We start from the raw sequence: 57,272 nt of genomic DNA, 5'->3' as shown, positions 1-57,272 counted from the left end.
CTCCGGCGGGTCAGGCTGCCCTGGAGCGGGTGTCACAACTCCCCGCTGCGGGCCTCCACCTGGGCGACGATGCGGGCCAGGGCCTCGGGGGTGGGGAGTGGGGGCGGGCGGTGGCCGTTGCGGAGGCGTAGGGAGACGTGGCCGGCTGCTGCCTCGCGGGGGCCGATCACTGCCTGGTAGGGCACCAGTCGGGCGGCTCGGACGCGGGCGCCCAGGGTGCCCTGTTCCGGGGCGGCAAGCCTGGCACGCAGACCCAGGTCCAGGCAGCGGTCCAACAGCTCGACGGCGGCCGGGAGTTCCGCGTCGGAGACCGGCAGGACCTCCAACTGCACCGGGGCGAGCCAGGCCGGGAAGGCGCCGCCGTGGGTCTCGATGAGATGGGCGACGGCCCGCTCCACGCTGCCGATGATGCTTCGGTGCACCATCACCGGCCGGTGTTTCGCACCGTCAGCCCCGATGTAGTGCAGATCGAACCGCTCCGGCTGGTGGAAGTCGACCTGGACGGTCGAGAGGGTGGCCTCCCGTCCGGCGCCGTCGGTGATCTGCACGTCGATCTTCGGGCCGTAGAACGCGGCCTCGCCCTCCACCGCCAGGTACTCCACCCCGGCGCCGTCCAGCACCTCGGTCAGCAGGGCGGTGGCCCGCCGCCACATCTCCGGTGCGGCGACGTACTTCCCGCCGGGGCCGGGGAGCGACAGCCGGAAGAGCGACGGGCGGATGCCCAGGTCGGCGTAGGCGCAGCGGATCAGCTCCAGGGCGGACCGCGCCTCCTCCGCGACCTGGTCCAGGGTGCAGAAGATGTGGGCGTCGTTCAGCTGGATCGCCCGCACCCGGGTCAGCCCGCCGAGCACCCCGGACAGCTCCGACCGGTACATACCGCCCAACTCGGCCATTCTCAGCGGAAGTTCGCGATAGCTGTGGGAACGTGAGCGGTAGATCAGGGCATGGTGCGGACACAGGCTCGGCCGCAGCACCACCTGCTCGGCGCCGAGGTCCATCGGCGGGAACATGTCCTCGCTGTAGTGCGACCAGTGCCCGGAGATCTCGTAGAGCTCCCGCTTGCCCAGCACCGGCGAGTAGACGTGCTGGTAGCCGGCCCGGCGTTCGACCCCTCGGACGTACTCCTCCAGGGCGTGCCGCACCGCGGCGCCGTCGGGCAGCCAGTACGGCAGCCCCGCGCCCATCAGCGGGTCGGTGTCGAACAGGTCCAGCTCGCGGCCGAGCCTGCGATGGTCGTGACGGTTCTCCTGATGCACCTGCATCTCGTCTGCCTGCATCGTGGTCTCCTCGCTGTCGGTGGAGCGAGTGACCGCACGGCGAAGCCCCGGGGCACTCGCCCCGGGGCTTCGGACAGAACGGCTGTCAGCGCGCCGGGACACTCTCCGGCGTCGTCGTGTTCACAGCAGCGCGCTTGTTCATGGCCGCAGGCTAACAAGAACCCGGGCGACCGGGCGATCGATTTTCGCTAGGCTCCAGCTGGACCTGGAGGGACGGGGCGTCTGATGGCGGATGCGGCGGCAGTGGTCGGGACGGTCGGAGCGCTGTGGCGCTACCCGGTCAAGTCGATGCTGGGCGAGCAGCTGCCCGCCGCGGAGGTGACCGAGCACGGGCTGGAGGGGGACCGCAGGCTCGCCCTGGTCGACCGGGAGACCGGCATGATCGCCAGTGCCAAGACCCCTCGGCTCTGGCGCAGGCTGCTCAGCTGCGCCGCGACCGGCGAGGGGGACGGCGGGGTGCGGATCACGGACCCGGACGGCAAGAGCCGGTGGAGCACCGACCCCGACATCGACGACGCACTGTCGGCCGTGGTCGGCCGGGAGGTCGCGCTGGCGGACCGGCCGCCGGAGCATGCGGCGCTGGAGCGGTCCAGGCCGGAGCAGGTGCTGAGCGAGGGACTCGACGCCGAGGTGGAGGCGGACCTGGTCCGGTTCGGTTCCGGCTCCCCCGACGGGACCTTCTTCGACTTCGCGCCGATCCATCTGATCACCGCCTCCACCCTGCGCCGGATCGCCGAACTGCATCCCGACCGCACCTCCGACGTCCGCCGCTACCGTCCCAACATCGTGGTCGACACCGATGGCGCCGGCTTCGTCGAGAACGACTGGTACGACCGGGAGCTGCGGATCGGCGACACGCTCACCCTGCGCGTGATCGCCAACACCCCGCGCTGCGCCGTCCCGACCCTCGCCCATGGCGCCCTCCCCCGCGACACCGCGGCGCTGCGGACCCTGGCCCAGCACAACCGGGTCCCGGTGGTCCCGGGCGGAGGCATCGAGCCCTGCGCCGGGAGCTACGCCCAGGTGGTCCGGCCCGGACGGATCCGTCCGGGCGACCCGGTCCGGCTCTGACCGCCCGCCGTCACCTGCTCGCGGCCAGCCCGACCTGGTGCAGATGGCGCAGCCCCTGGCGGTAGGACTCGATCAGTCCGGTCTCGGTGTACGGGAGGCCGGCGGCGGCGCAGTGCGCCCGGATCAGCGGCTGGGCGGCCCGCAGGTTGGGGCGGGGCATGCTGGGGAACAGGTGGTGGTCGATCTGGTAGTTGAGGCCGCCGAGGAAGAAGTCGGTGAGCAGCCCGCCGCGGACGTTGCGCGAGGTGAGCACCTGCCGGCGGAGGTGGCCCCAGCGGTCCTCGCCGTCCGGGTCGGGCATCTCCATACCCTTGTGGTTGGGGGCGAAGGCTGAGCCGAGGTGCAGTCCGAACAGGGCGTGGTGCAGCGCGGCGAAGGCCAGCGCCTGCAGCGGGTCCATGGAGAGCAGCAGCAGCGTGGCGTAGCCGGCCAGATGGGCCACCAGCAGCGAGCCCTCGACCAGCCGTTCGCGGCCCGACTGGCGCCGCAGGTCCTGCAGGCTGGACACCTTGAGGGCGACGCCCTCCAGCAGCAGCATCGGGAAGAACAGGCCGGCTTGATGACGGGTCAGCCAGCGGGCCAGCCCGGCCCGTTGGGCCGCCTGACGCTGCGTCCAGACGAAGGCGCCCACCCCGACGTCGGGGTCCTTGTCCACGTGGTTGGGGTTGGCGTGGTGCCGGATGTGCTTGTCGGTCCACCAGCCCACGCTCATGCCGAGCAGCAGATTGCCGTGCACCAGGCCGAGTACCCGGTTCACCCGGCGGCTCGCGGCTATCTGCTGGTGGCCGGCGTCATGGCCGAGGAAGGCGGTCCGCCCGCCGAGGACGGCCGCGGGAAGCGCCAGCGCCAGCACCCACCAGGAGCCGCCGAGCAGCACCACCCCGCTCCAGACGGCCGCGGTCAGCAGCAGGTTGAGGGCGATGCTGCGGGCGTACCAGCCGGTCCTCCGCTCCAGCAGCCCCTCCGCCCGGACCCGTTGCAGCAGCGGGGTGAACTCCGATCCGCGGACGGCGGTGGCGCTGAGCGTGGGCGGCATCAAGGTCTCCAGGGGTGTGCGGGCGGCCGGGCCGACCAGGCGTCGTCCCTGCTCACCAACCTATGGATCACCGAACCCGACAACCATGGAGCGCCCACCCGACCGCCTCGGGGGTTATCCCCCCGCCCCCCGGACCGGCAGACCCGAAAACCGCTCGTCCCGACGGGGTCGGCCAGGGCGGGCGGGGTCTGACGGTTCGGTGCGCGTCGTGGGGGCGGCTGCGGCGTGCACCGGATCCCGCCAACCCCATGCGCACGTGCTGTAACTGGTTGACTGCGTTGTGCGTACGCTTTCATACTGGCCCGGGGCGAGGGGTACGGGGCGAGGGGGAAGCCATGATCATCGGTCCGGTCCGAAGGCGGTTGCTGGGGGCTGCCGCGACGGTGTCGGCGGGGGTGCTGCTGGCCGCCTGCGGGGGTTCCGGGGCGGCGTCGAGCCAGGGGACGGCGAGCGGGGGGACGTCGGGAGGGGGCGGTCCCGGCACCACCGCGGCCTCGCCCACTGCCTCGCCGACGCCCACGGAGATGACGACCAGTCAGTACGTCGCCGCGGTCGCCACGATCGACAGGCCGGTCTCGGCCGCGCTGTCGGCGGTCGCCACCGGCGGCTCCAAGGCCCGACTGAACGCCGCGGCCACGGCGCTGCAGACCGCGGCGGGTCGGCTGGACGCCGTGGCGGCGCCGGCCGAGGCCGCCCAGGACACCCAGGACCTGTCCCAGAAGCTGAAGACGTTGGCCGGCGACCTGCAGTCGCTCGCGCAGGGGCAGGACAGCGACGGCAACCCCGTCTGCGCCGCCGCCTCGCCCGCCGTGCAGGCCGGAAAGGCCGGCAGCCTGGCCGCACTGTCCACCCAGCTGAAGGCGATGGCCGCGGCCGGCCACCCGGCCGGGATCACCGTGCCGAGCTTCCCCAAACAGCAGAAGCGCTCGCTGTCCACCGGCACCTACCTCAGGGACACCGACCGCAGCGGCAACGGCCGGCTCACCATCGAGAACGGCGGCGACGGCGACGCGGTGATCACCCTGACCAGGAGCGGATCCCGCTCCTTCGCGGTGTACATCCGCAAGAACGGCAGCTACACCGTCAGGGGCGTGCGGGACGGCACCTACACCGTCTACTTCACCACCGGCTCCGACTGGGACTCCGGCCGCAAGGGGTTCACCTCGGGGTGCGCCTACCAGAAGTTCGACGACACGTTGAAGTTCACCACCAAGTACACCTCGACACAGATCGAGTACACGACCTACACGCTCAGCCTCTACGCGGTGGTCGGCGGGACGGCCAGAACCAGCGACGTCCCGCCGGGCCAGTTCCCGGCGCCGTAGGAACGAACCCGCTGCGGCACCGAGGAGACGGAGCCATGAACGATCGGCTTCGCGGTCGTCGGTCACGACAGAATGGACACGACTTTCGCACATCTCCTCTTCAGAACGGCCCTTATGCTCTAGATTGACCACGGCGGAGCCGCTTGGGGATGAGGCACCGTCAAAATCGCGCTACCGTTCCGGTCCGCGTTTGGGGGCCTTGGGTGTGGGGAACGCCCGGGGGTTTCGCGGGTCTGCACGCACGTCGAGAGCCTGGCAGGACAGGCGATTCCACTGTTGCCTGGCCGGGTTGTTCAAGCAGTGCTGAAGTAGCCGGATGTCTCTCACGAGGACGGAGGCATCCCGGTGGGGGAGGGACGCAGTGTTAGGCGAACATGTCGAACTCACTGATAACCCGGGGGGGGCCGTGCAGCGGACGGAGTTCGTCAACCCGTTTCCAGCAGAGCGCCAACGGCAGGGAAACGGAGCGATCGGTCGGTATGCGATCTACTGGGAGCAGCGGTACCGCCGTGCCGTGATCGTCAGCGACATCATGGCCACCGGCTTCGTGGTGGCCGCGATCGGCGGCTGCTTCGGGGCCAGGCACGCGTCCAACTGGGGCGAGAAGTGGGGGATCCTCGCCATCGGCACCCAGGTGCTGGTGCTGGGCGCGCTCGCGGTGACCCGGTCGTGGGCTCCGGCCGTGCTCGGCCAGGGCTCCGAGGAGTTCCACCGGCTGATCCGGTCGCTGTTCATGGCGGCCGTGGTGCTGGCACTCGCCGGGATAGCCGTCACCTCGCACAACATCAAGCTCTGGGTCTTCGTCGCGGTTCCGACGATCGCTGTGGTCACCATGGTGGAGCGGTACCTGCTCCGGCTGTGGCTGCACAAGCAGCGGAAGGAAGGACGCTGCCTGCGACCCGTACTCGCCGCCGGCAACCTGTCCACCGTGCACGACCTGATCACCCGGACCCGCAAGTTCCCGCACCTGGGCTGGCGGGTGGAGGCGATATGCACCGCGGACGGCCTCGGCCTCGACGGCGACCAGCTGGACGGCGTACCGGTGGTCGGCCGACTGACCGAGGTCGCCAGCCATGTCCGCCGCGACGGCTACCGGGTCGTCGCGGTCACGGCGGACCCGCACTGGTCACCTGACCAGCTGCAGCGGCTGGCCTGGAACCTGGAGGGCAGCGACGCCGAGATGGTCGTGGCCCCGGTGCTGATGGAGGTGGCCGGTCCGCGGCTGCACGTCGACGCGGTGCTGGGGATACCGCTGCTGCGGGTCAGCATGCCGTCCTTCAGCGGGGGTCGCCGGGTGGTCAAGGAGGTCGTCGACCGGATCGGGGCGGCGGTCCTGCTGCTGCTGCTCGCGCCGCTGATGGTGGTCGTCGCGCTGTCGGTGCTGATGGACACCCGCGGCGGGGCGCTCTACCGCCAGCGCCGGGTCGGCAAGGACGGCCGCGAGTTCACCATCTGGAAGTTCCGCACCATGGTCGTCGGGGCGCACGGGGCGCGCGACGCGCTGACCGACCGCAACGAGGGCGCCGGACTGCTGTTCAAGATGCGCCGGGATCCGCGGGTGACCCGGGTCGGCTCGGTGCTGCGCCGCTACTCGCTGGACGAGCTCCCGCAGCTCTTCAACGTGCTCACCGGCTCCATGTCGCTGGTCGGTCCGCGGCCGCCGCTCCCGGAGGAGTCCGCCGCGTACGGACCGGACATCCGGCGGCGACTGCTGGTCAAGCCCGGGCTCACCGGCCTGTGGCAGATCAGCGGACGCAGCGACCTGTCCTGGGAGGAAGCGGTCCGGCTGGATCTGCGGTACGTCGAGGACTGGTCACTCGCCCTGGACGCGGTGATCCTGTGGAAGACGGCGCGAGCGGTGCTCTACGGGCAAGGGGCGTACTGACCCACGGGGGTGGGGTCGTCGCACGGGGGTCGCACGAGGGTCGTCACACAGGTGATCGGCGCGTGGAACGCAGGCCACAAGGGCCTGCCTTGGGGGGAGGGACTAGTCATGAGGATCAGCGTGTTCGGGCTCGGCTACGTGGGCAGCGTGTCGGCCGCGTGCCTGGCCGGCCAGGGCCACGAGGTCATCGGGGTGGACGTGAGCCGGGCCAAGGTGGACCTGGTGAACGCCGGCCGGACCCCGGTGGTCGAGGAGCGGATCGGCGAACTCATCGCCGGGGTCGTGGAGTCGGGGGCGCTGCGCGCGACCGACGACGTGCGCGAGGCCATCATCGGCAGCGATGTGTCGCTGGTCTGCGTGGGCACGCCTTCGGAGCCCAACGGCAGTCTGAGCACCACCTACCTGGAGCGGGTCGCCGAGCAGATCGGCGCCGCGATCGCCGAGCGGGGCGGGTGGCACACCGTGGTGTTCCGCAGCACCATGCTCCCCGGCACCTGTCTGAACCTGCTGGTGCCGATCCTGGAGAAGTGCGTCGGCGGCACCGCCGGGGTGGATTTCGGGGTCGCGGTCAACCCGGAGTTCCTGCGCGAGGGCACCAGCGTGCGGGACTTCTTCGACCCGCCCAAGACGGTCATCGGCGAGCTCGACCCGGCCAGCGGCGACGTGGTGGCGTCGCTCTACGAGGGCCTGCCCGGCGAGGTGTTCCGGGTGCCGATCCCGACGGCCGAGGCGATCAAGTACGCGGACAACGCGTTCCACGGCCTCAAGATCGGCTTCGCCAACGAGCTGGGGTCGGTGTTCCAGGCGCTCGGGGTGGACTCGCACCAGGTGATGGACGTGTTCCTGGCCGACCGCAAGCTCAACATCAGCCCCGCCTACCTGCGGCCCGGCTTCGCCTTCGGCGGCTCCTGCCTGCCCAAGGACCTGCGCGGCCTGGTCCACGCGGCCCAGCGGGCCGACGTCTCGGTGCCCATCCTGGCCCATGTGCTGTCGTCCAACGCCGAACACCTGCAGCGCGCGGTCGAGTTGGTCGAGCGCACCGGCAAGCGCCGGGTGGGCCTGTTCGGGCTGTCGTTCAAGCCGGGCACCGACGACCTCCGCGAGAGCCCGCTCGTCGAGCTGGCCGAGCGGCTCTTCGGCAAGGGCTACGACCTGCGGATCTACGACTCCAACGTGAACCTCTCCCGGTTGCTCGGAGCCAACCGCGAGTTCATCGAGACCCGGCTGCCGCACCTCGCCCAGCTGCTGACGGACTCCATCGACGAGGTGCTGGAGCACGCCGAGGTGTGCGTGGTCGGAACCAGGGACCCGGAGGTGCTGTCGGCGCTCCCCCCTGGCCGGGGCCCGATGCTCATCGACCTCATCCACCTTCCCGACGCCGCGGCGCGTCGGACCGAACCGGGGTACACAGGCCTTGCTTGGTAACACGAACAAAAGCGACGGGCCGGGACGGCGCGCGCTGATCCTGGTGGAGAACCTGTCCGTGCCGTTCGACCGGCGGGTGTGGCAGGAGTGCACCACGCTGCGCGACGCCGGCTGGCAGGTGGAGGTCATCTGCCCACGGGGGAGCAAGCGGGACACCGAACCGGAGGCCGAGATCGACGGGGTGCGGATCCACCGCTACCCGTTGCGCGCGGCCACCGGAGGGCCGCTCGGCTACCTGCGGGAGTACGGTTCGGCGCTGCTGCACACCCTGAGACTGGCCCGCAGGGTCGGCCCGGTCGACGTCGTCCACGCCTGCAACCCGCCGGACCTGCTGTTCCTGCCGGCGCTGTGGCTGAAGCGGCGCGGCGCGCGGTTCGTCTTCGACCAGCACGACCTGGTGCCCGAGCTGTACCTGTCCCGGTTCGACCGCGGCGAGGACCTGATCTACCGCGCCGTGTGCGCGATGGAGCGGCTGACCTACCGTCACGCGGACGTGGTGATCTCCACCAACGAGAGCTACCGGGACGTCGCGCTGCGCCGCGGCGGCAAGCAGCCGGCGGACGTCTTCGTGGTGCGCAGCGCACCCGATGTGGATCGGTTCCGGCCGGTTCCGGCCGAGCCCGAGCTCAAGCGCGGCAAGCCCCATCTGCTGTGCTACCTGGGCGTCATGGGCCCGCAGGACGGCGTCGACTACGCCCTGCGGGCGCTGGCGAAGCTGCGCGACGAGGTCGGGCGGACCGACTGGCACGCGGTGTTCGTCGGCGCCGGCGACGCCTTCGACGCGATGGTGGAGCTCGCCGGGCAGCTCGGGCTCGCGGACCAGGTCGAGTTCACCGGGCGCATCCCGGACGCCGACCTGGCGCGCTACCTGTCCACCGCGGACGTCTGCCTCTCCCCCGACCCGCGCAATCCGCTCAACGACGTGTCGACCATGAACAAGGTCCTGGAGTACATGGCGATGAGCCGGCCGATCGTCTCCTTCGACCTACGCGAGGCGCGGGTGTCCGCCGGTGACGCCGCGCTCTATGCGCCGGCCAACGACGAGGCCGAATTCGCAGTACTCATCGCACAGTTGATGGATGATCCGGAAGAGCGTGCCAGGATGGGCAAGATCGGGCAGGAGCGGATCAGCGGTCCGCTCTCCTGGCGGAACTCGCAGCGGTCGCTGCTCGACGCCTACGCCTCCGCATTCGCCCGCGGTGGCCGCACCCGGGCGTCGAAGGACGAGCAGGTGCGCACAGGGAAGAGGTCGCAGCGGTGAGCGATGACACCATTCGGCTGGCCACGGTCGGGCGGATCCTCCGTCGGCGCTGGCGGCTCCTCGTCATCTTCGCCGTGCTCGGCGCTCTGGCCGGCTACGGCGTCTCACTGCTGTTCCCGGCGCGCTACGCGACCACCACCTCGGTCGTGCTGTCGGGGACCTGGGACGACCGGGCGCTGCTGACCCAGGCCGAGATCGCCACCAGTTCGGTGGTGATCGACCGCGCCGCGGCCGCGCTCCCCTGGGCCGGCGCCGGCGACACCAAGCTGAAGGACCAGGTCGGCGCCGCGGTCACCGACGGCAACATCATCAAGATCTCGGCCAATGCCGACACCCCGGACCACGCCGCGCAGTTGGCCGACGAGATGGCCGAGCAGTACGTCGCCTTCGCCACCCAGATCACCAACACCAGTTCCGGCTCGACCACGGCGGACCAGTCGGCGGCGCTGCGGAAGCTGGTGACGCAGACCAGCAGCAAGATCACCGCCCTGTCCGAGGGGGTCAACCCGGGGCAGACGGTGGAGGGCGTCCAGGCCCGCACCGAGCTCGAACAGCTGCGCAACGACCTGGAGGAGGCCATCACCAAGCTGGACCAGGCCAATCCGGTGTCCGACCAGGGCACCCTGGTCGTGGTCGGGTCGGCGGCCGTGCCGACCAGTCAGGCACCGCCCACCAGGCCGGAACTGGTCGGCGGCGGCGCGCTGCTGTTCCTGCTGTTCGGCGTCATCGGCCACCTCACCGCCGCACGCTCGGGCCGCCGGGCGCGCACCGAGCGGGAGATCACCTCGGCCCTGGGGTCGGCGCTGGTGGGCACCGTCGACGTACCCGTCGAGGGACGCGCGCACGGGCCGCAGGGCCACGGTCCCGGCTCCTGGATGAAGTGGCTGGTGGGCGTCGAGACCCGGTGGGACCTGCCGACGGTGCAGTCCTCTGGCGACGAGGCCAGCCGGCAGATCCGCTACCGGCGGGTCGGCGCCCGGCTCAGGGAGCAGCTGTCGGCCCCCCGGCAGCTGCTGGTCGTCGTCCCGGACGGCGACCGGACCGCCGGCCGCGCGGCCGGGCGGCTCGTCGCCGAGGCCGGCGGCGATCCCCAACTGCGGGTGGCGCTGGTCCCGGTCGACCGGCCGGTGGTGCCGGACCGGATCAGCGAGTCCGGCGCGCTGGTCGTGCTCAGCGCGGGCAGTTGGACCGATGCGGAGCTGGCCGGCATCGCCCAGGCGTGCGAGGAGGCCAGGCACCGGATCGTCGGCTATGTCGTCGCCAGCGCGGTCCGGGCCCGTCCGTCGCGCTCCGCCGAACGCCCCCCGGACAGCGCCGCACCGGCGGTCGCGGTGGGCGCGGACCTGAGCGGAGGCTCGGCATGACGACGACCCTGCCCGAAGAGACGTCCTCCGCCACACCGCTGGTGGACGTGCAGGCACTGGTGGTGGCGGTGCGCAGACGCCGCCGGCTCTGGGGCACCCTGGCGCTGCTGGGGCTGGTCCTCGGCGGGGCGATGGCGGTCCTGCTGCCGGCGCCGCCGACCGCGGCGACCGAGGTGCTGGTCGCGCACGCGCAGGACCAGCCGAACGACCCCGGAACGCTGATCCGCACCGACGTGGCGCTGCTGCAGACCACGGAGATGGCCGGCAAGGCACTGGCGATCCTCAAGTCCACGGAGCGCCCGCAGGACTTCCTGGCCCAGTACCAGGGCATCGGTCTGACCAACAACGTGCTGCAGATCACCGTGAAGGGCACCAGCGCCGCGGACGCGGAGGCACGGGCCAAGGCGCTCGGCGAGGCCTTCGTCGCGGACCACGTGGCCCGGCTGAACGCGGACGCCAACGCGAACGCCAACGCCCTGGTAACACAGGGCAACAGCCTGCGGACCGAGCTCGCCCAGGTCAACAAGTCGATCAGTGACGGATCGTCAGGAACCGACGCGGCGACCCTCGAATCGCTCTACTCCCGCCGGGCCGCGCTCACCTCGCAGATCGACGACTTCGACCAGCGCGCCCAGCAGGCGCGGGTGGGAACGCCCCAACTCATCTCCGGTACCCAGGTCGTGGACAATCCGCACCTGGTCAAGCACTCCGTGCCGAAGACCGTGGCCACCGACGCCGGCATCGGGGGCGTCCTGGGACTCGCCGTCGGGATCGCGCTGGCCGCGATCGGCGCGGTGGTGGCGGACCGTCCGGTGCTGCGCCGGGACATCGCCGTGAACCTGGGGGCCTCGGTCATCGCCGAGCTGCGCGCCGCACCCCACCGGTCGGTCCGGATCTGGCAGCGCCGCAGGAGCAGGGACGCGCGCCAGCGGCTCACCAGGACCCTGGTCCGCACCGTGCTCAGCTCGACCGAACCGGTGTCGTTGCTGGAACTGGGCTGCGCGCAGAACACCGCCGAGATCGCGGTGGACCTGGCCAAGGCACTGGCGCAGGAGGAGCCGCTGGTGGTGGTCGACGGTCTGCCCGGCGGGCGGTTCCCGCGCCGCCAGGAACCGGGAGGCCCGGTGGTGGTCCGCGGCGAGTACCTCGCGACCGTGCCGCCGCAGAGCGACCGGATCGGCGTCGGCTCGGTCGCGCCCGGCACGGCCTGGACCGACCTGCAGTACCTCGGCACCCGCACCGTGCTCGTGGTCCGCGCCGGCAGCGGCAGCGCCGCCTGGCTGCACACCGTGGCCCGGCAGCTCGCGGACCTGCGCATCGCGGTGGCCGGCGTGGTGCTGATCGACCCCGATCCGGGCGACCGGACCGACGGCACCCTGTGGGACGGCGCGCAGAACGCCCTGCGCGGCGTGAACGAGTGGCAGCAGCCGTGGCCGGGTGCGAACGGCAAGCCGGGTGCGACGGGCCGGCCGAGCGGGGGCCCGTTGAAGACCAGACGGCCGGCATGGGCCGTACGGGTCCCGGACAACGACCAGGAGACGCGGTAGACATGTGCGGCATAGCAGGCGCTTACCGATGGCCGGACGGGAAGGCCGTCACCGACCGGCTCACCGACATCCTGGCCCACCGCGGTCCGGACGGCGAGGGCCGGTACAGCCACCCCGTCGGCGACGGCGAGGTGCACCTGGGGCACCGTCGGCTGGCCATCATCGACCTGTCCGAGACCGGCGCCCAGCCGATGGTCTCGGACGGCCTCTCGCTCTCCTACAACGGCGAGCTGTACAACGCGCCCGAGCTGCGCACCGAGCTGGCCGCCGCCGGGGTGCGCTTCCGCGGCACCTCCGACACCGAGGTGCTGCTGGAGGCCTGGCGGCGCTGGGGCACGGACTGCCTGCCCCGGCTGCGCGGCATGTTCGCCTTCGCGGTCTTCGACGAGCGCACCGGCGAGCTGGTGCTCGCCCGGGACCAGCTCGGCATCAAGCCGCTGTTCCTGCTCCGGCGCGGTGGCGGCCTGGTGTTCGCCTCCGAGCTCAAGGCGCTCGCCGCCGTCAGCGGCGGGTCGCTGGAGGTGGACCAGGCAGCGCTGGTGGCCTCACTGCTCTACTACTGGGTGCCGGACTCCCGCTGCGCGTTCCGCGAGGCGGAGAAGCTGCCGCCGGGGAGCTGGCTGCGCTGCCGTCCCGACGGCAGTGTGCAGCGCGGCCGGTTCTGGAACCTGAAGGAGGTCGCCGCCGAGGGGCAGCAGCGGGCCCTGAGCGGCGAGCTGCCGGACCTGGCCGCGGTGATCGAGGACTCGACCAGGCGTCACCTGCTGTCCGACGTCCCGGTGGCGACCTTCCTCTCCGGCGGTCTCGACTCCAGCTACCTGACCGCGCTGGCGGCCCGTCACCAGGCCGGGATCTCCGCCTACACGATCGGGTTCCGGGCCGAGGACGCCAGGTTCGAGGCGATGCCGGACGACCTGCGCTACGCCCGGCAGGTGGCCGCCCAGTTCGGCGTGGACCTGCACGAGATCGAGATCGCCCCGCAGGTCCTGGACCTGCTGCCGAAGATGACGTACCACCTGGACGAGCCGATCGGCGACCCCGCCGCCATCAACACCTTCCTGATCTGCTCGGCCGCCCGGGAGGCCGGGGTCAAGGTGATGCTCTCCGGGATGGGCGCCGACGAGCTGTTCGCCGGCTACCGCAAGCACCTGGCCAACCGACTCGCGGTGCGCTACCAGCGCGTCCCGGGGCCGCTGCGGCGCGGGGTCTCCGCGACCGTGGGCCGGCTGCCGGTCGCCACGGCCAACCGCGGCTACCGTTCGGTGCGCTTCGCCAAGCGCTTCCTCTCCTTCGCCGACCTGCCGGAGGAGACCGCGTTCCGGCGCAGCTACACCATGTACGACCAGGACGAGCTGCTCGCCCTGGTCAATCCGGACCTGGCCGGGACCGTCGACGACGTGCTGACCGAGCACGCCGACGTCTACCAGGACAACGAGCTGGACGACGCCGTCAACCGGATGTGCCTGGCCGACTCCCGGATGTTCCTGCCGGGCCTCAACCTCGCCTACACGGACCGGTCCAGCATGGCCGCCTCCACCGAGGTACGGGTGCCCTACGTGGACGTGGAGGTGGTCAGGGCCGCCTTCAGCATCCCCGGCAACCGCAAGATCGTCGGGCGGCAGGGCAAGGCCGTGCTCAAGGAGGCGGCGACCTCGATCCTGCCGCGGGAGATCGTCTACCGACCCAAGGGCCTGTTCAGCGCCCCGCTGCGGGCCTGGATGAGCCGGGACCTGGCACCGCTGGTGCGCGAGGTGATCAACGACGGCGAGCTGGTCCGCGCCGGGATCCTGCGCCGGGAGGCGCTGGCGCGGATGGTCGCCGAGGACGCCGCCGGGCAGCAGGACTACTCCAAGCACCTGTGGCACGTGCTGACCCTCGAGTACTGGTACCGCGGCGCGATCTCCGGATCGTCCGACCACCACCCGGATCCGACCACCACCCGCACGTGACCGCGTAGGAAACGGCGCAGAAGACCTAGGAGTTCACGTGAAGCAGGTTGTGCAGAACTACAAGAGCGGTGAGCTGGCGCTGCTCGACGTGCCGGTACCGGGGTGCAAGCCAGGCGGTGTGCTGGTCCGGAGCCTCTACTCGCTGATATCCACCGGCACCGAGATGATGAAGGTCTCCGAGGCCGGCATGTCGATGGTGGGCAAGGCCCGCTCGCGTCCCGACCAGGTCGCCAAGGTCATGCAGAGCGTGGCCACCAACGGGCTGGGCGCCACCTACCGCAAGGTGATCAACAAGCTGGACTCCTACACCCCGCTGGGCTACTCGCTGTGCGGGGTGGTCGAGCAGGTCGGCGCCGGCATCGACGACGTGGCCGTCGGCGACCTGGTGGCCTGCGCCGGCAATGAGTTCGCGCTGCACGCCGAACTGAACTGGGTGCCGAAGAACCTCTACGCCCGGGTGCCGGACGGCCTCGCGCCGCGGCACGCCGCCTTCGGCACCGTCGGGTCGATCGCGATGCAGGGCGTCCGTCAGGGCGAGCCGCAGCTCGGCGAGGTGGCGCTGGTCATCGGTCTGGGGCTGATCGGGCAGCTGGTGGTGCAGCTGCTGGCCGCTTCGGGCGTCCGCGTGGTCGGGGTGGACCCGGACCCGACCCGCTGCGAGCTCGCCGAGCGGCTGGGCGCGGCGGCCTGCGGCGATCCCGCCTCCGCCGCCGTGGCGACCGCGGTCGCCGAGCTCACCGACGGTCACGGCGTGGACCAGGTGTACCTGGCGGCTGGCGGCGGCAGCAACCAGCCGGTCGAGCTGGCCGCCCAGCTGAGCCGGGACCGCGGCCGGATCGTCGACATCGGCAAGTGCCGCCTGGACCTGCCCTGGAACGCCTACTACGAGAAGGAGTTGGACGTCCGGTTCTCCCGCTCGTACGGCCCCGGCCGCTACGACCCCGGGTACGAGCTCGACGGCCGGGACTACCCGATCGGCTATGTGCGCTGGACCGAGCGCCGCAACCTGGCCTGCTTCCTCGACCTGCTGGCCCGGGGCAGCGTCGACGTGGAGCCGCTGGTCTCCAAGGTCGCCGACTTCGACGACGCCGTCGAGACCTACCAACTGCTGAAGGACGGCGGCCTGAAGGCCGTGGCGGTGCTGTTCCAGTATCTCGATGCCGCAGCCCCCGAGGCGGCAGTCCCCGAAGCTGAGGAGGTGGCCGCGCCCGTGGTCGGTCTGCCGGCGGTGGCCGCCGCGCGCCCCGCACCGGCCCGGCCGGCCAAGGCGACGGTGCGGCTGGCGTTCATCGGCGCCGGGAACTACGCGACGTCGATGCTGCTGCCGCACCTGGCCCGGCGCGAGGGCGTCGAGCTGGCCACCGTGGTCACCACGACGGCGCTGTCCGCCGCCAACGCGCAGCGCAAGTTCGGCTTCGCCGAGGCGACCACCGACCTCGACGCGGTGCTGGACGACGCGTCCGTCGACGCGGTGTTCGTGGCCACCCGGCACAGCTCGCACGCCGCGCTGACCGAACGGGCGCTGCGGGCCGGGAAGACCGTCTTCGTGGAGAAGCCGCTGGCGCTCACCGGGGACGAGCTGGCCGGCGTGCTCAAGGCGGTCGAGGAGTCCGGCAACGACCGGCTGCAGGTGGGCTTCAACCGCCGGTTCGCGCCGCTGCTGCAGGAGGCCAAGGGCCGGTTCGGCGCCCCGACGGGTCCGGCCAGCCTGCGCTACCTGGTCAACGCGGGCCGGCTGGAGCACGGCAGCTGGTACCTGCGGCAGGACACCGAGGGCACCCGCTTCGAGGGCGAGGGCGGGCACTTCATCGACACGGCCAGCTGGCTGCTGGGGGCCGACCCGGTCTCGGTGTACGCGCTCACCACGCCCGGCAACGAGGACCTCCAGGTGGTGCTGCGCTACCCGGGCGGGTCCACCGCGACCATCAGCTACGTCTCCAACGGCGCGCCCGGCTTCCCCAAGGAGACGCTGGACCTGATCGCGGACGGGCAGGTGCTGCGGCTCGACGACTTCGTCCGCGCCTCGGTGTACGGCCGCAAGCGGTGGGTCAGCTCGCGGCTGCCCAAGGCCAAGGACAAGGGCCAGCGCGCCGAGCTGGACGCGTTCCTGACGGCCGTGCGGACCGGGGGGCCGATGCCGGTGCCGCTGGAGTCGCTGGTCGCCACCACCGCTGCCACCTTCGCCGTGCAGGCCAGCCTGGCCGCCGGCGCCCCGGTGACGTTGCAGGCGTCGGAGCCCTCGGAGTCGTCGGAGCGGACGCGATGAGCGGGGCCACGTCCGCAGGCTGGTACCTCCGCCGGCTGTCCCGGATGGGGCCGCAGGAGGTCGGCGGCCGGGTGGCCGACACGGTGCGCCGCCGGCGCTGGCGGTCCGGGCTGCCCGACACCCCGGGCGTGGCCGGCGCCCGGTTCACCGCGGTGCTGCCCGCCGGCACCCTCGCCGCCGTGCCGCCGGACGCCGCCAAACGCCTGGTCGCCGAGGCGGACCGGCTGATGGACGGTCATGCCGAGTACTTCGGAGTGGTCCGCGACGACCTGACCGCCCCGGACTGGTGGTTCGACCCGAAGACCGGGCGCCGCGCCCCCTCGGGCTACGCCTTCGACGTGCCCTACCGCGACGAGGAGGCGGTCGGGGACATCAAGCAGATCTGGGAGCTGTCCCGGCACCACCACCTGACCGTGCTCGCCGCCGCCTATGCGGTCACCGGCGAGGACCGTTACGCCGAGCGGGTGGCCGAACACCTGCGGTCCTGGTGGGACGTCAACCCGCCGCTGCGCGGGGTGCACTGGACCAGCGGCATCGAGCTGGGCATCCGGCTGCTGTCCTGGGTCTGGGTCCGCCGCCTGCTCGAAGGATGGGCGGGCGCGTCCGCGCTGTTCGAGTCCAACCCGGTGGCGCTGCGGCAGATCTGGCACCACCAGCGCTGGCTGGCCGCCTTCCCCAGCCGGGGCTCCTCGGCCAACAACCACGTCATCGCCGAGGCCGCCGGTCAGTTCGCCGGGGCCTGCGCGTTCGGCTGGTTCCCGGAATCGGAGCGCTGGCGGGACGACGCGCTGCGGTCGCTGGAGCGGCACCTGCGCAGCAACACCTTCGACTCGGGGATCAACCGCGAACTGGCCAGCGAGTACCACGGACTGGTGCTGGAGCTCGGCCTGGCCGCGCTGGCCGAGGCGGACGCCGCCGAGGTGCCGGTCCCGGCGTCGGTCCGGCTGGTGCTGCTGCGGATGACCGACGCGCTGGCGGCCGTCGTGGACAACCGGCTGCGCCCGCCGCGCCAGGGCGACGCCGACGACGGCTACGGCCTGGTGGTGGACGGCGCAGGGACGGACCGCTGGTCCTCGCTGCTGGCCACCGGGGACGCCGTGTTCGGCCGGCTCGACTGGTGGCCCGCGGTGACCGGCACCGATGTGCGCACCCCGCTGCTGGCCGCGCTGGTCCGGCGCACCGAATCGGCGGCGGTCCGCCCGACCCGGCGACCGGACCACTTCGCCGACGCGGGCCTGACCGTGCTGCGCGGTCCGGAGGAGATCTGGTGCCGCTGCGACGGCGGTCCGCACGGCTTCCTGTCCATCGCCGCGCACGCCCACGCCGACGCGCTGTCGGTGGAGGTCCGGCACGACGGGGTGGACGTGCTGGCCGACCCGGGGACCTACTGCTACCACGGGCAGCCCGAGTGGCGGCAGTACTTCCGGTCGACGCTGGGCCACAACACCCTGCAGCTGGACGGCGCCGACCAGTCCGGCTCCGGCGGCCCGTTCCTGTGGACCCGGCACGCCCGCAGCCGGGTGCTGACCGCCGACGCGGCTGACGGCACGGCCGATGCAGGAGTCACCCGCTGGAGTGCCGAGCACGACGGCTACCGGGGCTCCGTGCACCGCCGCCGGGTCGAACTGACCGCCGCCGACCGGCAACTGCTGATCGTCGACGAGGTGCAGGGCCCGCGCCGGGCCGCGAAGCTGGCGTTCCACCTCGGTCCGGCTGTCGCCGCGGAACTGGTGGGGAGCCAGGCCGTGCTCAGCTGGACCGTCGACGGCGAGGACCGCTCCGCGGTGCTCGACCTGCCCGGGCAGCTCGACTGGCAGGCGCACCGCGGTGAGACCGACCCACCGCTGGGCTGGTACTCCCCCGGCTTCGGGCGCAGACAGCCCGCCACGGTGCTGGTCGGCACCGGTGACGTGGACGAAGGGGAGGGGTTCACCACGGTGCTCACGTTCACCTGTTAGGCCGGTAGTTCGCACACAGCTAGGGAGTGGGCACGTGGGGGGGAAGTTGCGGCACTGGGCGTGGTCGGCGGCATTGTCGGCGACGGCCCTGCTGACGATCGCCGGCTGCGGGGGGACACCTGACGTCCAGGTGGCGCCGACCGGCGCGCCGTCCGTCGGAACGTCCGCCGCGCCGACCGCCGTACCCACCTCCGAGCCCGCCGGGGTGGCGCCGGCGTCGGCGACCCCGGTGTGCGACCGGATCCCGGCCGGGCCGGCCACGGCGCCGGCGGGGGCGGTGACGGTCGACCCCGCGGTCGTCGGCGACCTGGTCACGAAGACCGTGAACAGCCCCCCGCACACCACCTTCTGGCTCCGACCGGGTACCCACCGGCTCGGGTCCGGCGCCTTCGACCAGGTCGTCCCCAAGGACGGGGACGTCTACGTCGGCGCGCCGGGCGCGGTGCTCGACGGCCAGAACGTCAACCAGACCGCCTTCGGCGGCAGCGCCGCCGACGTCAGCATCCGCTATCTGACCGTCCAGCACTTCGCCGCGCCGCAGGACGAGGGCGTGGTCAACCACGACTCCGCCGACGGCTGGGTGATCGAGCACACCACCGTCCAGGACAACTCCGGCGCCGGGCTGATGGCCGGCGCCCGCGAGCAGGTCCGCTCCAGCTGCCTGCGCCGCAACGGCCAGTACGGCATGAACGCCTACAAGGGCGACGGCGCCCTCACCGGTCTGGTGCTCCAGGGCGACGAGATCACCGGCAACAACACCGGCGACTGGGAGCGGCGCCAGCCGGACTGCGGCTGCAGCGGAGGCGTCAAGTTCTGGGCCGTCAACGGCGCCGACATCACCGGCAACTGGGTGCACGACAACCGCGGCACCGGGCTGTGGGCGGACACCAACAACAACGACTTCCTTATCGAGGACAACGTCATCGAGAACAACGACGGTGCCGCGCTGATCTACGAGGCCAGCTACAACGCGGTCATCCGGTACAACACGATCCGGCGGAACGAACTGGTCGAGGGGCGGACGGCCGCCGCCGGCGGCGACGACTTCCCCTACGGGACCGTCTACCTGTCGGAGTCCGGCGGCGAACCCCGGATCAAGGCCCGTACCACCCGGATCGACATCTACGGGAACGTGCTGACGGACAACTGGTCCGGGATCACCCTGTGGGAGAACGCCGACCGGTTCTGCAACAGCCCGGCCAACACCTCGTCGGGTGACTGCACCCTGCTGGTGCCGGACCTCAAGACCTGCGCCCAGCCGGCCATCGCCCACGCACCGCTCTACTCCGACTGCCGCTGGAAGACCCAACGGGTGGACATCCACGACAACCGCTTCGTGCAGAGCGGGTCCACCGCCGGCTGCGCGGGCCTGTGCGGCCGGATGGCGGTGCTGTCCAACTACGGCAGCTATCCGGACTGGTCGCCGTACAAGGGCGACCCGGTGGCGCAGGCGATCACCTTCGACCAGCAGAACCGCTGGTACGACAACACCTACAGCGGACCGTGGAGCTTCGTCGCCCACGACCAGGGCGTGGTGCTGAACACCGGGCAGTGGCAGGCGGCGCCGTACCGGCAGGACACGGGCAGCACCTTCGCCCCCAAGGCCGGTGGTTGAGATGGGCCTGGACCTGATGCGCAGCGGCACGCCGCAGGAGCCGGACGACAACGGCGCGGAGCTGGACACCGGTCGGCGCCCCGCCGAACCGCCGAAGCTGGTCGGGACGGCCTGGGGCCTGCTGATCCTCAACACGCTGGGCTCGGCCGGGGCGAAGACCATCGTCCCGCTGCCCCGCTCGCTCATCCAGGCGGTCACCATGGGCGCGCTGGTCACCGCGTTCGTGCTGGCGCTCACGGTCAACCTGCGGCTGCGGATCCGCCCCAGCGCCTACATGCTGCTGCTCTCCCTGCTGCTGGTGGCGAGCGTGGTCTCCAGTGCACGGCTGGAGTCCGGGTACGGCTCGCTGTTCCGCTGCTTCCGGCTGCTGCTCTTCGTCGGCGCGCTGTGGCTGCTGAGCCGCTGGTGGGACGGCAGTCTGACCTTCGTGAGACACCACATCCGGATGTACTTCCTGGTGCTCATGCCGGTGGCGGCCGGTCTGGTCATCTCACCGGGGGCGGCGCTGCCCGGCCTCTACGGCGGCCGGCTGGTCGGCGACCTGTGGCCGCTGACGCCGCCTCAGATCGGCCAGTACGCCGCAGTGATCATCGGGCTCACCGTGCTGCTCGCGGTGGGACGGCGGACCACCAAGACCGGTGCGGCGGTGATCATCGTGCCGTCGTTCGTGCTGCTGGCGCTGACCCACACCCGGACCGCCACCCTCGGCCTGCTCATCGGGCTGGCGCTGGCGATCAGCTCGCTCATCCTGACCAGCGGGGCCGCCCGCCGGTTCTTCTCCTGGGTGGTGGTGCTCGCGCTGGTGGCCGCGATCGGGTTCAGCTCGGCGCTGCAGACCTGGTTCCTGCGCGGTCAGAGCCAGGAGAACTTCGCCAGCCTCACCGGCCGGGCCAAGGTCTGGGACGCCCTGCTGAGCGCCCCCAGGACCGTCTCGCAGGACATCTTCGGCGTGGGCCTGGGCGACAAGTCGTACGGCGGCCTGCCGATCGACGACAGCTGGCTGGCCATCTTCCACGAACAGGGCCTGCTCGGCGTCGCCCTGGTCGCGGCGATCGTCCTGGTGCTGGGCGGCATCGCACTGCTGCGGCCGCCGTCGCTGCCGCGGGCCTGCGCCATCTTCCTGATCAGCTACTGCGTGATCGCCTCGTACACCGAGGTCGGGCTGGGCGACGCCTCCCCGTACCTGCTGCACCTGGCCGTGGCCGCCTCACTGCTGGTCGCGCCCGCCGAAGCCGTACCCATACCGGCGCCCCAGGGCCGCCGACGGCGACTCACGCTGCCCCGCTCCCGGGAGGCGATGCGCACCGCAACCGAGGGACCGGAACTGGAGGTGGCCTGATCATGCATGTCCTAGTCGTGCACAACCGCTACTCCTCGGCGCAGCCGAGCGGGGAGAACAACGTCGTCGACCAGGAGCTGGAGCTGCTGCGCGGGGCCGGCCACCGGGTCGACCTGTTCGAGCGGCGCAGCGACGACATCGCCGCCCGGTCCCTGCCGGGCAAGGCCGCGCTGCCGCTGCTGGTGCCGTGGAACCCGGCGGTCCGCTCCGAGCTCGCCGCCCGGCTCCGCGCCGAGCGGCCGGACGTGGTGCACGTCCACAACGTCTTCCCGCTGCTGTCGCCGGCGGTGCTGGCCGGCTGCGCCGACGCCGGCGTGCCGGTCGTCGCCACGCTGCACAACTACACCCAGGTCTGCGCGCCGGGCACGCTGCAGCGGGACGGCCGGCCCTGCACCGAGTGCGTCGGACCGAAGCTGCCGCTGCCCGCCGTGCGGCACGGCTGCTACCGCGACTCCCGGCTGGCGACGGTGCCGCTGGCGGTCAGCCTGGCGGTCAACCGGCGGCGCTGGTGGTCCGGCGTGGACCGCTTCTTCTGCATCTCCGCGGCGCAGCGCGACGTCCTGGTGCGCTCCGGCATGCCGCCCGAGCGGCTGACGGTGAAGCACAACTTCGTCCCGGAACCGGGCGCGGTGCGCGAGGGCCCCGGCGAGCACCTGCTCTACCTGGGCCGACTCGCCGAGGCCAAGGGGGTGCGGCTGCTGATGGCCGCCTGGGACGAGGTCGCCGCGGCGGGCGGTGTCGGTGTGCCGCTGGTGGTCGCCGGTGCCGGGCCGCTGGAGCAGGAGGTGGCCGAGTGGACCGCGGGCCGGGACGACGTGCGGTTCATCGGCCTGTGCGACCCGGCGGAGAGCCGCAAGGTCGTCGCCCGGTCGGTCGCCGTGGTGGCGCCCTCGACCTGGCTGGAGGCGTTCGGCCTGGTGGTCGTGGAGGCGATGGCGGCCGGGGTGCCGACCGTCGCGGCCGGCCACGGGGCCTTCGTCGAACTGGTCGAGGACGGGGTGACCGGGTTGCTGCACAAGCCCAGTGACGCCGCGTCACTCGCCGAGTGCCTGCGCCGGATCACGGCGGACGGCGGCGCGGAGTCCGGTCCGGCGGCCCGAATGGGTCAGGCGGCCCGGCGCCGATATGAGCAGGGCTTCAGTCCGGCGGTCGGACTGGAGCGTCTGGAGGAGGGATACCGGGCGGCGATCGCGGCCCGGTCCGGCGACGGGGACACCCGCGCGACCACGAATGGGAGCAAGCGATGACACGATGCCGACTCTGCGGCTCGGCGGCGCTGGAGAGCGTCGTCGACCTGGGGGCGACCCCACCGTGCGAGAGCTTTCTCGCCGCGGACCAACTGGACCAGCCGGAGCCGGCCTACCCGCTGCACCTGCGGGTCTGCACCGAGTGCTGGCTGGCGCAGATCCCGCCGCTGATCACGCCGGAGGAGACGTTCACGCAGTACGCGTACTTCTCCTCCTACTCGACCTCCTGGGTGGAGCACGCGCGCAGCTTCGTGGCCGGCGCCGTGGAGCGGCTGGGCCTGGGCCCCGACGCCTTCGCGGTCGAGGTCGCCAGCAACGACGGGTACCTGCTCCGGCACATGGTGGACCGCGGGATCCGCTGCCTGGGCATCGAGCCGTCGGTGAACGTGGGCGCTGCGGCACGGGAGGCGGGGGTGCCCACGCTCACCGAGTTCCTGGGCCCCGAGGTCGCCGCCGCCGTCCGCGCCGAGCACGGCCCGGCGGACCTGGTCGTGGCCAACAACGTGTACGCGCACATCCCCGACGTGGTCGGCTTCACCCAGGGGCTGCGGGCCCTGGTCGCCGACGACGGCTGGGTCTCCATCGAGGTGCAGCACCTGCTCACCCTGATCGAGGAGAACCAGTACGACACCATCTACCACGAGCACTTCCAGTACTACACGGTGGCGTCCGCGATCCGGGCGCTGGCCAGCGGCGGGCTCGCGCTCGTGGACGTCGAACTGCTGCCCACCCACGGCGGCTCGATCCGGCTGTGGGCCCGGCCCGCCGAGGCGGCCGGTGAGCCGAGCCAGCGCGTGTCCGACGTGCTGGCCCGGGAGAAGGCCGCCGGGCTGCAGGAGCTGTCCGGCTACACCGAGTTCTCGGCCCGGGTGGCCAAGGTGCGCAGGGACCTGCTGCGGTTCCTGATCGAGGCGGCCGACCAGGGCAGGACGGTGGTCGGCTACGGCGCCCCCGGCAAGGGCAACACCCTGCTCAACCACTGCGGCATCCGGCCCGACCTGCTGCCGTACACGGTCGACCGCAACCCCTACAAGCACGGCAGGTTCACCCCGGGCACCCGCATCCCGATCCTGTCGCCCGAGCAGATCGGCATCGACAAGCCCGACTACGTGCTCGTCCTCCCGTGGAACCTGCGGGCCGAGCTGGTCGAGCAGTTGTCCTTCGTGCACTCCTGGGGCGGCCGGCTGGTCTTCCCCATCCCGGAACTCAGCATTGTCGAACCGCCCGCCGTCGAGGCGCCAGTCATGAAAGAGGTCACAGCATGAAGGTCGTACTCTTCTGCGGCGGATACGGGCTGCGCATGCGCAACGGAACCTCCGACGACACCCCCAAGCCGATGGCGATGGTCGGCCCGCGGCCGCTGATCTGGCACGTCATGCGCTACTACGCGCACTACGGGCACAAGGAGTTCATCCTCTGCCTGGGCTACGGGGCCCACCACATCAAGGACTTCTTCCTCAACTACGAGGAGACCACCTCCAACGACTTCGTGCTGCGCAACGGCCGGGCCGAGCTGCTGTCCACCGACATCGCCGACTGGACCATCACCTTCGCGCAGACCGGCACCGAGTCGCCGATCGGGGAGAGGCTGCGCCGGGTGCGGCACCACCTGGACGGCGACGAGATGTTCCTCGCCAACTACGCCGACGTGCTCACCGACGCCCCGCTGCCTGAGATGATCGACCGGTTCACCCGGACCGACGCCGGCGCGTCGATGATGGTGGTGCCGCCGCAGTCCTCGTTCCACTGCGTGGACCTGGGCGAGAACGGCATGGTCGGGGGCATCACCGCGGTCAGCGAGATGCCGCTGTGGGAGAACGGCGGCTACTTCGTGCTCCGCCAGGAGGTCTTCGACCACATCCCGGAGGACGGCGACCTGGTCGCCGACGGATGCGCCGGACTGGCCAAGGGCGGCCGGTTGCTGGCGTACCAGCACCGCGGCTTCTGGAAGCCGACCGACACCGTGAAGGAGCGGGCCGCGCTGGACGCCGCCTACGCCCACGGCAACCGTCCGTGGGCCGTGTGGGAGCAGGACGGCCGGACCGCGGTGGGGGCGTCGTGATCCGGCTCGGAACCGGGCGGCCGGACCGGATCGCCGCGCTGGCCGCGCACTGCGACGACCTCGCCATCGGGGCCGGCGGCACGCTGCTGACGCTGTGTCAGGCCCGGCCCGGCATCCGGGTCGACGCGCTGGTGCTCTCCGGCGGCGGCAGCGAGCGTGAGCAGGAGGAGCAGGCCGCGCTGGCCGCCTTCTGCCCCGGCGCCGACCTGCGGCTGACCGTCCTCAAGCTGCCCGACGGCAGGCTGCCGGCCTACTGGCAGGAGGCCAAGGAGGCGGTCGAGGAACTGCGCGCGGGGATCGATCCGGACCTGGTCGTCGCCCCGCGCACCGAGGACGCGCACCAGGACCACCGCGGCCTGGCCCAGTTGGTGACCACCGCGTTCCGGGACCACCTGGTGCTCGGCTACGAGATCGTCAAATGGGACGGCGACCTCGGCCGTCCGACGGCGTACCAGCCGCTGTCGCCGGCGACCGCGGAACGGAAGGTGCAGCTCCTGCAGGAGCACTACCCTTCGCAGCAGCACCGGCCCTGGTACGACCGGGAGGCCTTCCTCGGGCTGGCCCGGATCCGCGGCATCGAATGCAACGAGCGGTACGCCGAGGCGTTCGCCGTCAGCAAGCTCACTCTCGACCTGGGGGCATGACCCATGCGCGTACTACTGACCGGACACCAGGGCTACTTGGGCACCGTGATGGCCCCGGTGCTCGCCGCCGCCGGCCACGAGGTCGTCGGTCTCGACGCCGGCCTGTTCGCCGACTGCGTGCTGGGCCCGCAGCCGGCCGACCCGCCGGGACAGCGAGTGGACCTGCGCGACATCACCGCCGAGCACGTGGCCGGGGTGGACGCCGTGATCCACCTGGCCGCGCTCTCCAACGACCCGCTGGGGTCGCTGGCGCCGCAGCTCACCTACGACATCAACCACCACGCGTCGGTACGGCTGGCCGAACTGGCCCGCGACGCCGGCGTGAAGCGCTTCCTGTACGCCTCGACCTGCTCGGTGTACGGCGCCTCCGGCGGCGACGCCCTGGTGACCGAGGACGCCCCGCTCCGCCCGGTGACGCCGTACGCGGAGTCCAAGGTGCGGGTCGAGGACGACCTGCACAAGCTGGCCGACGACGACTTCAGCCCGGTGTACATGCGCAACGCCACCGCCTTCGGCTACTCGCCGCGGCTGCGCGCCGACATCGTGCTGAACAACCTGGTGGGCCACGCCTACCTGTCCGGTGAGGTGCTGGTGCTCTCCGACGGCACGCCCTGGCGCCCGCTGGTGCACGCGGCCGACATCGCCCGGGCCTTCACCGCCGCCCTGACGGCACCTCAGCAGGCGGTGCACGACCAGGCGTTCAACATCGGCACGGAGGCCAACAACGTCACCGTCGCCGAGATCGCCGGGAAGGTCGCCGAGGCGGTGCCGGGCTCGAAGGTGGTCATCACCGGGGAGAACGGCGCCGACCCGCGGTCCTACCGGGTGGACTTCTCCCGCTTCCGCGCCGCGATACCCGGCTTCGACTGCGAGTGGTCGGTCGAGCGGGGCGCGCTGGAGCTCGCCGAGGCGTACCGCGAGCACGGGCTGACCGCCGAGGCGTTCCAGTCCCGCTTCACCCGGCTCGCCGTGCTGCGCGCGGCCTCCGAGGCCGGCGCCGTCGACGACACCCTGCGGTGGCGTCGGTGACCGGGTCCGGCGACCGGATGCACGCCCTGGTGGAGCGGCTGTACCCGCTCTGCCGGAGCATCACCGGCGACGGTGTGCGGGCCACCCTGGACATCGTCGGCGAGCACATCCCGCTGCAGGTGCACGAGGTACCGACGGGGACCCAGGTGCTCGACTGGACGGTGCCGCAGGAGTGGAACATCCGGGACGCCTACATCGCCGACCCCACCGGACGGCGGGTCGTCGACTTCGCCGCCTCCAACCTGCACGTGCTCGGCTACAGCGTCCCGGTGGCGGCCACCATGCCGCTGGCCGAGCTGCGCGGACACCTGCACACCCTGCCCGACCAGCCCGATCTGGTGCCCTACCGGACCAGCTACTACACGCCCACCTGGGGGTTCTGCCTGTCCCAGGACACCCTGGACGCGCTACCGGAGGCCGACTACGAGGTGCGGATCGACTCCACCCTCGCCGACGGCCACCTCACCTACGCCGAGCACGTGGTCCCGGGGCAGGTCGCCGACGAGGTGATCGTCTCCTGCCACACCTGCCACCCCTCGCTGGCCAACGACAACCTGGCCGGCATCGCAGTGGCGGTCTCGCTGGCCCAGGAACTGGCCCGGCAGACGCCCTGGTACACCTACCGGTTCATCTTCGCGCCCGGCACCATCGGGGCGATCACCTGGCTGGCCCGCAACGCCGAGCGCGTCGACCGGGTCAAGCACGGGCTGGTGCTGGCCTGCGCCGGGGACCGGGGCCAACTGACGTACAAGCAGAGCCGGCGCGGCGACGCGGAGATCGACCGGGTGCTGCGGCACGTCCTGGCCGCCTCCGAACGGCCGCACCGGATCAACGGGTTCACCCCGTACGGCTACGACGAGCGGCAGTACTGCTCGCCCGGGTTCGACCTCGGCGTGGGCTCGCTCTGCCGGACCCCGTACGCCGGGTACCCGGAGTACCACACCTCGGCGGACAACCCGGACTTCGTCAGCCCGGAGTCGATGGAGGACACCCTCGCCGTCTGCCGCGAGGCGTTCGCCGTGCTGGACCGCAACCGCCGCTACACCAACCTCAGTCCTTACGGCGAACCGCAGTTGGGCAAGCGCGGACTGTACGACTCGCTCGGCGGCCGCAGCGACGCCAAGGAGGCCCAGCTGGCCATGCTCTGGGTGCTCAGCCTCTCCGACGGCGAGCAGAGCCTGCTGGACGTCGCCGAGCGGTCCGGCCTGCCGTTCGACACCGTCGCCGTGGCAGCCGACGCCCTCCGGGACGCCGGACTCATCAAGGCGGGGGGCGGATGACCACCGAGAGCGAGACGGTGACGGCGCCGGTGGCCCGGGGCAGGCACGCGCGGCAGAGCGCCAGGCGGGCCGTGGCCGGCCGGCTGTCCTGGGGCCTGGCCGACCAGGCGGCCTGCAGCCTGAGCAACTTCGCCGTGGGCATCTACGTGGCCCGCGAGCTGGGGCTGACCGCGTTCGGCGTGTTCAGCCTGGCCTGGGCGACCTACGGCGTGGTCCTCAACGTCTCCCGCGGGCTGGCCACCGACCCGCTGGTGGTGCGCTTCAGCGGCGTGTCGGTGGAGTCCTGGCGCGGCGCGGTGGCCCGGGCGACGGGTACCGCGCTCGGCGTCGGTCTCGCCATCGGCGCGCTGAGCCTGGCGGCCGGGCTGGTCGTCGGCGGCCGGGTGGGGTCCGCCTACGCCGGGCTGGGCATCATCCTGCCCGCGCTGCTGCTGCAGGACGCCTGGCGGTTCTCCTTCTTCGCCGCCGGCACCGGGAAGAAGGCCTTCTTCAACGACCTGGTCTGGGACATCGCGCTGATCCCGGCCATGGTGGTGGCGGCCCGCGTCGGCAGTGTCCCCGCCTTCCTGCTCGCCTGGGGCGCCTCCGCCGGGGTCGCCGCGGGGTTCGGCTGCCTCCAGTCCGGCATCCGGCCCCGGCTGACCGGAGCCCGCGAGTGGCTCCGCGAGCAGCGCGACCTCGGCTACCGCTACCTGGTCGAGAACGTCAGCCTCAGCGGCGCGTACCAGCTGCGGGCCTGGGGGCTCGGCGCGATCGTCGGGGTCAGCTCGGTCGGCGTGGTCCGCGGCGCCGAGCTGCTGCTCGGCCCGTTCTACGCGGTGCTCACCGGGCTGGCCCTGGTCACCGTCGCGGAGGCGGGACGGGTGCTGCGGCGGGCCCCGCACCGGCTGGCCAGCTTCTGCTTCCTGCTCAGCATCGGGCAGGCGGTCGCCGCACTGCTCTGGGGCGGGGCACTGCTGCTGCTTCCGGACCGGGTCGGGGTGCTGGTGCTCGGCACCGTCTGGCACTCCGCCTCGGCGCTGATCGTGCCGGCCACGCTCAGCGTCGCCGGCGCCAGCCTCGGCATCGGCGCCACCGCCGGACTGCGCGCGCTGGGCGCGGCCCGGCTCAGCCTGCGCTGCCAGCTGTTCGCCTCCGCCTGCTACGCCGTCGGCGGGATCGGCGGGGCGGTCGTGGGCGGCACCGTCGGCTCGGCCTGGGGCGTGGCCGCCGCGACCATCAGCAGCTCGGCCGTGTGGTGGCTGCAGCTGCGGTCGGCCCTGCGCGGGCGCGACCTCCAACCCATCCCCGAAGTGAGGACGCCATGACAGCGCCCAGGACCGCCCGGCCCAGGCTGAGCATCGGTCTGCCCGTGTACAACGGCGAGGAGTACCTGGCCGAGTCGTTCGACGCCCTGCTCGGCCAGACCTACGAGGACTTCGAGCTGGTCGTCTCCGACAACGCCTCGACCGACGGCACCGAGGACATCTGCCGCCGCTACGCCGAGAAGGACTCCCGGATCCGCTACCTCCGGCTGCCCCGGAACATAGGCGCCACGCCCAACCACAACCATGTGTTCGACGAGTCCCGCGGCGAGCTGTTCAAGTGGGCCTCGCACGACGACCTGTACGCCCGGGACCTGCTGCGGCTCTGCGTGGAGGCGCTGGACGAGCGGCCCGACGTGTTCCTGGCGCACACCGGCCAGGCGGTCATCGACGGCGACGGCAAGGTGAAGGTCCCCTACGAGTACACGCTCGACACCGACTCGCCGCACGCGCCGGTGCGCTTCCGCAGCCTGCTGTTCCAGCCCGGCGGCGACGACTTCTACGGAGTGATGCGCACCGACGTGCTGCGCCGGGTGAAGCCGCTGGACAGCTACCACCACGCGGACCGCACCTTCGTCGCCGAACTCACCCTGTACGGGCGCTTCCACCAGGTGCCGGAGGTGCTCTACTTCCGCCGGGACCACCCCAACCGGGCCGAGCGGGCCAACCCGAGCAAGCGCTCCCGCTGCGTCAACCTGGACCCGCGCCGGGCCGGGCCGCTGCACCCGACGCCCCGTCTGCTCACCGAGTACGTCTGGGGCTTCGTCTCGGCGATCCGGCGGGCGCCGATCTCCCCGGCCGACCGGCGCGAGTGCTACCGCCACCTGGCCGCCTGGATGACCAGCCGGGCCAGGCCCGGCGCCGCCGGCGAACGGGTCGAGGACCGGGCCCCGGTCGACCCGGCCGGGCCCTCCGTCTCCATCGACGCCCTGGTCGCTGGCCGTGAGGGGAGGCAGGCATGACACCGGTTCAGGAAAAGGGTGCGCGGCGGACCCCGGTGCGGGTCGGGGTGTTCGGCCTGCTCGGATCCGGCAACCTCGGCAACGACGGGTCCCTGGAGGCCGTGCTCGGCTACCTCCGCGCCCAGCACCCGGAAGCGCGGGTCGACGCGCTGTGCGGCGGCCCCGAGGCGGTCACCACCCGGTTCGGGATCCCCGCGGTGCGGATGCACTGGTACACCGGGGAGTACCGGACCGCGTCCCGTGCCGGTGCGATCGCGGGCAAGGGCCTGGGCAAGTTCGTCGACATCGTCCGCACCGCCGCCTGGGTGCGCCGGCACGACGTGGTGATCGTGCCGGGCATGGGCGTCCTGGAGGCCACGCTGCCGCTGCGGCCCTGGGGCTTCCCCTACTCGCTGTTCCTGCTCTGCGCGTCCGGGCGGCTGTTCGGCACCCGGGTCGCCCTGGTCAGCGTCGGCGCCGCCACCATCGGCCGGCGCTCGGTCCGCACCCTGGTCAGCTGGTCCGGACGGCTGGCCGCGTACCGGTCCTACCGGGACGCCCAGTCCCGCGACGCGATGCGGGCGATGGGCGTGGACACCTCGCACGACGAGGTCTACCCGGACCTCGCCTTCTCGCTGCCGTCGCCGCAGTCGAGCGCGCCCACAGGCCCCGGGGGCCCGGTCGGCGTCGGCGTGATGGCCTTCCACGGCGGCAACGACGACCGCGCCCGGGCCGAGCAGATCCACCGCCGCTACCTGGACGGGATGACCCGCTTCATCCGCACGCTGGTCGAGGAGGGCCGGACGGTCCGGCTGATCACCGGCGACGACGTGGACATCCCGGCGGTCGCCGAGGTCCTCGACGCGGTGGACTCGCCGCTGGTCACCCTGGCCGAGATGGCCTCGCTGGCCGACCTGATGAAGGAGGTGGCCGCCGTCGACACCGTGGTGGCGACCCGTTACCACAACCTGATCTGCGCGCTGAAGGTCGGCACGCCGACCCTCGCGCTCTGCTACGCGGCCAAGAGCGAGGCGCTGCTGCAGGGCATGGGACTGGGCGAGTTCTGCCACCCGGCCCGCGAGGTCGACGCCGACCGGCTGCTGGAGCAGTTCCGGGAGCTGGAGCGGCGCTCGGCGGAGCTGCGCCGGGAGCTCCCGGAACGGACCCGGGCCGCCGCCGAGCAGCTCCAGGACCAGTTCGCCGCCCTGAGCGCGGTCCTGTACCCGGGGACCGGCAACGTCCACGCCTCGCCCGAGGCGCCATGAGAGTGGAAGGAACACAGGCAACTGCCATGAAAGCCACCGAAGTCCCGGCGATAGCCGGCGCATACCTCTTCGAGCCGACGTCGTACGCCGACGAGCGCGGCTTCTTCTGCCGCACCTTCGACGCCGACGTGGTCCGCTCGGTGGGCCTGGACCCGGACGCCTTCGTCCAGGACAGCGTGTCCCGCTCGGTCCTGGGCGTGCTGCGCGGCCTGCACCTGCGCTCCGGCGCCGGCGAGGCCAAGCTGGTCCGGTGCTCCTACGGGAGGGTCTTCGACGTCTTCGTGGACCTGCGGACGGACTCGCCGACCTACCGGAACTGGGCCTCCTTCGAACTGTCCGGGGAGACCCAGGCGTCCGTCTACATACCGGCAGGATGCGCCCACGGCTTCCAGGCTCTGACGGAGACCGCCGACGTCTCCTACCGGATCGACCGTCCTCATGATCCGACCGAGGACGTGACGATAGCGTTCGACGACCCCGACCTCGCCATTCCCTGGCCACTGCCGATCACGTCGATGTCACAGCGGGACCGGGAGGCACCGAGCCTCGCCGAGGTCCTGGAGCCCAAACAGATTTGAGGTCCGCATGGACACCAGAGAACTCCTTCTGACCCGCTCGAGTCAGGCGAACGAGCGGCTGCACGCCATGATCCCCGGCGGCGCGCACACCTACGCCAAGGGGGACGACCAGTACCCCGAAGGCCTGGCCCCGGTCATCAGCCACGGCCACGGCGCCCACGTCTGGGACGTGGACGGCAACCGCTACCTCGAGTACGGCTCCGGCCTGCGGTCGGTCAGCCTCGGCCACGCCCACCCGCGCGTGATCGAGGCGGTGCGGCGGGAACTCGACCGCGGCAGCAACTTCGTCCGGCCCTCCATCATGGAGGTCGAGGCCGCGGAACGCTTCCTGGCCACGGTGCCGACCGCGGAGATGGTGAAGTTCGCCAAGAACGGCTCGGACGCCACCACCGCCGCGGTGCGCCTGGCCCGCGCGGTCACCGGTCGCCCCCGGGTGGCCGTCTGCGGCGACCACCCGTTCTTCTCGGTCGACGACTGGTTCATCGGCACCACGCCGATGTCCGCCGGCATCCCTGCGGCGATCACGGATCTCACCGTGGCGTTCCCCTACGGGGACCTGGCCGCCACGGAGGCGCTGCTGACCCGGTACCGGGGCGAGATCGCCTGCCTGATCCTGGAACCCGCCACCTACGCGGAGCCGCCTGTCGGGTACCTGGCGGGCCTCCGCGAACTGGCCCACCGCCACGGCTGCCTGCTGGTCTTCGACGAGATGATCACCGGGCTGCGCTGGTCCGAGGCCGGCGCCCAGGGCCTGTACGGCGTCGCCCCCGACCTCTCCACCTTCGGCAAGGCGCTGGGCAACGGCTTCGCCGTCTCCGCGCTGGCCGGGCGTCGCGAGGTGATGGAGCGGGGCGGGCTGCGCCACCCCGGCGACCGGGTGTTCCTGCTCTCCACCACGCACGGTGCGGAGACGCACTCGCTGGCCGCCGCGATGGCCGTGCTCGACACCTATGTCGAGGAGGGCATCACCGCGCAACTGCACGCCCTCGGCGAGCGGTTGGCCGCCGGCGTCCGGGACGCCGCGGCCGTCCACGGGGTCGCCGACCACCTCGTCGTCCGGGGCCGGGCCAGCAACCTGGTCTTCGCCACCCTCGACGAGAAGGGGGAGCCGTCGCAGGAGTACCGCACGCTGTTCCTGCGGGAACTCCTCGCAGGCGGGGTGCTGGCCCCGTCGTTCGTGGTGAGCAGCGCCCTCAGCGAGGACGACATCGACCGTACCGTCGACGTGGTGGCCCGGGCCTGTGCGGTGTACCGGAGGGCACTGGACGCCGCCGACCCGACCCCCTGGGTGCTCGGACGGCCGGTGAAGCCGGTGTTCCGCCGACTGGCCTGAACCGGTGTGACACCCCGTCAGCGCCGCTCCCGGCGACCGAAGTCGATGGTCCTGTCCACCAGCCACGCGGTCGCCGGCACCACCGCCAGCGCGGCGCACCAGCCGCCGAGGACGTCGGTCGGGTAGTGCGCGTCCAGGGCGACCTGTGCCCAGCCCATGGCGGCGCCCGCCACCAGCGCCGCCGTGAGCACCAACAGGCCGCCGGCCAGCGCGCCCAACCACTCGGCCGCCAGCAGCGCCACCACGAGGGCGAGGGCGGTGGCGAAGGCGGTGTGTCCGCTGGGGTAGGACAGGTTCGCACCGTTGATGGTGCGTCCCACCACGTGCTTGAGCAGGCTCGTCGACACCACGGCCAGGCCGGTCCCGGCCGCGGCGAGCACCGCCGCGCGCGGACGGCGCAGCAGCAGGCACACCAGCACCACCGCCACGACCAGCGTCACCGCCCCGGTGGGCTCCCCCATCGCGTCCAGGTCCAGGGCGACGGACAGCCCCCGGGGTTGCGGACCGACCACCGCCGACCGGATCCAGGCGTCCGCCGCCCCGGGCCGGTGGTGGTCGGCGTAGCAGACCCCGAGCACCGCGACCACCAGCGCGGCGAGGCCGGCGACCAGCCCCAGCCAGGTGCGCAGCGCCGGGGGGAGCGCCGGGTGCACCGGGCGCTCCGGCCGGCCGGTCCCCCGCCCACGCACGTCGTCGCCCTCCGCCTGCCGGATGTCCGCCTGCCGGATACGAATCAACTCCCGCTCCCGTCCGGACCGTCGACGTCATCCCGTGCGCCGCGGCCGTGGCACCACCCCCTGCGCAAAGGTACGTCAGAACCGCAGCCGTCGGACGGGTTGCGGCCGGAGAGGGAATCGCATAGCCGAACTCTTACCGGTGGGCTCCCCTCGCGCCGGGCGCGGGCGGTCGGCTCAGCGCAGGTGCCGGGAGATCCACTGGAAGGCGGTCGGCAGCATCTCCTGCCAGACGTCCATGTTGTGGCCGCCGCGGGCCACCGTGGCCACGTCCCCGCTGGCCGGCGCCCGCAGCGCGCCGACCAGGGCGCGGGCGTCCGACACGGTGTCACCGTCCTGCAGGCTGCCGGTGAGCAGCAGCGCGATGTCCGGCTGACGGGCGGTCCGGCGTAGCACCAGCAGCGGGTTGTTGGCCCTGGTCAGCGCGGGGTGGTCGGTCACCGCCGGGGCCTCGGGGGCGTTGTAGCCGGAGATGCTGACCGCGGAGTGGTAGACGCCGGGGTGGTGCACCGCCAGGTCCGTGGCGCAGTACCCGCCCGCCGAGTAGCCCATCACCGACCAGTCGTAGGGGTCGTTGGACACCCGGAACCGGCTCTTGACGATCGCCGGGACATCCTTGGCGAGCCAGGTGTCGGTCTTGGGCCCGCCGGGGAGGTCGGCGCAGCCGGCGTCGTCGGTGCCGAGGGTGTTCGACTTGGCCGCGACCAGGATCATCGGCCGGGCCTGGTGCGCCTCGACCAGCCGGGCCAACTCGTCCTGCCCGTTCATGGCGTCGAACCAGGACATCGGCGTGCCCGGCTGCCCCGGCAGCAGCACCACCACCGGGAAGCGCTCGCCGGCATGGGCCGGGTCGTCGTACTCCGGCGGCAGCCAGACCAGCAGCTGTCCGTGGATGTGCGACCGCGGCCCGATCGGGTCGGCCACCTGCAGCCCCTGGGATCCGGTGTGGAAGCTGGCCAGCACCGGCATCGCGGCGCTCAGCGAGCTCTGCCGGACGCCCGCGGTCCCGTCCTCGAACGACGCCGCCCCGGTCTGCGTCCCCATCAGGTCCGACCAGGAGTCGTAGAAGGCGTAGCTGTTGTTCACGCACACCAGCACCACCAGCACCGCCGCACCCTGGGTCACCGCCAGCATCAGCAGCCGGACGCCGACCCTGACCGCCTTCGGGCCGGGGAGCCTGTTCCAGACCACCAGCGTGAGCAGGGTCAGTACCAGTGCGAACACGATGGTCGCGACGAGGAACGGAGAACCGTTCAGGGCCATGCGTCACCCTCCGGGTGCGTTCAACCGCTGTGGCAGTCGGATGCTGTCCGTCGTGGCGAAAACCCAACCTCAAGATCGGCTGCGCGGGTGGACGCCGTCAGCCAAACCTCTCCCGGCGGCCTTTCGGACGCATGGTCAGATTGTTCCTGACGGTCCGCCACGAGCCGACAAAACAGCAGGTCAGAGCGGTTTCAATGGCCGCCGCGAGACCCTCCCCCGCGCTGCTCCAAGCAGGTGGCCGGCAGCCGACGCCCCGTCAGGGCGCGGTCAGCCGGCGCACCGCCTCCACCACGGCGGCCCGCTGCGCCGCGGCGTCCGCGAAGGTGGGCCGGGCCAGCGCGCCGTAGGTGCTGGGCCAGGCCCGCACCAGCGCCATGATGAACACCAGCAGCGACGCCGGATCGAGACCGGCGTCGTGCTCCCGGGCCGTCGACAGCACCGCCAGCTTCTCGGCGGTGGAGCGCTCCTCCGCCTCCGTGGACGGCGAGCCCTCCAGGGTCCGCCACAGGGCGATCCGGTGCCGTTCCGGATGGTCGATCAGGAAGTCGAAGAGCCGCCCCGCGTAGCCGGGCAGGTCGTCGGCGGTGAGCGGGACCGCCTCCAGCAGCTCGCCGAGGGAGTGCTCCTGGACCGCGGCCAGCAGCCCCTCCTTGTTGCCGAAGTACGCGTAGATCATCCGCTTGTTCACGCCGGCCTGTGCGGCGACGCGGTCGATCCGCGCGCCGGCCTCGCCATGGGCGGAGAACTCGGCGGTCGCAGCGAGGAGGAGCTTCTCCCGGGTCAGGTCAGGATCACGTGCCATGCCTTCGATCATAGGTAACCAATTAGTTCTTGACAACCATTGGGCCCCAGAGTAGACAAGTAACCACAAGGTTACTTCAAGGAGGTTGTCGTCATGACATCCAAGACCGCGACATCCAAGACCGCCACAACAAAGACCTGGTTCGTCACCGGGGCCTCGCGCGGCTTCGGCCGGGTGTGGACGGAGGCGGCGCTGGAGCGCGGCGACTCGGTCGCCGCGACCGCCCGCGACATCAGCACCCTCGCCCCGCTCGTCGAGGCCTGGGGCGACGCGGTCCTGCCGATCGAGCTCGACGTCACCGACCGGGAGGCCGCCTTCGCCGCCGTCGAGAGCGCCCGGGCCCGGTTCGGCACGCTCGACGTGGTCGTCAACAACGCCGGCTACGGGCTGTTCGGCATGGTCGAGGAGGTGACCGAGGAGCAGGCGCGACGGCAGCTCGACACCAACCTGCTCGGCCCGCTCTGGGTGACCCAGGCGGCGCTGCCGGTGCTGCGCAGCCAGGGCCACGGGCACATCGTCCAGGTGTCCTCGGTCGGCGGCGTGTTCTCCCTGCCCGGGCTGGGGGTCTACCACGCCTCGAAGTGGGGCCTGGAGGGCATGACCAGCAGCCTGGCGATGGAGGTCCGCTCGTTCGGAATCAAGGTGACCCTGGTCGAGCCGGCCGGATTCGCCACCGACTGGCAGGGCCCCTCGGCCGTGCGGGCCCCGGAGTCTCCGGCCTACGCGGACTTCCGGGCCAACCTGCCGGTCAGCGCCTCGCCCCGGCGCGGCGACCCCAGGGCCACCGCCCAGGCGATCCTGGCGGTCGTCGACGCCGAGGAGCCGCCGCTGCGCCTCTTCTTCGGCGACCAGCCGCTACCGCTGATGCGCGCCGAGTACGCCAGGCGGATCGAGGAGTGGGAGGCCTGGGACGAGCTGGCCCGGAAGGCCTTCGGCTGAGACCCCCACGGCCCGGTGTCCCGAGGTCTCAGCCCTCGACCGGAGCCGGACCGGCGTCAGCTGTCCGGGCGGCCACGAAGCCCACGACGACCCCGGCGAAGCGCTCCGGCTCCTCGATGTGCGCGAAGTGGCCGCTGTCCTCAAAGACGGCTCGCGACGATGTTGACCGGACGCTGGCGAACCCCGTCGGCGAGATCCCCCTCCATCCCGCGGACCAGCAGCTCACGCCCGCCCAGCCGCTGGGCACCGACGTACAGGTCCACGTCAGCCGTCCAGCGCTCCGCGACAAACGCCTCGAACCGACCCTGCTCCGCCGCCGCCAGGGTCTCCCCCGCCTGCCGCCGGCTGGCCTCCGCCAGCCCCGAGGCATCGCCGTGCGCAGCGCTCGCAATACCGGCCAACTCCTCGCAGAGCCTGGCCCGCGCCTGACTGAGCCTGCTCCGCACCGTCCCCACCGGAACACCGCAGGCCCGGGCGATGTCGTCGTACGAGGTCACCCCTTCGCTGAAGTGCCGCAGCACCAGCGGCAACCGCAGGGTCGGCGAGAGCCGCTCCACGGCCTCCCACACCCAGTCCCGCATCGCGTTCCGCTCCAGCCACCGCTCCGGATGCGCAGCGTCGTCCGGGACCGGAACCCACTCCCCGACGGACCCGACCGCCCGCCTCTGCCGCAGCAAGGCCCGGCAGCAGTTCCGCACGACCATCCGCAGCCACGCCCCGACCGCCTCGGGATCACGCACCTCAGCGACCCGCCGCAACGCGATCAGCGCCGCATCCTGCAACACGTCCTCAACATCCGCCCCCGGCCCGAGCAGACTCACCGCCACCGCCCGCATCCCCGCACCATGCCGCTCAATCAGCAGCCCAACAGCCGCCACCTCACCGCCCCGAGCGGCCTGCACGAGATCCACATCCACCTGCGCGTCGACATCCACAACCCTCAGCCGTCCCGATCCCGCCGGCCGGTCTTCCTGGGTTCGCCGGTCCGAAAGGCGATCATGCAGGCCAGGGTGAAGAGCAGACTCGCCAGTCCGACTGCATTGTCCGCGCCGGGCGCCACACCGGTGAGGTGCCAGACCCCGGCTCCGACGAGGACGAGAGCACCGCCGAAGAAGCCGAATGCGGCCCCCAGCCGAAACCGGGCCGCCCAACTCAGCGGGGCACTGACCACGGCGGGCACGTCCTTCGCCTGCCGCAAGGTGATGTAGGCGTCCATGCCCGCGGTCACGGCGCCGACCGCCTCGGCCGCCTCACCTCCCGGCGCACAGACGAAGCAGACGTCCTCGCCGGCCTCGACGACGGCGGTCAGCGGCACGCTCGAACACCAGTCAATCTTGAGCTGAAGCCGATGCTCCCCGGCAGGTACAGCGAGACGCAGCGTCTGCCCCCGTCCGATCAGCCCGACCTGAACGCCGTCGACGAGCACCGCATAACGCCGAAGCACATCCCGGTAACCGCCCTTGTCCCTCGACAACACGATGCTCCCGCACGCATCCGGCGAGGCTCCCCCGTCATCCATCGTCACGCCATGCCCCCACTCTCAACTGCGCCACCCGCGCGCCGGAGCATACTCACGCGGCAACCGGTCAGCCCGCCAAGGGCGCGACTCAGGGGGGTGCACATGCATTTCACAGGAATATCGAATCCATTCCCATGTGCCCACGCGAGGCAGAAAGAGTAAGAGCACAGAAAGAAAGCAAGGTTGAAGAATCGTCAAATAGCTGGAGAGGCGGACACATGGGACACCCCCGCACACGCGAGCCGCGCAATACTGTGATCCTTTGCATCTCCGCTGGCCACCAGCATGCTCGACAGTACCGTGACTAGCAGGATGCTGTGTCAATCCTGTCTCCGGGGGGCTGTCGACCGGCAACCAGTCAGCCAGTCTCTCGCAAATGAAAGTACGCATAACCCGCAAGTGGCATGCCGACTTTCTCTCAGCTACCCACCGGTGCACCAGTGCCTTCCTCCCGGAGTCCTCGATGCGTTTTCGTCCCCTGGCCGTCTCCACCGTCCTGGCCCTGACCGGCGCCGGCCTCACCCTGGCCAGCCCTGCGGCCAACGCCGACAGCACCACCCTGTACGTCAACCCCTCAGCCACGACTGGCTGCTCCGACACCGGTCCGGCCACCGCCGCAGACCCGCTGTGCACCATCCAGGCCGCCGCCGACCAGGTCCTGCCCGGACAGACCGTGCAGATCGCCCCGATGATGTACACCGGCGCGGTCACCCTGACCCACTCGGGCACGCCCGACGCGCCCATCACCTTCACCACTGCACCTACCACGAGCCTCCCAGCGGAGCTGGAACCGAGCACCGGCCCGGCCCTGACCATCACTGGCGCGCACGACATCGTCATCAACGGGAAGTTCGATCTCCTCAACTCCGGGACCGCACTGGCAATCACCGACTCCAACCGGATCACCGTCCAGAACGGCATGCTGGGTTCGCCAGGCACGGGGTACAGCACCGCACCGGACATCGTCCTGTCCGGCAACACCAGCCAGGTCACACTGACCCGTGACCTGATCTCCCAGGCCAGTTTCCATCAGGTCAGCATCGGAGCGGGCGTCAGCGGCACCGTGCTGTCCGACGACGTCATCAACGCCACCCTCGGCGGCTCGGCGGTGACCGCCACCGATGCGCCGGGCACCGTCCTGGTCAACGACACCGTCCTGGACCGATGCACCGACACCGTCCACCTGGCCGGTGCCTCCACCGGATCCACCCTGGCGAACAACATCATCACCATGGTCAGCTCGGAGACCACCACCTCCTCCTACTGCCCACCCACCACCGACACCGCCCAGATCAGCGTGGACGCCGCCGCCACTACCGGCACCACACTGGACTACAACGTGGTCCACCCCGCCGCTGGCGTGTCCCCGTACGAATGGGCGGACACCGCCTACACCGACCCCGCATCCTTGAACACCGTCACCGGCCAGGGCGCCCACGACCTGGACGCCGACCCCCTGCTCACCACCTACGCCCCCTCTGAGGGCTCCCCCGCCATCGACTCCGCAGACGCCACCGCCACCGACGCGCCCGCACTCGACTACCGCGGCGATGCCAGAGTGGACGACCCTCTGGTGGCCAACACCGGTACCGGAGACGGCACCATGGATCGCGGTGCATGGGAGTACCCCGACCCCATTACCTTCACCAGCTTCGCGCTGACCCCGGGGCAGGGCCCGTACCCGCTGAACGTGACTGCGACCGCCACCGTGCACAACCCCTGGGGCTTTGCGGTTTCGTACACCTTCGACTTCGGCGACGGCAGCACTCCTGTCACCACCGACAGCTCCACCGCCACCCACACTTACACCACCGCCACCCCCAAGGGCGGCGACATCATCAAGGTGACCGCAACCTCCGACGGCCGAACCATCGCCAGCTTCTACGCCAGCCCCACCGTCACCGCCCCGACCCCGTTCACCCCGAAGTTGACGCTGACCCGCACCCCCGCCACCCCGCTTGCCGTCACCGCGGACACCACCGGCTCCACCGACGCCTGGCAGATCACCGACACCCGCATCGACTTCGGCGACGGCACCCCCGTCACCGACTCCACGACCCTCGGCCAGACCAGCCACACCTACACGACCCCGGGCCGCTACACCGTCACCGCCACCGAGACCGACTACACCGGCGCCACGCTCACCACCACCCAACCGGTGACCGTCGGCAGCTCCTACGTCCCCGCCGGACCGGTGCGCATCCTGGACACCCGCAACGGCACCGGCGCCACCAAGGCCATCGTTCCGGCCGGCGGCACCCTGAACCTCAAGGTCACCGGCGCCCACGGCGTCCCCGCCACCGGCGTCACCGCCGTGGTACTCAACCTGACCGCGACCGCGCCCCGTCGCCGCCGACGGCACCATCGCCCTCACCGCCAGCCCCGGCGCAGCCGTCCACCTCATCGCCGACCTCCAGGGCTACTACACCACCAACACCAACTCGGCCGGCGCCAGCTATGCCAGCATGATCCAGGATCGGCTGTTGGACACCCGGCAGAGCAACACCGTCCACACCGGCCCGCTCAGCGCCGGACAGACCATCACCCTTCCGGTCGACGGCGACCAGCCCACCACCTACGCGGCGCTGCGCGTCACCGCCACCGCACCCACCACCGGCGGCTACCTGACCGTCTACTCGGGCGACGCCGCCCGACCGACCATCTCCACCGTCAACTTCGCCGCCGGGCAGACCGTCTCCAACCTCGTCATCGTCCCGGTCGCCTCCGACGGCAGCATCAAGGTCTACAACAGCACCGGCAAGACCCAGGTCCTGGTCGACCTCGTCGGATCCTTCACCGATGCCACCATCCCCAGCTACGCGATGGGCAATCCCTTCACCCCCACCACCCCCACCCGCATCCTCGACACCCGCAACGGCACCGGTGTCGCGGCCGGCGTCCTGGGTACCAACAAGCGGCTCGACCTCAAGGTCTCCGGCACCGGCACCGTCCCCGCAGGGGCCACCGCTGTCCTGGTCAACCTCACCGCCACCGGGGCCAGCGCCGGGGGCTACCTCACCACCTACGCCCTGGGCACCCCCCTGCACACCAACTCGACCCTCAACTTCACCGCCGGCGAGACCGTCCCCACCCTCGCCCTGATCCCCGTCAGCGCCAGCGGGTACATCAGCATCTACAACTACACCGGCACCACCAACGTGGTCGCCGACCTGGAGGGCTACTACGCCCCCTGACCGACCGTCATCCGCTACCCCTCCTTCCAGCAGATCAGCACCGTGGTGGCGACGGTCCTGGCCGCCGACGCGCGCGGCCGGACCGGCTTGCCGAAGGTGGGCGGGAGCGCGCTGACGTCCACGGTGAGCACGGTGGCGTCCTTGCGGAGCACCACCGTCCCGTCCGGCTCGGCGAAGGCCGCGTCGCCCAGGCCGGTGAGCGGGGTGGCGCCGGGGGCCGCCTGCCTCAGGCCGTCGAACCAGGCCCGGGTGGCGGCGCCGTCCGGCAGGTCCTTGACCGAGAGCAGCATGGAGCCGTCGCGGTAGACGTAGCGGCAGGAGTAGAGCCGGTCCTTCCAGGTGGGGCTGACCGGTTCGGTAGTGTCGGTACCGAGGGCGCCCGAGATGTCCTCCTGGGCCTCGGTCGCGCAGACGATCCTGGCTGCGGAGGAGGGTCCCGCCACGGCCGAAGCCGAGGGCGTCGCGGATGTGGCGGGGCGCGCCGAAGCGCACCCCGCCACGGTGAGCAACAGCAGGGCGGCCCCCACCAGGTGGCCCGTTCGTCGGTTCATGCCGGTTCCTCCCAGTGGGGGCACAACTACTGTCGGTTCGTCAGGAAGGGAGCATGTACTGGTCGTTCAGTACCGCGCCCTTCTGCGGCTGGTTCTGGTCGTAGCCGCGGTCGTCGCACTGCAGTCCGCCGACGATGCAGTGGGTGACCATCGCGGCCAGGGTCGCGGTGTCCCATCCGTTGTAGAAGTCGTAGTGGAAGGAGAATCCGCGACCGCTGGACAGGTGCACCTGCGACATGTCGCCGTTCACCGGGAAGGCCATCTTGAACTCGATCATCGGCACGGCGACCGGGTGGTCGGCCGGGCAGACGCCGTTGATCGGGTAGGCCATGTGGCTCTTGTGGTCCGGGGTGTCCAGGTGGATCCCGTCCCAGCAACTGGGAGCCTGGTAGCGGATATCCAGCTCGCTGCCGGCCGGGCAGCTCGGCGGGATGTCGATGTTCCCGTAGCTGTTGCCGCACTCCCAGCCGGAGACCCAGCCGGGGTCGGTGGAGAACTGGGTGGCGGTCGCAGCCGGGCTGCCGACCAGGAAGCGCAGCCCGGTCGGGAACGGCCGGACGCTGGTGTAGTCGATCACTCCTGACTTGTAGTAGATGGTCTGGGTGCCGACCGGCAGGACCTGGGTCGTCCCGTTGAGCAGGGTCGGCATCCAGTAGCCGGACTTGTCACCGGGCGCCATGCAGGTGGTGCCGCCGGCCTGCAGCGAGGCCTCGGTGGTGGCCGCATTGGTGCTGGTGTTGCCCATGAAGGTGTGCAGGTGCGAGGCGCCGGGCTGCCCGGGGAAGACGATCGGGTCGTCCGGGAGCACGTGGTTGGCACTGCACTGCGCCTGGAACTCGTGGAAGTACGCGTTCGGCGGCACATAGGTGGACGGGGTGACCCCGGTGACCGGCGGGTCAGCGAGGACGTAGCCGGTGCCGCTGAGCGTCACCGAGCCGTACACCTTGAACTCGTAGAGCGAGTAGCCGTACTGGGTGCCGCGCGCGGTGGCCAGCATCCTGATGTAGCGTCCGGTCCCGCTGACGTTCAGCACCTGGTTGCCGCCGGTGCTGGTGGTCGTCGAGTAGATCGACGTCCAGGTGCTGGCGTCCGGCGAGGTCTGGATCTGGTAGGCGCTGGCGTACGCCGCCTCCCAGTCCAGTTCGACCTGGTTGACGGTGGCGGTGCCGCCCAGGTCGATCTGGATCCACTGCGGGTCGCTCCAGGCGCTGGCCCAGCGGGTGGTCGGGTCGCCGTCGACGACCGCGCCGGCCGGGAAGTTGGCGCTCTCCAGCGACGAGGCGACGACCGGACGCGACTGCGAGATCAGCGTCCCGGTGGCCGCGCTGGCCCCGGCCATCGAGGCGCCGAGGCCGATCAGCGACAGCAGCAGCGCGAGCACGACGGGCAGCGCCGTCCTGCGCGGCGGCAGCCGCCTGGACCCGGAGCGGGTCCGGTGACGGACTTTCATGAAGACCTCCTGGTGGGTGGGTTGGTATCGCAGCCGCAGCGCCTGCCTCAGGCGTAGACGCCGAACTCGTACAGCGAGTAGCCGTAGGCGCTGCCGCGCTGGGTGAGGTTCAGCCGCACGTAGCGGCCCGACCCGGAGACGTCGAAGTCGTCGACGCCGCCGGTGCCCGTGGTGGTGGAGTAGACCGTGGTCCAGTTGGTGCCGTCGTTGGACACCTGGACCTGGTACGCCTTGCCGTACGCGGCCTCCCAGCCGAGTTGGACGTGGTGGATCGCCGTGGTCTGGCCGAGGTCCACCTGCAGCCACTCGGCGTCGTCCCAGTTGCTGGCCCAACGGGTGGTCCAGTCACCGTCGGTGGCCTGGCCGGGGGTGAAGTTGCCGTTGGCGGTCTGGAAGGAGGAGGCCGTGGTGGGCTTGCCCTTGGCCACGTCGGTCCCGCTCACCGGCGGCGCGACCACCTTGAACGAGCGGGTCTCCACCCCGACGTTGCCGTGGCCGTCGTAGGCGTAGACGTAGACCTTCCAGACGCCCAGGGTCTTCGGCGCGGTGGCGGTGAACTGCCCGTTGCCGGTCTGGGTGAAGGTCACCTGCTGCAGCCCGGTGCCGCCGTCCACGTACTTGCTGGTGTACATCAGGTTGTAGCGGATCAGGTCGCCGTCCGGGTCGGTGGCGTTGGCGTTGACGGTGAAGGTGCCGCCGGACGGCACCGCGGTGGTGTTGCTCAGCGTCATGCTGCTGATCACCGGCGGGGTGTTCTGCTGCGGGGTGCCGCCGTAGTCCTTGGCCACCGCGTAGTAGGCCAGCCGCTTCCAGGCCTCCGGGATCAGGTTGAACCAGATGCCGCCGAAGTCGTTCTCCTGGCCGTAGTTGAACAGGGTCCCGCCGAAGGAGACCCCGGTGTGGCCGGAGATGCAGTTCCAGGCGCTGGTGTAGCCGTCCCGCATCTGCACGTCGGTGGGCTGGGTGGGCACGCCGTTGGCGTCGTTGGGGACCTCCCACTCCCCGGAGTCGCCGGACTCGGTGACGATGTAGGGCTTGGTGTAACCGCCGTTGACCCAGTCGGTCTTGACGCTGCACACCGCGCCGTAGGAGTTGACGGCGTAGAGGTCCAGGTCCGGGGTGTACTGCTTGTAGTACGGCCAGGCGCCGGTGTAGGCGTCGGTCGAGGTCACCGGGTGGTTGGGGTCGGCCGCGTGGATGGCCTGGACGATCTGCTCCACGTACTGGGCGTAGGCGATCCGCTGCTGCTCGACCGCGGCGCCGGTGTAGTGGTCCTGGGTGGTCAGGATCACCTCGTTGCCGACGTCCCACATCAGCACCGCCGGGTCGTTCTTGTAGGCGTTGACCCAGGCCACGATGGAGTTGAGGGTGCTGGTCTTGTACGCGGTGTCATTGACGTAGTCGGCGCCCTGATTCAGCCAGAAGCCGTTGATCACCTTGACCCCGTACGCTGCGGCCGCGTCCAGCAGCGGCTGGGTGGTGCCGTCGGTGCCCCAGGTGCGGACGGTGTTGACGCCCAGTGACTTCAGGTCCCGCATATGGGCGGCGGCGGTGTCCGTGGACGGGCCCCAGGTGACGCCCTTGACCTGGTACGGCGCCCCGTTGACACTGAGCTGCCAGTTCCCCTGCGAGCCGGTGACGTGGACGTTGCTGGCGCCGGTCGGCACCGCCGGGTCGGTCAGCGGGGTGGGCGGGGTGCCGGTGGTGGTGGACACCGTGACCGCGCCGATGCTCAGCGTGCCGCCGGAACTGGTGGCGCTGCTGGGCGAGGTGCAGCCGCAGACCGCGTTGGGGTAGGAGCCGCCGATGGCCAGGTCGGCGACCAGGTAGAAGCCGTGGTCCACGGCCGCCTGCCAGGTGGCGACGCCGACCTGGGACTCGTTGACCTGCCACACCTGCTGGTTGTCCAGGTAGTAGCGGATCTGCTCGTCCGACTGGGTGCGGTCGATGATCTCGGTGTAGGTGTGGTACCCGGTCTGGCAGTTGGTGCAGCTGGCCAGTCCGCTGGTCATGCCGTTGTACTCGTTGCAGTTGCCGTTGGGCGCGGTCCCGCAGTGCAGCGTCGCCGAGAGCTGGCTGCGGCCGTTGACGTCCTCCAGGATGTCGCTCTCGCCCATCTGCGGCCAGGTGGTCATGTCGCTGCGGTACTGGGCGCCGACCGCCTTGAAGGCGGGCCAGTAGCCCAGCCCGTTGGCCGGGTTGGGCTGCTTGACGGAGGCGGAGATCATCAGCTGGCCGCCGGCGGGCGCGGCGAAGTCGCTGCGCTGGGTCTCCACCCGGCCCGAGGTCCAGTTGCCGCTGCCGTCCCTGACCGCGGTGAGGTTGAGGTGGCCGCTGCCGTCGACCGCGACGTTGGCGGCGCTGTTGGTGTCCGTCTCGACCTCGCCGGTGCCCCAGTTGGCCGAGCCGTTCTGGTACTGGGTGCCGGTGTCGGTGATCCAGTTGGCCGAGGAGGGCGCGCTGCCGGAGCCGCCGGCGAAGTTGTCGCTCCAGACGGTGGTCCAGTTGCCGGGCGGGGTGGTCCCGGTGGCGGTCGGCGTGGGCGTCGGGGTCGGCGTGGGCGTGGCGGTCGGCGTCGGGGTCGCCGAGGAGGCCAGGCCGTACACCTGGAACTCCCACAGCGAGTAGCCGTAGCCGTTCTCCCGCACCGTCCCGTACATCCGGACGTAGCGGCCGGTGCCGCTGACGTTCAGGGTCTCGGTGCCGCCGGCACCGGTGGTGGTGGAGTAGATGCTGGTCCAGTTGCTGCCGTCGTTCGAGACCTGGATCTGGTACGCGGTCGCGTAGTTCTCCCAGTTCAGGACGACCTTGTCGATGCTGTAGCTGCTGCCGAGGTCGACCTGCAGCCACTGCGGGTCGCTCCAGGCGCTGGCCCAGCGGGTGCCGGTGTTGCCGTCCACGGCGTTGGCCGCGGCCAGCCCGGCGCCGGTGGTCTCGGTGGACGACGAGGTGGCCGGCTTGCCCTGGGAGAGCAGGGTGTCGGCCGCACGGGCCGTGATCGGCCCAGCGACCAGGGCGTAGAAGAACAGCGAGAGCGCGACGACGGCCAGCGCCGCCGTTCTCAGCACGGTGCGCGCGGAACCTAGGGGTGGGGCTCCCATGAGGACTCCTGACAGGGGGCGGGTCTGAGGTTCGGAGAGCGCTCACCCAGAGAGCGCTCTCCCATCGGGCGATGGTTGCGCTCTTGTTTCACGGTCGTCAAGAGTTTTGTCAGAAGAGGGTGTTCCGGTACTGAGCGGCCGTCATAACTGGCTGCATTAGCAGACATTCAGGACACGGCAACCGTGTCACAGCCCTTGACGGACCGCACCGGAATACGGAATCTTGAGCCGGATGGAGAGCGCTCTCCATTCCCTTGGAGGACGCTCCGGGCGGGGGTGCCTCCCCGCCCGGAGCGGAGGGCGGGCCCTCCGACCAGCGGTTCCACCCAGCCACTCAGCCGGACTGCCGCACCACCAGCACCGGGTCGAACACCGCCGACCTCGGCCCGTCCGCCCGCCCCTCGATCCGGTCCAGCAGCAGCCGCGCCATCTCCGCCGCCATTTCCTCCACCGGCTGCCGCACCGTGGTCAGCGCCGGGCGGCTGGCCACCGCTGCGCTGCTGTCGTCGAAGCCGACCACCCGGACGTCCTCAGGAACCCGCCGCCCGTGCTCGCGCAGGATGTGCAGCGCCCCCTGCGCCATCAGGTCGTTGGCGGCGAACACCCCGTCCAGGTCCGGCCGTTCCAGCAGCAGCCGCTGCATCGCGGCCTCCCCGCTGGCCTGGGTGAAGTTCCCCTCGGCCGTCGGCACCAGCGGCTCGCCGTGCCGGGCCATCGCCTCCAGGAAGCCGTCCTGGCGCTCCCGCGCCGCCCGGATGTCCAGCGGCCCGGAGATCACCGCCACCCGCCGGCAGCCCTGGCCGACCAGCCGGTCGGCGGCCAGCCGAGCGCCCTCCTGGTGCGCCAGGTCCACGAAGCCGATCGGGACCGGCCGGGCCGGCCGGGCGAAGAGCACCGCGGGCAGGCCGGCCGCCACCAGCTGCTCCGGCAGCGGGTCGTCGGCGTGGGTGGAGACCACCAGCGCCCCGTCCGCGCTGCGCTGCCGCAGATAGGCGATGACCTCCGCCCTGGCCTCCTCGGTCTCGGCCAGCATCAGCACCGGGTGCATCCCGCGCGGCCGCAGGAAGCCCATCACCCCGTTGACCACCCGGCTGAAGAAGGGGTCGGTGAAGAACCGGGTGCGGAACTCCTCCTCCTGCCCCTCCCCCGCGCCGGAGGCCACCAGCGCCACCGATCCGCTCCGCCGGGTGATCAGCGAGCGGGCCGCGCCGTTGGGCACGTAGCCCACCGCGGCGACGGCCTGACGCACCGTCTCCTGGATCGCGGGGTCGACATTGCGGGTGCGGTTGACCACCCTGGAGACCGTGGCCCGGGAGACACCGGCCACCCTGGCCACGTCCTCCAGAGTCGGAGCGGTTCCGGCGGCGGCGCTGCGGGGCTCGTCCATGCCGTGTTTATAACAGAACCGGAGAGCGCTCTCCACCCCCTTCCGGCAACCGCCGGGTTCCACCGGAGGCATCACTGAGCCTAACTCACTATTAGCCGGAATAAAGATGAGCTATGCTCCGTTGGACGGGAGGAAGCAAGCCCGTCCTCCCTACTTCCCGGAGCCGCCCATGCGCACCCCAGGTCCCGACTGGACTCCACCCGCCCGCAAGCCGGGCGCCCCCAAAGCACCCGTGCAGCTGCGCCGCATCCTGCGCCTGTTCCGCCCCTACCGCGGGAAGCTGATCGCCGTCGGCGCGTTCGTCGGCCTCTCCTCGCTGGTCTCGGTGGCCTCGCCGTTCCTGCTGCGCGCCGTCCTCGACACCGCCATCCCGCAGGGCCGCACCGGCCTGCTGAGCCTGCTGGCCCTCGGCATGATCGCGGTCGCGGTCGCCAACTCCGTCTTCAACGTGCTGCAGACCTACCTCAGCACCAGCGTCGGCCAGCGGGTCATGCACGACCTGCGCACCAGCGTCTACGCCCATCTGCAGCGGATGCCGCTGGCCTTCTTCACCCGCACCCGCACCGGCGAGGTGCAGTCCCGGATCGCCAATGACATCGGCGGCATGCAGTCCACCGTGACCAGCACCGCGACCGCGCTGGTCTCCAGCCTCACCACGGTGGTCGCCACCGTGGTCGCCATGGTGGCCCTGGACTGGAAGCTCACCATCGTCTCGCTGCTGCTGCTCCCGCTGTTCGTCTGGATCAGCCGGCGGGTCGGCAACGAGCGCCGCAAGATCGCCACCGAGCGGCAGAAGCAGCTCGCGGCGATCTCCTCGATCATGCAGGAGTCGCTGTCCGTCAGCGGCATCCTGCTCGGCCGCACTATGGGCCGCTCCCGCGGCCTCAGCGACGAGTTCGCCCGCGAGTCCGACGCCCTGGCCGACCTGGAGGTCCGCGCCGACATGGCGGGCCGCTGGCGGCAGTCCACCATCCAGATCGTGATGGCCGCGATGCCCGCGGTGATCTACTGGGCGGCCGGCCTGACCAGCGGCTCCGGCCACACCACCGCGGTGTCCATCGGCACCCTGGTCGCCTTCACCTCGCTGCAGCAGAGCCTGTTCCGGCCCACCGTGCAGCTGCTCCAGGTCGGCGTCGCGGTGCAGGTCTCGCTGGCGCTGTTCCAGCGGATCTTCGAGTACCTGGACCTGGTCCCGGACATCACCGAACGCCCCGACCCGGTCACCCGCAGCTCGGGCGCCGGCGAGGTCCGCTTCGACCACGTGGGCTTCAGCTACGAGCCCGGCAGCGGGACCCGACCCACCCTGGACGACATCGAGCTCACCGTCCCGGCCGGCACCAGCCTGGCCGTCGTCGGCGAGACCGGCTCAGGCAAGACCACCCTCAGCTACCTGGTCCCCCGGCTCTACGACGTGACCTCGGGCCGGGTGCTGATCGACGGCACCGACGTGCGCGACCTCAGCTTCGCCTCGCTGGCCGAGACCGTCGGCGTGGTCTCCCAGGAGACCTACCTGTTCCACGCCTCGGTCGCGGACAACCTGCGCTTCGCCAAGCCCGACGCCACCGACGAGGAGCTGTACGAGGCGGCCCGCGCGGCCCAGATCCACGACCACATCGCCTCGCTGCCGGACGGCTACGAGACGATGGTCGGCGAGCGCGGCTACCGCTTCTCCGGCGGCGAGAAGCAGCGGCTGGCCATCGCCCGCACCATCCTGCGCGACCCGCCGGTACTGGTCCTGGACGAGGCCACCAGCGCCCTGGACACCCAGACCGAGCAGGCCGTCCAGCAGGCGCTGGACACCCTCTCGGCCGGCCGCACCACCATCACCATCGCCCACCGGCTGTCCACGGTCCGCGACGCCGACCAGATCGTGGTCCTGGACGAGGGCCGGATTGCCGAGCACGGCACCCACGACGAGCTGCTCGCCCTGGGCGGCCACTACGCGGCCCTGGTCTCCCGGGACAGCACCCTGGAGCCGGCGGCGTGACCGGAGCGGGCCGCCCGACCCCGGCCGGTTTCTCCGGAAGGGTCTGCCGGCCTCAGGAGGTCAGCGTGAACGTACCGCTGCCGCCGTTGGCAAGGCAGAAACCGCTGTCCGTGACAGCTTCGGCGTTGAGCGAGTAGGTGCCCTTCGCCGAGTAGCGGTGGGTGGCGATCGTGATGGGGGCGGAACTGCCGGGGAAGTCGGATGACGTGGTGGAGCCGTCGCCCCAGGTGATGGTGGCCGTGTAGGTGCAGCCGCCCGGCTCCTGCGCCTGCACCTGGACCGTCGGGTTGTTGCTGCTGCACGTGGTCGCCCCCGGCGTCAGCACGCACTCGGCCCCCATCGTCTTCGTCGGCGAGGCTGCGGCCGTGGTGGTTGCGGCGGTCGCCTTCGCGGTGGTGGCGGTCACCGACGCGGGCTGGGTGGCGGCCTTGGTGGAACCCTTCGAGCCGGAACCGCTGCTGCCACCGCTCCCTGCGGTGCCACCGCCCGTGCTGGACCCGGAGGAGGTCGGCGCCGCCGACGAGGAGGCGCCCGCGGCGGCGGATGCGGTGCTGGAAGCGGACCCGCCTGCGGAGGCCGAGGCCGTGGAGCCGACAGTGGCCGGGGCCGAGGACGATGAGCCCGGTCCCGAGGCGGTCGGCGCGCCGCCCGCGGTCTGGGCCTGGGTGACCTGCGGCAGGAGCTCCACGGTGAGGACGGCTGCGGCGGCCACGACCACTGGGAGCACGAACAGCAGCAGGCGCCTGGAGCGGCGGCGACGCCGGACCGAGGTGGGCTGTTCCTCCGGCGCGGCCCCCGGCCCGGCGTTCGACCCGGAATTCGATCCGGAATTCGGCAGGGTCGGGGACGGCACGGGAAGGACGTGCCGATCCGGTGGTGTGGCGGCGAAGGCTGCCCGCTGGGCCAGCAGCTCCACGACCGGCTGCGGCCAACCCGGGGCGGGTGAGGCGACCTTGCCGTCCGCGAGGCGGTGCAGCCGCTCCGCGGTGGGGCGTGCCTGCGGGTTCTTGTCCAGACAGGCAGCGACGGTCTCGGCCAGTTCGGGGTCCACCGCGTGCACTGCCGCGAGGTCCGGCTCGCCGTGCACGATCTGGTAGAGCAGCCCCACTCCGGAGCCGTCCCCGAACGGCGGCCGCCCGGTGGCGGCGTAGGCAATCAGCGAGCCCAGCGCGAAGACATCGGTCGCGCCGGTCAACTTCCCGGTCGCGTTGGCCTGTTCCGGGGACATGTAGGCGGGCGTGCCGACCGCCACACCGCTCTGGGTGAGCCGGCTCTGGTCAGCGGCCCGGGCGATGCCGAAGTCGATCAGGCTGACACCGTCCGGGGTCAGCATCACATTGGACGGCTTGAGGTCCCGGTGCACCATGTCCAGCGCGTGCACCATCCGCAGTCCTGCCGCCGCCCCGCGCAGCAGCAGCCACAAGGCGTCGATCGGCAGCGCACCGCCGTTCAGGGCCAGTGCCTGGGTCAGGGTGATGCCGGGTATGTAGGCGGTGGCGAACCACGGCGGCCGGGCCTCCCGGTCGCCGGCCAGCAGCGGCGCACTGGCCGCGGCCGGCAGCCGGGCGAGATTGTCCAGCTCGTGGCCGAAGTGCCGCCGGAAGTTCTCGTCCTCGGCGAGGTGCGGCAGCACCTGCTTGACCGCCGCGTACCGGCCGTCGACCACGCCCAGGTAGACCCGGCCCATACCGCCGGACCCCAGTCTGCCGAGCAGTGGAATCGTCCCGACAGCAGCCGGATCGTCCGTCTCCAGCGGCTCGGCCCCGCTGCCGGCGAGATCGAGCCGGCTCCCCCTGTTCCCCGTCACAGCCCGACACCCTACGACACCGAACTGAGGATCACTCACAGCGGGCCGCGAAGCGCCGACTTGGCGTGCCCCCTGCCCGGCGCCGGGCTGCGGCGCGATACTCCGGTTCATGACATCGACTCAGGAGTCGTCCCCGGTTCGCCTGTTGATCGTCGGCGCGGGCTCGCGCGGCAGCGGCTACGCCCGCTACGCCGTCGGTACCGGCCGTGCCGTGGTCACTGGCTTCGCCGATCCCGATCCGCGCCGGGCCGGCGAGGCCGCCCGCGAGCACCCGGCAGCGGCGGCCTTCGCCGACTGGCGCGACCTGGCCGCCGCCGGCGTCGGGGCGGACGCGGTGGTCATCGCCACCCAGGACGCCGACCACGTGGAACCCGCCCTCGCCTTCGCCGCCGCCGGCCTGCACATCCTGCTGGAGAAGCCGATGGCCACCAACGAGGCCGACGCCCGTAGGATCGTCGAGGCGGTGCGGCAGGCGGACGTGCTGCTGGCGGTCTGCCATGTGCTGCGCTACACCGCCTACACCGCCGGGGTGCGGGCCATCGTCCAGTCGGGCCTGCTGGGCGAGATCGTCTCCGTGCAGCACCTGGAGCCGGTCGGCTGGTGGCACCAGGCGCACTCGTTCGTCCGCGGCAACTGGCGCCGCGAGGACCGGGCCACGCCGATGCTGCTGGCCAAGTCGGGGCACGACCTGGACTGGCTGTCGTTCATCGTCGGCCGCCGGGTGCACAAGGTCTCCTCGTTCGGCGGGCTGCGGCACTTCCGCCCGGAGCACCGGCCGGAGGGCGCCGCCGACAACTGCCTCGACTGCCCGGTCGAGCCGCAGTGCCCGTACTCCGCGCCCCGGCTCTACCTCCGGGTCCTGGCCGAGAGCCTCGCCGACGGCGAGGAGGGCCGGCTGCACTGGCCGCTGTCGGTGGTCACCGCGGAGCGGACTCCGGACGGCGTGCTCCAGGCGCTCCGCGAGGGCCCGTACGGGCGCTGCGTCTACGGCTGTGACAACGACGTGGTGGACCACCAGGTGGTGAACCTGGAGTACGAGGGCGGCACCACCGCCTCCTTCACCATGACCGCGTTCACCGCGATGGGGCCGCGCCGCACCCGGATCTTCGGCACCCACGGCCAGTTGGAGGGCGACGGCACCACCGCCACCGTCACCGACTTCCGCACCGGCGCCGGCACCGTCCACTCCTTCGAGACCGACCCCGACAGCGCCGCCGGCGGCCACGGCGACGCCGACGACCGCCTGGTCGACGCCTTCCTCGCCGCGGTGAGCAGCGGCGACCGCACCCTGATCCACTCCGACCCGGAGACCAGCCTGGAGGCGCACCTGACCGCCTGGGCGGCCGAGCGCGCCCGTCACAACAGCACCGTGGAATACCCCTGGGGGGTATAGTCGTTCGTCAGGACGCAGACACCCTGACGCGACTACTCACCCCGGACGGCGCGAGATGAACGACCTCTGGCACGCCCTCACCCATGCACTCTCCATCACCGGAGCCATGACCTGGGAGATCACCTGGGCCCTGATCCTGGGATTCACCCTCTCGGCCGTCGTCCAGGCGGTGGTCCGCAAGTCCACCGTCGTCCGCCTGCTCGGCGACGACCGTCCGCGCACGCTGGCCGTCGCCTCGCTGCTCGGCGCCGCCTCGTCCTCCTGCTCCTACGCCGCGGTGGCGCTGGCCCGCTCACTGTTCCGCAAGGGCGCGAACTTCACCGCGGCGATGGCCTTCGAGATCGCCTCGACCAATCTGGTGGTCGAACTGGGCGTGATCCTGGCCCTGCTGATGGGGTGGCAGTTCACCGCGGCCGAGTTCGTCGGCGGCCCGATCATGATCGTCGTCCTCGCCGTCCTGTTCCGGCTGTTCCTGCGGGACAAGCTGCTCCGCGAGGCCCGCGAGCAGGCCGACCACGGCCGGGCCGGCTCGATGGAGGGCCACGCCGCGATGGACATGTCCGTCGGCGGCGAGGGGTCCTTCGCCCGGCGGCTGCTCTCCCGCGAGGGCTGGACCTCGGTCGCGCACGTCTTCGTCATGGAATGGGCGGCGATCCTGCGCGACCTGGTGGTCGGCCTGCTGGTCGCCGGGGCGATCGCCGCCTGGGTCCCGGACAGCTTCTGGCGCACCTTCTTCTTCGACGGCCACCCGCTCGCCGCGAAGCTCTGGGGCCCGGTCGTCGGCCCGCTGGTCGCGGTCTTCTCCTTCGTCTGCTCCATCGGCAACGTCCCGCTGGCGGTGGTGCTGTGGAAGGGCGGCATCAGCTTCGGCGGCGTGGTCGCCTTCATCTTCGCCGACCTGCTGATCCTGCCGATCCTGAACATCTACCGGAAGTACTACGGCCTGCGGATGACCGCGCTCCTGGCCGCCACCTTCTACGCCGCGATGGTCCTGGCCGGCTACCTGGTCGAGTTCGCCTTCGGCGGCCTGGGCCTGATCCCCGACCAGTCCCGGGCCAGGATCCCCATGGACGGCGTCAGCTGGAACTACACCACCTGGCTCAACATCGCCTTCCTGCTCCTCGCCGCCGCCCTGCTCTACCGCTTCGCCCGCACCGGCGGCCGCCAGATGCTCCGCATGATGGGCGGCGCCCCGGAATCCCCCGACAGCGCCGGCCACGACCACACCGCCATGGACCACCACCACATGTGAGCAGGCGTCAGTTACCGTGCCGGCCCGCGTAGTAGAGCAGCATCGCGAAGCCGGCGAACACGTGCAGGCCGATGACGTAGATGAAGACGCGGATGCCGACCCGGCGCTCGGTCCGGGTGCTGCCGTCCTCGACGGGGTACTGGGTGGTGGCCATGGTGGTCGATCCCTTCGGTTCGGTTCAGTGGATGCGGTTCAGTGGATGCAGAGGTCGGCGGTCGGCGACTGCAGCAGGGTGTGGACGAAGAGCAGCTCGACTCCGGGCTGCTCCTCGGCGACCAGGCGGTGCGGTCGCATGGAGTCGAAGTGGGCGGAGTCCCCGGGGGCGAGGAGGTGCTGCTCGCGGTCGAGGGTGAGCAGCAGCCGTCCCTCCAGGACGTACAGCCACTCCTCGCCCGGGTGGACCCGGACCACCGCGTCCTGCACCAGTACCGGGATGTGCACCCGCAGGGCCTGCATCGCACGCCCCGGCACCCCGGCCGGGCGGTAGGTCCAGCCCCCGGCCACGGTGGGCTCGCCCTCCCCCGCCCTCAGCACCGGTGCCCTGACCAGCGGCGACACCTCGCTCTGCTCCCCCAGCAGGACTTCGACGGGGACGCCGTACGCTCGGGAGAGGCCCAGCAGCACCGGTAGCGAGGGCTGGCGCTTGGAGGTCTCCAGCCGGGAGAGGTGCGCGGGCGACAGCCCGACCCGTGCGGCCGCCGCCTCCAGCGTCAGCCGACTGCGCAGCCGCCGCTCCCGCAACCGGGCCCCGAGCCCGGGCACCTCACCGGTGATGTCCATGGCACCAGCGTCACACCGGATGCGAGGCGTGGGCAAGCATCTTGCCTCTGAGGCAAAAGGCGGTGTCCAAGCGACCGCGGAGCCCTGGCCGTACGGCTGCACGACGGGCATGATGTCCGCCGTGAAGGCCTGGATACTCGCTCGCCCCTGGTGGCAGGAACTGCTGATTCTCTGGCTGTTGTACAGCGTCGCGGTCCTGGGCGCCTCCGCCGTTGCCGACATCGCGCTCGGGTGGACGGACCTGCTGCCGGGCGACCCTTACGCGTTCCTGATCTGCACCCTTGCGTGGGCCGCAGCCTTCACCGTGTTCATGCGCCGACAGCGGCGTCGCAGCTCGGCCCTGAGTTCGGAGGCGCAACGATGACCCGCACCGCTGCTCGCCGCTGGGAATTTCTCGGGCTGGCTTCCGTCACCGGCCTGGCTCTCAACAGCCTCCTGGCCTTCATGACCGACGGGTGGCGTACCGGGGTGGCCGACCTCGTACTCGTCGAGGGGATCGCTGTGGCCCTGGTTCTGCACCATCTGCGGAGTCGCCGCTCACGGACGAACTATGCCGCGGCCTGCAGTACTCGCAACGACAACGACACTACGGTTGCGCCATGAACGTCATCATCTTCGGCGCCTCCGGCATGGTCGGCCAGGGCGTGCTGCGCGAGTGCCTGTTGGACGAGCGGGTCGGGCGGGTGCTGGTGATCGGCCGTACCGGCACCGGGGTCGAGCACGCCAAGCTGCGGGAGCTGGTGCAGGCGGACACCGCCGACCTGTCCGCGGTCGCCGACGAACTGGCGGAGTACGACGCCTGCTTCTTCTGTCTGGGCGTCTCCGCGGCGGGCATGAGCGAGGACGCCTACCGGGCGATCACCTACGACCTCACCCTCGCCGTGGCCCGCCCGCTCGCCGAGGCCAACCACGGGCTGGTGTTCTGCTACGTCTCCGGCGCCGGGACGGACAGCTCCGAGCAGGGGCGGGCGATGTGGGCGCGGGTCAAGGGCCGTACCGAGAACGAGCTGCTCAGGCTGCCGTTCCGGGCCCACATGTTCCGTCCCGGGTTCATCCAGCCGCTACACGGCGCGGTGTCCAAGACGCGTTTCTACCGCATCGCCTACACCGTGCTGGGCCCGGTCCTCCCGCTGATCCGCCGCCTGGCGCCCAACCACGTCACCAGCACCGAGCAGCTGGCCCGGGCCATGCTGGCGGTGGCCACCGCCGGCCCCGTCGACCCGGCCGACACCCCGCACGTCCTCGACCCGGCCGCCATCAACCGGCTCGCGGCGCAGCACCCGGCCTAGGAGGCAGCCCTCGCCCGCCGCACCGCCCTACCGGCGTGCGAAGATCGACGGAGGTTGACGTCAGAGCGCGTGGGAGTGATGAGCGGCATGGGCGATGTGATCCTGGTCCGGCACGGCGCGACCGACTGGAGCGAGGCCGGGCGGCACACCAGCTACACCGACCGGCCGCTGACCCCCAACGGCGAGCGGCAGGCCCGCGCGCTGGCGGGGATGCTGGCCGAGCACCCGATCGCGGTGACGCTGTGCAGCCCGATGCTCCGGGCCCGGAGCACGGCGAAGCTGGCCGGTCTGGAGAACCCCCGCATCGTCGAGGACATGCACGAGTGGGACTACGGCGGCTACGAGGGCATCACCACCGCCGAGATCCACCGGACCCGCCCGGACTGGGACCTCTGGACGGACGGTGTGCCGCCGGGCCCGGAGGGCCACCCGGGTGAGTCGCCCGAGGAGATCGGCGCCCGCACCGACCGGGTCCTCGCACTGGTCGACAAGGAGCTCCGGGCGGCCGACGGCGGGGACGTCGTCCTGGTCGCCCACGCCCACTTCCTGCGCGTGGTGACCGCCCGTTACCTGGGGCTGCCGCCCGCCGACGGCTCGCTCTTCATGCTGGCCACCGGCACGATCAGCCGGCTCGGCGTCGAGCACGGCAAGCACGCCATGGCCGCCTGGAACGAGCGCCCGCGCGGCTGAGTCCACGCGCCGCGCCCTCCGCCGCACACCCGCGCCGCACCCGCCCCAAGGCCCCCCCCTCCCCCCGCCTCCCCCCCCCACCCGGACCCCCGCCCCCCGCCGCGCGGGCCCCAGCCCCCGCCTATTCTCCTAC

The 57,272-nt window shown here is 71.6% G+C and carries 46 protein-coding genes and 2 pseudogenes; 33 read left to right on the top strand and 15 right to left on the bottom strand.

The features are described from left to right. Positions 1-32 precede the first annotated feature (32 nt). A pseudogene (thrS, locus tag IF29_RS0118565) lies at positions 33-1,298 on the bottom strand (threonine--tRNA ligase); the annotation flags it as partial. A gap of 204 nt (positions 1,299-1,502) precedes the next feature. Between thrS and IF29_RS0118560 the strand changes: the two are divergent. Beyond that, positions 1,503-2,348, top strand: coding sequence for an MOSC domain-containing protein (locus tag IF29_RS0118560; RefSeq protein WP_037595734.1), 846 nt, complete (start codon positions 1,503-1,505; stop codon positions 2,346-2,348). A gap of 10 nt (positions 2,349-2,358) precedes the next feature. On the opposite strand, the gene IF29_RS0118555 is transcribed toward IF29_RS0118560, so the two are convergent. Then, on the bottom strand, positions 2,359-3,384 hold the full coding sequence (locus tag IF29_RS0118555) for a fatty acid desaturase family protein (protein ID WP_030256018.1): 1,026 nt from the start codon (positions 3,382-3,384) through the stop codon (positions 2,359-2,361). 335 nt (positions 3,385-3,719) lie between these two features. Here IF29_RS0118555 and IF29_RS43690 point away from each other — a divergent pair, with 335 nt between their 5' ends. The 22 genes from IF29_RS43690 to IF29_RS0118445 all read left to right on the top strand — a co-directional run bounded on the left by IF29_RS43690 (position 3,720) and on the right by IF29_RS0118445 (position 33,001). Beyond that, complete coding sequence (locus IF29_RS43690) at positions 3,720-4,709, top strand: hypothetical protein (RefSeq protein ID WP_157623815.1); 990 nt, start codon at positions 3,720-3,722, stop codon at positions 4,707-4,709. Positions 4,710-5,115: 406 nt separating this feature from the next. Beyond that, complete coding sequence (locus tag IF29_RS0118545; protein WP_030256013.1) at positions 5,116-6,594, top strand: sugar transferase; 1,479 nt, start codon at positions 5,116-5,118, stop codon at positions 6,592-6,594. A gap of 108 nt (positions 6,595-6,702) precedes the next feature. After that, the gene (locus tag IF29_RS0118540; protein WP_030256010.1) at positions 6,703-8,019 is read left to right on the top strand and encodes a nucleotide sugar dehydrogenase; all 1,317 of its coding nucleotides are present in this window, start codon (positions 6,703-6,705) and stop codon (positions 8,017-8,019) included. Next, positions 8,009-9,280, top strand: a complete 1,272-nt coding sequence (locus tag IF29_RS0118535; RefSeq protein ID WP_030256007.1) for a glycosyltransferase family 4 protein — start codon at positions 8,009-8,011, stop codon at positions 9,278-9,280. Before IF29_RS0118540 ends, IF29_RS0118535 begins: the two co-directional genes overlap by 11 nt. Beyond that, positions 9,277-10,644 carry a GumC domain-containing protein gene (locus IF29_RS0118530; protein ID WP_030256005.1) on the top strand — a complete coding sequence of 456 codons (1,368 nt, stop codon included), beginning with the start codon at positions 9,277-9,279 and terminating at the stop codon, positions 10,642-10,644. The genes IF29_RS0118535 and IF29_RS0118530 overlap by 4 nt, the downstream gene beginning before the upstream one ends. Continuing rightward, entirely contained in the window at positions 10,641-12,191 is a 1,551-nt protein-coding gene (locus IF29_RS0118525; protein ID WP_030256004.1) for a Wzz/FepE/Etk N-terminal domain-containing protein, read from the top strand. The genes IF29_RS0118530 and IF29_RS0118525 overlap by 4 nt, the downstream gene beginning before the upstream one ends. Before the next feature lie 2 nt (positions 12,192-12,193). Then, entirely contained in the window at positions 12,194-14,140 is a 1,947-nt protein-coding gene (gene asnB, locus IF29_RS0118520) for an asparagine synthase (glutamine-hydrolyzing) (RefSeq protein WP_030256002.1), read from the top strand. A 37-nt stretch (positions 14,141-14,177) separates the two neighbouring features. Beyond that, positions 14,178-16,406: a bi-domain-containing oxidoreductase gene (locus IF29_RS0118515; RefSeq protein WP_051725485.1), complete on the top strand. Its 2,229-nt coding sequence runs from the start codon at positions 14,178-14,180 to the stop codon at positions 16,404-16,406. Further along, positions 16,403-18,364, top strand: coding sequence for a heparinase II/III family protein (locus tag IF29_RS0118510; RefSeq protein ID WP_030255998.1), 1,962 nt, complete (start codon positions 16,403-16,405; stop codon positions 18,362-18,364). The genes IF29_RS0118515 and IF29_RS0118510 overlap by 4 nt, the downstream gene beginning before the upstream one ends. 34 nt (positions 18,365-18,398) lie before the next feature. After that, positions 18,399-19,979 carry a right-handed parallel beta-helix repeat-containing protein gene (locus IF29_RS0118505; RefSeq protein WP_030255997.1) on the top strand — a complete coding sequence of 527 codons (1,581 nt, stop codon included), beginning with the start codon at positions 18,399-18,401 and terminating at the stop codon, positions 19,977-19,979. Position 19,980: 1 nt separating this feature from the next. Further along, positions 19,981-21,318 carry an O-antigen ligase domain-containing protein gene (locus IF29_RS0118500; protein WP_380523295.1) on the top strand — a complete coding sequence of 446 codons (1,338 nt, stop codon included), beginning with the start codon at positions 19,981-19,983 and terminating at the stop codon, positions 21,316-21,318. 2 nt (positions 21,319-21,320) lie between these two features. Further along, positions 21,321-22,565 (top strand): glycosyltransferase family 4 protein, encoded by a 1,245-nt coding sequence (locus IF29_RS0118495; protein ID WP_030255993.1) that lies wholly within the window; start codon positions 21,321-21,323, stop codon positions 22,563-22,565. Further along, a complete protein-coding gene (locus tag IF29_RS0118490; RefSeq protein WP_030255991.1) occupies positions 22,562-23,830 on the top strand; it encodes a class I SAM-dependent methyltransferase in 1,269 nt (422 codons plus the stop codon). The genes IF29_RS0118495 and IF29_RS0118490 overlap by 4 nt, the downstream gene beginning before the upstream one ends. Next, complete coding sequence (locus tag IF29_RS0118485; RefSeq protein ID WP_030255988.1) at positions 23,827-24,627, top strand: sugar phosphate nucleotidyltransferase; 801 nt, start codon at positions 23,827-23,829, stop codon at positions 24,625-24,627. The genes IF29_RS0118490 and IF29_RS0118485 overlap by 4 nt, the downstream gene beginning before the upstream one ends. Beyond that, entirely contained in the window at positions 24,624-25,271 is a 648-nt protein-coding gene (locus IF29_RS0118480) for a PIG-L deacetylase family protein (protein ID WP_030255985.1), read from the top strand. The genes IF29_RS0118485 and IF29_RS0118480 overlap by 4 nt, the downstream gene beginning before the upstream one ends. A gap of 3 nt (positions 25,272-25,274) precedes the next feature. Continuing rightward, positions 25,275-26,300, top strand: coding sequence for an NAD-dependent epimerase/dehydratase family protein (locus IF29_RS0118475; RefSeq protein ID WP_030255983.1), 1,026 nt, complete (start codon positions 25,275-25,277; stop codon positions 26,298-26,300). Next, the gene (locus tag IF29_RS0118470; RefSeq protein ID WP_030255981.1) at positions 26,288-27,580 is read left to right on the top strand and encodes a DUF4910 domain-containing protein; all 1,293 of its coding nucleotides are present in this window, start codon (positions 26,288-26,290) and stop codon (positions 27,578-27,580) included. Before IF29_RS0118475 ends, IF29_RS0118470 begins: the two co-directional genes overlap by 13 nt. Continuing rightward, the gene (locus IF29_RS0118465) at positions 27,577-28,887 is read left to right on the top strand and encodes an MATE family efflux transporter (RefSeq protein WP_030255980.1); all 1,311 of its coding nucleotides are present in this window, start codon (positions 27,577-27,579) and stop codon (positions 28,885-28,887) included. The genes IF29_RS0118470 and IF29_RS0118465 overlap by 4 nt, the downstream gene beginning before the upstream one ends. Then, entirely contained in the window at positions 28,884-29,846 is a 963-nt protein-coding gene (locus IF29_RS0118460; RefSeq protein WP_030255977.1) for a glycosyltransferase family 2 protein, read from the top strand. The genes IF29_RS0118465 and IF29_RS0118460 overlap by 4 nt, the downstream gene beginning before the upstream one ends. Further along, entirely contained in the window at positions 29,843-31,090 is a 1,248-nt protein-coding gene (locus tag IF29_RS0118455; RefSeq protein WP_030255975.1) for a polysaccharide pyruvyl transferase family protein, read from the top strand. Before IF29_RS0118460 ends, IF29_RS0118455 begins: the two co-directional genes overlap by 4 nt. A 26-nt stretch (positions 31,091-31,116) precedes the next feature. After that, positions 31,117-31,668: a dTDP-4-dehydrorhamnose 3,5-epimerase gene (gene rfbC / locus IF29_RS0118450; RefSeq protein ID WP_030255972.1), complete on the top strand. Its 552-nt coding sequence runs from the start codon at positions 31,117-31,119 to the stop codon at positions 31,666-31,668. Positions 31,669-31,675: 7 nt separating this feature from the next. Continuing rightward, positions 31,676-33,001 carry a glutamate-1-semialdehyde 2,1-aminomutase gene (locus IF29_RS0118445; protein WP_030255970.1) on the top strand — a complete coding sequence of 442 codons (1,326 nt, stop codon included), beginning with the start codon at positions 31,676-31,678 and terminating at the stop codon, positions 32,999-33,001. Between the two features lie 17 nt (positions 33,002-33,018). On the opposite strand, the gene IF29_RS0118440 is transcribed toward IF29_RS0118445, so the two are convergent. The 3 genes from IF29_RS0118440 to IF29_RS0118430 form a co-directional block, all read right to left on the bottom strand. After that, a complete protein-coding gene (locus IF29_RS0118440; RefSeq protein ID WP_380523301.1) occupies positions 33,019-33,738 on the bottom strand; it encodes a phosphatase PAP2 family protein in 720 nt (239 codons plus the stop codon). Between the two features lie 174 nt (positions 33,739-33,912). Further along, on the bottom strand, positions 33,913-34,998 hold the full coding sequence (locus IF29_RS0118435; RefSeq protein ID WP_051725484.1) for an alpha/beta hydrolase: 1,086 nt from the start codon (positions 34,996-34,998) through the stop codon (positions 33,913-33,915). 256 nt (positions 34,999-35,254) lie between these two features. Continuing rightward, a complete protein-coding gene (locus IF29_RS0118430; protein ID WP_030255964.1) occupies positions 35,255-35,800 on the bottom strand; it encodes a TetR/AcrR family transcriptional regulator in 546 nt (181 codons plus the stop codon). 93 nt (positions 35,801-35,893) lie between these two features. Here IF29_RS0118430 and IF29_RS0118425 point away from each other — a divergent pair, with 93 nt between their 5' ends. Next, positions 35,894-36,739 (top strand): SDR family NAD(P)-dependent oxidoreductase, encoded by an 846-nt coding sequence (locus IF29_RS0118425; protein ID WP_030255961.1) that lies wholly within the window; start codon positions 35,894-35,896, stop codon positions 36,737-36,739. 140 nt (positions 36,740-36,879) lie between these two features. Here the strand turns inward: IF29_RS0118425 and IF29_RS0118420 are convergent, their stop codons facing one another. The 3 genes from IF29_RS0118420 to IF29_RS46905 form a co-directional block, all read right to left on the bottom strand. After that, positions 36,880-37,674, bottom strand: coding sequence for an RNA polymerase sigma factor (locus IF29_RS0118420; protein ID WP_063757531.1), 795 nt, complete (start codon positions 37,672-37,674; stop codon positions 36,880-36,882). Positions 37,675-37,679: 5 nt separating this feature from the next. Next, a complete protein-coding gene (locus tag IF29_RS44435) occupies positions 37,680-38,264 on the bottom strand; it encodes a hypothetical protein (protein WP_037595724.1) in 585 nt (194 codons plus the stop codon). 1,023 nt (positions 38,265-39,287) lie between these two features. After that, positions 39,288-39,509 (bottom strand): hypothetical protein, encoded by a 222-nt coding sequence (locus IF29_RS46905; RefSeq protein WP_030255953.1) that lies wholly within the window; start codon positions 39,507-39,509, stop codon positions 39,288-39,290. On the opposite strand from IF29_RS46905, the pseudogene IF29_RS49020 reads away from it, so the two are divergent. Beyond that, positions 39,490-40,365, top strand: a pseudogene (locus IF29_RS49020) (PKD domain-containing protein); the annotation flags it as partial. The gene IF29_RS46905 and the pseudogene IF29_RS49020 overlap by 20 nt on opposite strands. 358 nt (positions 40,366-40,723) lie before the next feature. Beyond that, positions 40,724-41,452: a hypothetical protein gene (locus IF29_RS48530; protein ID WP_157623812.1), complete on the top strand. Its 729-nt coding sequence runs from the start codon at positions 40,724-40,726 to the stop codon at positions 41,450-41,452. 14 nt (positions 41,453-41,466) lie between these two features. Here IF29_RS48530 and IF29_RS46095 read toward each other — a convergent pair whose 3' ends face one another. The 4 genes from IF29_RS46095 to IF29_RS0118380 form a co-directional block, all read right to left on the bottom strand. Continuing rightward, positions 41,467-42,003, bottom strand: coding sequence for a hypothetical protein (locus tag IF29_RS46095; protein WP_030255946.1), 537 nt, complete (start codon positions 42,001-42,003; stop codon positions 41,467-41,469). Positions 42,004-42,043: 40 nt separating this feature from the next. After that, a complete protein-coding gene (locus IF29_RS0118390; RefSeq protein ID WP_084714540.1) occupies positions 42,044-43,342 on the bottom strand; it encodes a DUF1996 domain-containing protein in 1,299 nt (432 codons plus the stop codon). A 158-nt stretch (positions 43,343-43,500) separates the two neighbouring features. Then, positions 43,501-46,554, bottom strand: coding sequence for a galactose-binding domain-containing protein (locus IF29_RS49015; RefSeq protein ID WP_030255941.1), 3,054 nt, complete (start codon positions 46,552-46,554; stop codon positions 43,501-43,503). A gap of 334 nt (positions 46,555-46,888) precedes the next feature. Next, entirely contained in the window at positions 46,889-47,941 is a 1,053-nt protein-coding gene (locus IF29_RS0118380) for a LacI family DNA-binding transcriptional regulator (RefSeq protein WP_030255938.1), read from the bottom strand. Positions 47,942-48,110: 169 nt separating this feature from the next. Here IF29_RS0118380 and IF29_RS0118375 point away from each other — a divergent pair, with 169 nt between their 5' ends. After that, entirely contained in the window at positions 48,111-49,928 is a 1,818-nt protein-coding gene (locus tag IF29_RS0118375) for an ABC transporter ATP-binding protein (RefSeq protein ID WP_030255935.1), read from the top strand. Between the two features lie 52 nt (positions 49,929-49,980). Here the strand turns inward: IF29_RS0118375 and IF29_RS0118370 are convergent, their stop codons facing one another. Further along, positions 49,981-51,735 (bottom strand): protein kinase domain-containing protein, encoded by a 1,755-nt coding sequence (locus tag IF29_RS0118370; RefSeq protein ID WP_157623811.1) that lies wholly within the window; start codon positions 51,733-51,735, stop codon positions 49,981-49,983. 109 nt (positions 51,736-51,844) lie between these two features. Between IF29_RS0118370 and IF29_RS0118365 the strand changes: the two genes are divergently transcribed. Next, positions 51,845-53,128 carry a Gfo/Idh/MocA family protein gene (locus tag IF29_RS0118365; protein WP_030255930.1) on the top strand — a complete coding sequence of 428 codons (1,284 nt, stop codon included), beginning with the start codon at positions 51,845-51,847 and terminating at the stop codon, positions 53,126-53,128. A gap of 55 nt (positions 53,129-53,183) precedes the next feature. Then, positions 53,184-54,380 carry a permease gene (locus tag IF29_RS0118360; RefSeq protein ID WP_030255927.1) on the top strand — a complete coding sequence of 399 codons (1,197 nt, stop codon included), beginning with the start codon at positions 53,184-53,186 and terminating at the stop codon, positions 54,378-54,380. Between the two features lie 7 nt (positions 54,381-54,387). Here the strand turns inward: IF29_RS0118360 and IF29_RS46895 are convergent, their stop codons facing one another. Both IF29_RS46895 and IF29_RS0118350 read right to left on the bottom strand, forming a co-directional pair. After that, a complete protein-coding gene (locus tag IF29_RS46895) occupies positions 54,388-54,534 on the bottom strand; it encodes a DUF6126 family protein (protein ID WP_198037493.1) in 147 nt (48 codons plus the stop codon). A 38-nt stretch (positions 54,535-54,572) separates the two neighbouring features. Next, positions 54,573-55,160: a helix-turn-helix domain-containing protein gene (locus IF29_RS0118350; protein WP_030255925.1), complete on the bottom strand. Its 588-nt coding sequence runs from the start codon at positions 55,158-55,160 to the stop codon at positions 54,573-54,575. A 28-nt stretch (positions 55,161-55,188) separates the two neighbouring features. Here IF29_RS0118350 and IF29_RS0118345 point away from each other — a divergent pair, with 28 nt between their 5' ends. The 4 genes from IF29_RS0118345 (at position 55,189) to IF29_RS0118330 (ending at position 57,139) form a co-directional block, all read left to right on the top strand. Next, positions 55,189-55,524 (top strand): hypothetical protein, encoded by a 336-nt coding sequence (locus tag IF29_RS0118345; RefSeq protein WP_157623810.1) that lies wholly within the window; start codon positions 55,189-55,191, stop codon positions 55,522-55,524. Beyond that, positions 55,521-55,763: a hypothetical protein gene (locus IF29_RS0118340; protein ID WP_030255920.1), complete on the top strand. Its 243-nt coding sequence runs from the start codon at positions 55,521-55,523 to the stop codon at positions 55,761-55,763. The genes IF29_RS0118345 and IF29_RS0118340 overlap by 4 nt, the downstream gene beginning before the upstream one ends. Further along, positions 55,760-56,449, top strand: a complete 690-nt coding sequence (locus IF29_RS0118335) for an NAD-dependent epimerase/dehydratase family protein (RefSeq protein WP_030255917.1) — start codon at positions 55,760-55,762, stop codon at positions 56,447-56,449. Before IF29_RS0118340 ends, IF29_RS0118335 begins: the two co-directional genes overlap by 4 nt. An 87-nt stretch (positions 56,450-56,536) precedes the next feature. Next, positions 56,537-57,139, top strand: a complete 603-nt coding sequence (locus tag IF29_RS0118330) for a histidine phosphatase family protein (RefSeq protein WP_030255913.1) — start codon at positions 56,537-56,539, stop codon at positions 57,137-57,139. Positions 57,140-57,272 lie beyond the last annotated feature (133 nt).

Origin of the sequence: Streptacidiphilus jeojiense (assembly GCF_000719095.1) — a bacterium.
Lineage (GTDB): Bacteria > Actinomycetota > Actinomycetes > Streptomycetales > Streptomycetaceae > Streptacidiphilus > Streptacidiphilus jeojiensis.
The sequence above is the reverse complement of the archived record's forward strand: the minus strand, read 5'-3'. Positions and strand labels throughout refer to the sequence as shown.

Excerpts from the sequence above, each read along its gene's own strand:
- IF29_RS0118560 (WP_037595734.1), top strand. The coding sequence starts at position 1,503 with ATGGCGGATGCGGCGGCAGTGGTCGGGACGGTCGGAGCGCTGTGGCGC.
- IF29_RS0118555 (WP_030256018.1), bottom strand. The coding sequence starts at position 3,384 with ATGCCGCCCACGCTCAGCGCCACCGCCGTCCGCGGATCGGAGTTCACC.
- IF29_RS43690 (WP_157623815.1), top strand. The coding sequence starts at position 3,720 with ATGATCATCGGTCCGGTCCGAAGGCGGTTGCTGGGGGCTGCCGCGACG.
- IF29_RS0118540 (WP_030256010.1), top strand. The coding sequence starts at position 6,703 with ATGAGGATCAGCGTGTTCGGGCTCGGCTACGTGGGCAGCGTGTCGGCC.
- IF29_RS0118525 (WP_030256004.1), top strand. The coding sequence starts at position 10,641 with ATGACGACGACCCTGCCCGAAGAGACGTCCTCCGCCACACCGCTGGTG.
- asnB (WP_030256002.1), top strand. The coding sequence starts at position 12,194 with ATGTGCGGCATAGCAGGCGCTTACCGATGGCCGGACGGGAAGGCCGTC.
- IF29_RS0118510 (WP_030255998.1), top strand. The coding sequence starts at position 16,403 with ATGAGCGGGGCCACGTCCGCAGGCTGGTACCTCCGCCGGCTGTCCCGG.
- IF29_RS0118500 (WP_380523295.1), top strand. The coding sequence starts at position 19,981 with ATGGGCCTGGACCTGATGCGCAGCGGCACGCCGCAGGAGCCGGACGAC.
- IF29_RS0118495 (WP_030255993.1), top strand. The coding sequence starts at position 21,321 with ATGCATGTCCTAGTCGTGCACAACCGCTACTCCTCGGCGCAGCCGAGC.
- IF29_RS0118490 (WP_030255991.1), top strand. The coding sequence starts at position 22,562 with ATGACACGATGCCGACTCTGCGGCTCGGCGGCGCTGGAGAGCGTCGTC.
- IF29_RS0118485 (WP_030255988.1), top strand. The coding sequence starts at position 23,827 with ATGAAGGTCGTACTCTTCTGCGGCGGATACGGGCTGCGCATGCGCAAC.
- IF29_RS0118475 (WP_030255983.1), top strand. The coding sequence starts at position 25,275 with ATGCGCGTACTACTGACCGGACACCAGGGCTACTTGGGCACCGTGATG.
- IF29_RS0118465 (WP_030255980.1), top strand. The coding sequence starts at position 27,577 with ATGACCACCGAGAGCGAGACGGTGACGGCGCCGGTGGCCCGGGGCAGG.
- IF29_RS0118460 (WP_030255977.1), top strand. The coding sequence starts at position 28,884 with ATGACAGCGCCCAGGACCGCCCGGCCCAGGCTGAGCATCGGTCTGCCC.
- IF29_RS0118455 (WP_030255975.1), top strand. The coding sequence starts at position 29,843 with ATGACACCGGTTCAGGAAAAGGGTGCGCGGCGGACCCCGGTGCGGGTC.
- rfbC (WP_030255972.1), top strand. The coding sequence starts at position 31,117 with ATGAAAGCCACCGAAGTCCCGGCGATAGCCGGCGCATACCTCTTCGAG.
- IF29_RS0118445 (WP_030255970.1), top strand. The coding sequence starts at position 31,676 with ATGGACACCAGAGAACTCCTTCTGACCCGCTCGAGTCAGGCGAACGAG.
- IF29_RS0118435 (WP_051725484.1), bottom strand. The coding sequence starts at position 34,998 with ATGGCCCTGAACGGTTCTCCGTTCCTCGTCGCGACCATCGTGTTCGCA.
- IF29_RS0118430 (WP_030255964.1), bottom strand. The coding sequence starts at position 35,800 with ATGGCACGTGATCCTGACCTGACCCGGGAGAAGCTCCTCCTCGCTGCG.
- IF29_RS0118425 (WP_030255961.1), top strand. The coding sequence starts at position 35,894 with ATGACATCCAAGACCGCGACATCCAAGACCGCCACAACAAAGACCTGG.
- IF29_RS48530 (WP_157623812.1), top strand. The coding sequence starts at position 40,724 with ATGATCCAGGATCGGCTGTTGGACACCCGGCAGAGCAACACCGTCCAC.
- IF29_RS46095 (WP_030255946.1), bottom strand. The coding sequence starts at position 42,003 with ATGAACCGACGAACGGGCCACCTGGTGGGGGCCGCCCTGCTGTTGCTC.
- IF29_RS0118390 (WP_084714540.1), bottom strand. The coding sequence starts at position 43,342 with ATGGCCGGGGCCAGCGCGGCCACCGGGACGCTGATCTCGCAGTCGCGT.
- IF29_RS49015 (WP_030255941.1), bottom strand. The coding sequence starts at position 46,554 with ATGGGAGCCCCACCCCTAGGTTCCGCGCGCACCGTGCTGAGAACGGCG.
- IF29_RS0118380 (WP_030255938.1), bottom strand. The coding sequence starts at position 47,941 with ATGGACGAGCCCCGCAGCGCCGCCGCCGGAACCGCTCCGACTCTGGAG.
- IF29_RS0118375 (WP_030255935.1), top strand. The coding sequence starts at position 48,111 with ATGCGCACCCCAGGTCCCGACTGGACTCCACCCGCCCGCAAGCCGGGC.
- IF29_RS0118365 (WP_030255930.1), top strand. The coding sequence starts at position 51,845 with ATGACATCGACTCAGGAGTCGTCCCCGGTTCGCCTGTTGATCGTCGGC.
- IF29_RS0118360 (WP_030255927.1), top strand. The coding sequence starts at position 53,184 with ATGAACGACCTCTGGCACGCCCTCACCCATGCACTCTCCATCACCGGA.
- IF29_RS46895 (WP_198037493.1), bottom strand. The coding sequence starts at position 54,534 with ATGGCCACCACCCAGTACCCCGTCGAGGACGGCAGCACCCGGACCGAG.
- IF29_RS0118350 (WP_030255925.1), bottom strand. The coding sequence starts at position 55,160 with ATGGACATCACCGGTGAGGTGCCCGGGCTCGGGGCCCGGTTGCGGGAG.
- IF29_RS0118340 (WP_030255920.1), top strand. The coding sequence starts at position 55,521 with ATGACCCGCACCGCTGCTCGCCGCTGGGAATTTCTCGGGCTGGCTTCC.
- IF29_RS0118335 (WP_030255917.1), top strand. The coding sequence starts at position 55,760 with ATGAACGTCATCATCTTCGGCGCCTCCGGCATGGTCGGCCAGGGCGTG.
- IF29_RS0118330 (WP_030255913.1), top strand. The coding sequence starts at position 56,537 with ATGGGCGATGTGATCCTGGTCCGGCACGGCGCGACCGACTGGAGCGAG.